Source organism: Kineococcus anabasis (assembly GCF_054590795.1).
Genome location: NZ_BAAIHU010000015.1, coordinates 1 through 57,671 on the forward strand (window position 1 = coordinate 1; position 57,671 = coordinate 57,671).

The 57,671-nt window shown below is 77.4% G+C and carries 40 protein-coding genes and 2 pseudogenes (1 of these 42 running past the window's edge); 22 read left to right on the forward strand and 20 right to left on the reverse strand.

Going from position 1 to position 57,671, the window contains the following annotated elements:
- Positions 1 to 648, reverse strand: a 648-nt coding sequence (locus ACYQBY_RS21265; RefSeq protein ID WP_459645903.1) for a cation:dicarboxylate symporter family transporter, incomplete at its 3' end; no start/stop codon positions are given.
- A gap of 160 nt (positions 649 to 808) precedes the next feature.
- On the opposite strand from ACYQBY_RS21265, the gene ACYQBY_RS21270 reads away from it, so the two are divergent.
- On the forward strand, positions 809 to 2,440 hold the full coding sequence (locus ACYQBY_RS21270) for a sensor histidine kinase (protein WP_459645904.1): 1,632 nt from the start codon (positions 809 to 811) through the stop codon (positions 2,438 to 2,440).
- Positions 2,437 to 3,165 carry a response regulator gene (locus ACYQBY_RS21275; protein ID WP_459645905.1) on the forward strand — a complete coding sequence of 243 codons (729 nt, stop codon included), beginning with the start codon at positions 2,437 to 2,439 and terminating at the stop codon, positions 3,163 to 3,165. Before ACYQBY_RS21270 ends, ACYQBY_RS21275 begins: the two co-directional genes overlap by 4 nt.
- 16 nt (positions 3,166 to 3,181) lie before the next feature.
- Here the strand turns inward: ACYQBY_RS21275 and ACYQBY_RS21280 are convergent, their stop codons facing one another.
- Positions 3,182 to 4,480: an RNA polymerase sigma factor gene (locus ACYQBY_RS21280; RefSeq protein ID WP_459645906.1), complete on the reverse strand. Its 1,299-nt coding sequence runs from the start codon at positions 4,478 to 4,480 to the stop codon at positions 3,182 to 3,184.
- Positions 4,481 to 4,498: 18 nt separating this feature from the next.
- Positions 4,499 to 4,849, reverse strand: coding sequence for a YciI family protein (locus ACYQBY_RS21285; RefSeq protein ID WP_459645907.1), 351 nt, complete (start codon positions 4,847 to 4,849; stop codon positions 4,499 to 4,501).
- 241 nt (positions 4,850 to 5,090) lie between these two features.
- On the opposite strand from ACYQBY_RS21285, the gene pulA reads away from it, so the two are divergent.
- From pulA to ACYQBY_RS21310, 5 genes are all read left to right on the forward strand, one after another.
- Positions 5,091 to 8,114, forward strand: a complete 3,024-nt coding sequence (gene pulA / locus ACYQBY_RS21290) for a pullulanase-type alpha-1,6-glucosidase (RefSeq protein ID WP_459645908.1) — start codon at positions 5,091 to 5,093, stop codon at positions 8,112 to 8,114.
- A gap of 205 nt (positions 8,115 to 8,319) precedes the next feature.
- A complete protein-coding gene (locus tag ACYQBY_RS21295; RefSeq protein WP_459645909.1) occupies positions 8,320 to 10,899 on the forward strand; it encodes an ATP-dependent Clp protease ATP-binding subunit in 2,580 nt (859 codons plus the stop codon).
- A 146-nt stretch (positions 10,900 to 11,045) separates the two neighbouring features.
- Entirely contained in the window at positions 11,046 to 12,242 is a 1,197-nt protein-coding gene (locus tag ACYQBY_RS21300) for a hypothetical protein (RefSeq protein WP_459645910.1), read from the forward strand.
- A gap of 26 nt (positions 12,243 to 12,268) precedes the next feature.
- On the forward strand, positions 12,269 to 13,540 hold the full coding sequence (locus ACYQBY_RS21305; RefSeq protein ID WP_459645911.1) for a sensor histidine kinase: 1,272 nt from the start codon (positions 12,269 to 12,271) through the stop codon (positions 13,538 to 13,540).
- Positions 13,537 to 14,184 (forward strand): response regulator, encoded by a 648-nt coding sequence (locus ACYQBY_RS21310; protein ID WP_459645912.1) that lies wholly within the window; start codon positions 13,537 to 13,539, stop codon positions 14,182 to 14,184. The genes ACYQBY_RS21305 and ACYQBY_RS21310 overlap by 4 nt, the downstream gene beginning before the upstream one ends.
- Before the next feature lie 54 nt (positions 14,185 to 14,238).
- On the opposite strand, the pseudogene ACYQBY_RS21315 reads toward ACYQBY_RS21310, so the two are convergent.
- A pseudogene (locus tag ACYQBY_RS21315) lies at positions 14,239 to 15,096 on the reverse strand (EamA family transporter); the annotation flags it as partial.
- Positions 15,097 to 15,189: 93 nt separating this feature from the next.
- Here ACYQBY_RS21315 and ACYQBY_RS21320 point away from each other — a divergent pair.
- Entirely contained in the window at positions 15,190 to 16,101 is a 912-nt protein-coding gene (locus tag ACYQBY_RS21320) for a LysR family transcriptional regulator (RefSeq protein WP_459645913.1), read from the forward strand.
- A 238-nt stretch (positions 16,102 to 16,339) separates the two neighbouring features.
- The gene (locus ACYQBY_RS21325) at positions 16,340 to 16,864 is read left to right on the forward strand and encodes a mycothiol transferase (RefSeq protein ID WP_459645914.1); all 525 of its coding nucleotides are present in this window, start codon (positions 16,340 to 16,342) and stop codon (positions 16,862 to 16,864) included.
- On the opposite strand, the gene ACYQBY_RS21330 is transcribed toward ACYQBY_RS21325, so the two are convergent.
- The 3 genes from ACYQBY_RS21330 to ACYQBY_RS21340 all read right to left on the reverse strand — a co-directional run bounded on the left by ACYQBY_RS21330 (position 16,773) and on the right by ACYQBY_RS21340 (position 19,463).
- Complete coding sequence (locus ACYQBY_RS21330) at positions 16,773 to 17,435, reverse strand: DUF2306 domain-containing protein (RefSeq protein WP_459646003.1); 663 nt, start codon at positions 17,433 to 17,435, stop codon at positions 16,773 to 16,775. The genes ACYQBY_RS21325 and ACYQBY_RS21330 overlap by 92 nt on opposite strands.
- Before the next feature lie 235 nt (positions 17,436 to 17,670).
- Positions 17,671 to 18,339 carry a response regulator gene (locus ACYQBY_RS21335; RefSeq protein ID WP_459645915.1) on the reverse strand — a complete coding sequence of 223 codons (669 nt, stop codon included), beginning with the start codon at positions 18,337 to 18,339 and terminating at the stop codon, positions 17,671 to 17,673.
- The gene (locus tag ACYQBY_RS21340; RefSeq protein ID WP_459645916.1) at positions 18,336 to 19,463 is read right to left on the reverse strand and encodes a sensor histidine kinase; all 1,128 of its coding nucleotides are present in this window, start codon (positions 19,461 to 19,463) and stop codon (positions 18,336 to 18,338) included. The genes ACYQBY_RS21335 and ACYQBY_RS21340 overlap by 4 nt, the downstream gene beginning before the upstream one ends.
- A gap of 168 nt (positions 19,464 to 19,631) precedes the next feature.
- Between ACYQBY_RS21340 and ACYQBY_RS21345 the strand changes: the two genes are divergently transcribed.
- Entirely contained in the window at positions 19,632 to 21,932 is a 2,301-nt protein-coding gene (locus ACYQBY_RS21345; RefSeq protein ID WP_459645917.1) for a HelD family protein, read from the forward strand.
- Between the two features lie 54 nt (positions 21,933 to 21,986).
- On the opposite strand, the gene ACYQBY_RS21350 is transcribed toward ACYQBY_RS21345, so the two are convergent.
- Positions 21,987 to 22,736 (reverse strand): sulfite exporter TauE/SafE family protein, encoded by a 750-nt coding sequence (locus ACYQBY_RS21350; protein WP_459645918.1) that lies wholly within the window; start codon positions 22,734 to 22,736, stop codon positions 21,987 to 21,989.
- Positions 22,737 to 22,828: 92 nt separating this feature from the next.
- Here ACYQBY_RS21350 and ACYQBY_RS21355 point away from each other — a divergent pair, with 92 nt between their 5' ends.
- The 3 genes from ACYQBY_RS21355 to ACYQBY_RS21365 all read left to right on the forward strand — a co-directional run bounded on the left by ACYQBY_RS21355 (position 22,829) and on the right by ACYQBY_RS21365 (position 27,890).
- Positions 22,829 to 25,204: a helicase-associated domain-containing protein gene (locus ACYQBY_RS21355; protein ID WP_459645919.1), complete on the forward strand. Its 2,376-nt coding sequence runs from the start codon at positions 22,829 to 22,831 to the stop codon at positions 25,202 to 25,204.
- A gap of 108 nt (positions 25,205 to 25,312) precedes the next feature.
- Positions 25,313 to 26,095, forward strand: a complete 783-nt coding sequence (locus tag ACYQBY_RS21360) for a hypothetical protein (RefSeq protein ID WP_459645920.1) — start codon at positions 25,313 to 25,315, stop codon at positions 26,093 to 26,095.
- 103 nt (positions 26,096 to 26,198) lie between these two features.
- Positions 26,199 to 27,890: a DNA repair helicase XPB gene (locus ACYQBY_RS21365; RefSeq protein ID WP_459645921.1), complete on the forward strand. Its 1,692-nt coding sequence runs from the start codon at positions 26,199 to 26,201 to the stop codon at positions 27,888 to 27,890.
- Positions 27,891 to 27,905: 15 nt separating this feature from the next.
- Here ACYQBY_RS21365 and ACYQBY_RS21370 read toward each other — a convergent pair whose 3' ends face one another.
- The 3 genes from ACYQBY_RS21370 to ACYQBY_RS21380 all read right to left on the reverse strand — a co-directional run bounded on the left by ACYQBY_RS21370 (position 27,906) and on the right by ACYQBY_RS21380 (position 30,805).
- Entirely contained in the window at positions 27,906 to 28,937 is a 1,032-nt protein-coding gene (locus ACYQBY_RS21370) for an alpha/beta fold hydrolase (protein WP_459645922.1), read from the reverse strand.
- A gap of 183 nt (positions 28,938 to 29,120) precedes the next feature.
- Positions 29,121 to 30,050, reverse strand: a complete 930-nt coding sequence (locus ACYQBY_RS21375) for a glycerophosphodiester phosphodiesterase (RefSeq protein ID WP_459645923.1) — start codon at positions 30,048 to 30,050, stop codon at positions 29,121 to 29,123.
- A gap of 176 nt (positions 30,051 to 30,226) precedes the next feature.
- The gene (locus ACYQBY_RS21380; protein WP_459645924.1) at positions 30,227 to 30,805 is read right to left on the reverse strand and encodes a hypothetical protein; all 579 of its coding nucleotides are present in this window, start codon (positions 30,803 to 30,805) and stop codon (positions 30,227 to 30,229) included.
- 176 nt (positions 30,806 to 30,981) lie between these two features.
- On the opposite strand from ACYQBY_RS21380, the gene ACYQBY_RS21385 reads away from it, so the two are divergent.
- From ACYQBY_RS21385 to ACYQBY_RS21395, 3 genes are read left to right on the forward strand one after another with little or no spacing between them, the layout of a single operon-like run.
- Entirely contained in the window at positions 30,982 to 31,956 is a 975-nt protein-coding gene (locus ACYQBY_RS21385) for a hypothetical protein (RefSeq protein ID WP_459645925.1), read from the forward strand.
- A complete protein-coding gene (locus ACYQBY_RS21390; protein WP_459645926.1) occupies positions 31,910 to 32,473 on the forward strand; it encodes a TetR/AcrR family transcriptional regulator in 564 nt (187 codons plus the stop codon). The genes ACYQBY_RS21385 and ACYQBY_RS21390 overlap by 47 nt, the downstream gene beginning before the upstream one ends.
- A complete protein-coding gene (locus tag ACYQBY_RS21395) occupies positions 32,460 to 33,941 on the forward strand; it encodes a hypothetical protein (RefSeq protein ID WP_459645927.1) in 1,482 nt (493 codons plus the stop codon). The genes ACYQBY_RS21390 and ACYQBY_RS21395 overlap by 14 nt, the downstream gene beginning before the upstream one ends.
- On the opposite strand, the gene cydD is transcribed toward ACYQBY_RS21395, so the two are convergent.
- Genes cydD through ACYQBY_RS21410 form a run of 3 tightly spaced genes read right to left on the reverse strand, consistent with a single transcriptional unit; the run spans position 33,883 to position 39,791 of the window.
- Positions 33,883 to 37,338: a thiol reductant ABC exporter subunit CydD gene (gene cydD / locus ACYQBY_RS21400; RefSeq protein WP_459645928.1), complete on the reverse strand. Its 3,456-nt coding sequence runs from the start codon at positions 37,336 to 37,338 to the stop codon at positions 33,883 to 33,885. The two genes, ACYQBY_RS21395 and cydD, sit on opposite strands and share 59 nt — an antisense overlap.
- Positions 37,338 to 38,345: a cytochrome d ubiquinol oxidase subunit II gene (cydB, locus tag ACYQBY_RS21405; protein WP_459645929.1), complete on the reverse strand. Its 1,008-nt coding sequence runs from the start codon at positions 38,343 to 38,345 to the stop codon at positions 37,338 to 37,340. Before cydB ends, cydD begins: the two co-directional genes overlap by 1 nt.
- A gap of 12 nt (positions 38,346 to 38,357) precedes the next feature.
- On the reverse strand, positions 38,358 to 39,791 hold the full coding sequence (locus ACYQBY_RS21410) for a cytochrome ubiquinol oxidase subunit I (RefSeq protein WP_459645930.1): 1,434 nt from the start codon (positions 39,789 to 39,791) through the stop codon (positions 38,358 to 38,360).
- 103 nt (positions 39,792 to 39,894) lie between these two features.
- Here ACYQBY_RS21410 and ACYQBY_RS21415 point away from each other — a divergent pair, with 103 nt between their 5' ends.
- Positions 39,895 to 40,269, forward strand: a complete 375-nt coding sequence (locus tag ACYQBY_RS21415; protein ID WP_459645931.1) for a BlaI/MecI/CopY family transcriptional regulator — start codon at positions 39,895 to 39,897, stop codon at positions 40,267 to 40,269.
- Positions 40,270 to 40,300: 31 nt separating this feature from the next.
- Entirely contained in the window at positions 40,301 to 41,263 is a 963-nt protein-coding gene (locus tag ACYQBY_RS21420) for a M56 family metallopeptidase (RefSeq protein ID WP_459645932.1), read from the forward strand.
- A 27-nt stretch (positions 41,264 to 41,290) separates the two neighbouring features.
- On the opposite strand, the gene ACYQBY_RS21425 is transcribed toward ACYQBY_RS21420, so the two are convergent.
- Positions 41,291 to 41,446, reverse strand: a complete 156-nt coding sequence (locus ACYQBY_RS21425; RefSeq protein ID WP_459645933.1) for a hypothetical protein — start codon at positions 41,444 to 41,446, stop codon at positions 41,291 to 41,293.
- A 53-nt stretch (positions 41,447 to 41,499) separates the two neighbouring features.
- Positions 41,500 to 42,318, reverse strand: coding sequence for an AfsR/SARP family transcriptional regulator (locus ACYQBY_RS21430; RefSeq protein ID WP_459645934.1), 819 nt, complete (start codon positions 42,316 to 42,318; stop codon positions 41,500 to 41,502).
- A 269-nt stretch (positions 42,319 to 42,587) separates the two neighbouring features.
- Here ACYQBY_RS21430 and ACYQBY_RS21435 point away from each other — a divergent pair, with 269 nt between their 5' ends.
- A complete protein-coding gene (locus ACYQBY_RS21435) occupies positions 42,588 to 42,866 on the forward strand; it encodes a hypothetical protein (protein ID WP_459645935.1) in 279 nt (92 codons plus the stop codon).
- 24 nt (positions 42,867 to 42,890) lie between these two features.
- Here ACYQBY_RS21435 and ACYQBY_RS21440 read toward each other — a convergent pair whose 3' ends face one another.
- The gene (locus tag ACYQBY_RS21440) at positions 42,891 to 45,731 is read right to left on the reverse strand and encodes a helix-turn-helix transcriptional regulator (protein ID WP_459645936.1); all 2,841 of its coding nucleotides are present in this window, start codon (positions 45,729 to 45,731) and stop codon (positions 42,891 to 42,893) included.
- A 153-nt stretch (positions 45,732 to 45,884) separates the two neighbouring features.
- Between ACYQBY_RS21440 and ACYQBY_RS21445 the strand changes: the two genes are divergently transcribed.
- The gene (locus ACYQBY_RS21445; RefSeq protein WP_459645937.1) at positions 45,885 to 47,762 is read left to right on the forward strand and encodes a choice-of-anchor Q domain-containing protein; all 1,878 of its coding nucleotides are present in this window, start codon (positions 45,885 to 45,887) and stop codon (positions 47,760 to 47,762) included.
- 49 nt (positions 47,763 to 47,811) lie between these two features.
- On the opposite strand, the pseudogene ACYQBY_RS21450 reads toward ACYQBY_RS21445, so the two are convergent.
- Together ACYQBY_RS21450 and ACYQBY_RS21455 are read right to left on the reverse strand one after the other, a co-directional pair.
- Positions 47,812 to 49,869: pseudogene (locus ACYQBY_RS21450) on the reverse strand (M3 family metallopeptidase).
- Between the two features lie 8 nt (positions 49,870 to 49,877).
- Positions 49,878 to 50,909 carry a LacI family DNA-binding transcriptional regulator gene (locus tag ACYQBY_RS21455; RefSeq protein ID WP_459645938.1) on the reverse strand — a complete coding sequence of 344 codons (1,032 nt, stop codon included), beginning with the start codon at positions 50,907 to 50,909 and terminating at the stop codon, positions 49,878 to 49,880.
- A 372-nt stretch (positions 50,910 to 51,281) separates the two neighbouring features.
- On the opposite strand from ACYQBY_RS21455, the gene ACYQBY_RS21460 reads away from it, so the two are divergent.
- A complete protein-coding gene (locus tag ACYQBY_RS21460) occupies positions 51,282 to 53,219 on the forward strand; it encodes a PhoX family protein (protein ID WP_459646004.1) in 1,938 nt (645 codons plus the stop codon).
- A gap of 136 nt (positions 53,220 to 53,355) precedes the next feature.
- On the opposite strand, the gene ACYQBY_RS21465 is transcribed toward ACYQBY_RS21460, so the two are convergent.
- Complete coding sequence (locus ACYQBY_RS21465; RefSeq protein WP_459645939.1) at positions 53,356 to 55,086, reverse strand: serine/threonine-protein kinase; 1,731 nt, start codon at positions 55,084 to 55,086, stop codon at positions 53,356 to 53,358.
- Between the two features lie 304 nt (positions 55,087 to 55,390).
- On the opposite strand from ACYQBY_RS21465, the gene ACYQBY_RS21470 reads away from it, so the two are divergent.
- A protein-coding gene (locus ACYQBY_RS21470) for an FtsK/SpoIIIE domain-containing protein (protein ID WP_459645940.1) crosses the window boundary here: on the forward strand, positions 55,391 to 57,671 show its 5' portion. It continues 2,069 nt past the right edge of the window; 2,281 of the gene's 4,350 nt are visible here — the first part of the coding sequence; it begins with the start codon at positions 55,391 to 55,393; its stop codon lies beyond the right edge, outside the window.

A 57,671-nucleotide genomic window follows, 5' to 3' on the forward strand; every position in this document is an offset into this window, starting at 1 on the left:
CACGACCGCGGCGATCGCGCCGAAGGCCCCGAGGGGGGCCACCCACATGATCATCGCCAGGACCTTGAAGATGACGCGCTGCGCGGCGCCGATCGCGGCCAGCGGGCCTTGACCCCGCTCGCCCAGGGCCTGGATGGCGAAACCGACCAGCAGGGCCACGAAGAGGGTCTGCAGCACCGAGCCCGACGTCAGGGCCGACACGAGGGTCTCGGGGATGATGCCGAGCAGGAACTCGGTGGTCGAGGTCGGCTCCCCCGCCCGCTCCGCGCCCACCTCGCGGATCCCGTCGGTCAGCGCCAGCGGCCTGGCGGGCAGCACGTTGCCCACCACCAGCCCGATGACGAGGGCGAAGGTGGACATCGCGAGGAAGTAGCCCATCGCGAGGCCGCCGACCCGGCCGACCTGCGCGGCCTGGCGCACCGAGCCGATGCCCAGCACGATCGTGCAGAAGATGATCGGGGTGATCATCATCTTGACCAGGGCGACGAAACCCTCGCCCAGCGGTTTCAGCTCGGTGCCGAGGTCCGGCGCCAGCAGGCCCACCGCGATCCCGAGGGCGACGGCGACGATGACGCTGACGTACAGGAGGTGGGTACGGTCTCCCCGCGCGGGGGCGGCGGGATCTGCGGGACGAGCGGCTGCGCTCACGGTGTCCTCCTCGTGCGACGTCGGGCGCGCCCCGTCGGGCGCCCGATCCATCGAGACCGAGCGTGAGGTGAGAGCGGTGCCGGTCCCAGGTTCTGCAACTTCCGGTCACGGGAGGCGCCGATTCTCCCCGCTGCGCCCGCGCACCATCGCCGGCGCCGTGATGCGCACCCAGCTCCTCCTGCTGGCCGTCGTCGTCCTGGTGGGCGGCGCCGCGGTGCTGCTCTGGGCGCAGGAGGTGGAGGAGCGCACGGCGGCGGCCCGCGCCCGCGAGGTCGCCGCCACCGTCGCGCTGTCCCCCGTCGTGACCTCGGCGCTGCCCACCGGACGGGTACCCGGCGCCGCCCCGGACGCGGCACGGGCCGCCGTGCAGCCGTGGGCGGAGGCGGTGCGCCGCGCCACCGGAACCGGTTTCGTCGTCGTCACGGGCACCGACGGCACCCGCCTGAGCCACCCGGACCCGGCGCAGATCGGCCGGACGTACCTGGGCACCACCGCGCCCGCCCTGCGGGGCGGGACGTTCACGGAGACGTTCACCGGAACCCTCGGGCCCTCCGTGCGGGCGGTCGTGCCGGTGCGGGCCGGCGGCTCCCCGGACGGGCCCGTCGTCGGCCTCGTCGCGGTCGGCGTCACCCTCGACGCCATCGGGCGCAGCTTCTCCCGGCAGCTCCCGCTCCTGCTGCTCGCCGTCGCGCTGGTGCTGCTGCTGGCCGGCGCGGGCAGCGCGTGGACGGGGCGGTGGGTGCGGCGCAGCACGCTGGGGATGGAGCCCGCGGAGCTGACCCGGCTCTACGAGTACTCCGACGCGGTGCTGCACGCCCTGGGCGAGGGCCTCGTGGTCGTCGACCCGCGCGGCCGGCTCCAGCTCGTCAACGACGAGGCGCGCCGCCTGCTCGCGCCCGCCCTCGACGGCGCCGCGCCCGGCACGCCTGTGGAGGGCCTGGACCTGCCGCCGGCGCTGCGCGAGGTGCTCGCGGGCGGGCGGGCCGCCGCGGACGAGGTGCACCTGACGCGGACCCGGGTGCTCGTGGTGGACCAGGCGCCCGCGCTGTGGGAGGGCCGCGTCCTGGGCACCGTGGCCACCCTGCGCGACCACACGGAGCTGCGCGAGCTCACCCGCGACCTGGACGAGACGCGCGACCTCGCCGAGGCGCTGCGCTCGCAGGCCCACGAGTCCGCCAACCGGCTGCACACGGTCGTGACGCTGGTGGAGATGGGCCGGCCCGAGGAGGCCGTGCGCTTCGCCACCGCCGACCTGGACCTGCCCCAGCACCTCACCGACCTGCTGGTGGCGGAGGTGGAGGAACCCGCGGTGGCGGCGCTGCTGCTGGGCAAGAGCGCCCAGGCCGCCGAGCGCGGGGTGGAGCTGGTGGTCGACGCCTCCTCCTCGCTGCTGACCTCCCCGGTGCCGGTGCGGGACCTGCTGACCGTGCTGGGCAACCTCGTCGACAACGCCGTGGAGGCCGCGCTGGGAGCGCCGGCGCCGCGCCGGGTGCGGGTCCTCGTGGCCCACGACCCCGGCGCGGGCGAGTGCGTGGTGTCGGTGGCGGACTCCGGGCCGGGCCTGGACCCCGCCGACCTCGAGCAGGCGCTGCAGCGCGGGTGGTCGCGCAAGGTCGAGCGCCTCGACCCCGACCCGGTGCGCGGTCACGGGCTCGGCCTGGCGCTGGTCGGGCAGGTGGTGCGCCGCAGCGGCGGGCGCATCGACGCGGTGCCGGGGACGGGCCCGGGCGGTGGGCGCGTCGAGGTCCGGCTGCCGGTCCCGGTGGGCGGGGAGCCGGGAGGCGGGGGGTGAGCGGGGCCGGGGCGCCGCTGCGGGTCCTCGTCGTGGAGGACGAGGTGCTGGTCGCCGAGGCGCACCGGGCGTTCGTGGACCGGGTGCCGGGTTTCCGCACGGTGGGCGTGGTGCACAGCGGCCGGGAGGCCCTGGTGGAGCTCGGCAGGGGCGGGGTCGACCTCGTGCTGCTGGACCTGGGCCTGCCGGACCGGGGCGGGCTGGAGGTGCTGCGCGCCGTGCGGGCGGCCGCGGTGCCCGTGGACGTCGTCGTCGTCACCGCGGCGCGCGACCTCACCGCGGTCCGCTCCGCCGTCTCGCTGGGCGTGGTGCAGTACCTGCTCAAGCCGTTCACCGCGACGGCGCTGCGGGAGAAGCTCCTGGCGTACGGGCGTTTCCGCCGGCAGGTCGCCGGGCCGGGGACGGCCGGGGACGCCGCACTGCTCGGCCAGGAGCAGATCGACGCGGCCCTGGCGCAGCTGAGGCCTCAGCCGGCGCCGACCGCGTCGCGGGGGATCCGCACCGCGACGCTGGAGCTGGTGCTCGCGGCCCTGCGGGAGGCGGTGGCGCAGGGCGCGGGGGCGGGCCTGTCGGCGGCGGAGGTCGCCGAGCGCACGGGGCTGTCCCGGGAGTCGGCGCGGCGCTACCTGGAGCACCTGGCGGACGACGCCCGGCTGGAACGCCTGCCCCGCTACGGCGGGCCGGGCCGGCCCGAGACGGGCTACGTCCCGCGGCGGCAGCGCTGAGGGGGGCGGGCCCCCCTCAGCCGCCGAGCTCCGCCAGGCGCCGGGCGAGGAACTCGCGCTCCACGGCGTTCTCCGTGAGCAGCAGCGCCTCCGAGTACGCGGTGCGCGCCTCGCCGGTGCGCCCCAGACGCCGCAGCAGGTCCGCGCGGGCGGCCGCGAGGTAGCCGTACCCGGCGAGCTGCGGCTCGGCGGCGAGGGCGTCCAGCGCCGCCAGCCCCGCCGCCGGGCCGTCGGCGAAACCCACCGCGACGGCCCGGTTGAGCGCCACGACCGGTGAGGGCCACAGCTGCACGAGCAGGTCGTACAGGCCGACGACCTCGCGCCAGTCGGTGTCCTCCCACGCCGGGGCCTCGCTGTGCACGGCGGCGATGGCCGCCATGAGGGCGAAGCGGCCCGGTGGCCGGTGCCGCAGCGCCTCCCGCACGAGGGCGACCCCCTCGGCGACGGCGGCGCGGTCCCAGCGGGAGCGGTCCTGCTCGGGGAGCAGCAGCAGGCGCCCGTCCTCCCCGACGCGGGTGGCGCGCCGGGCGTCGGTGAGCAGGACCAGCGCGAGCAGCCCCGCGACGCCCGGGTCCTCGGGCAGCAGCGCCCGCAGCATCCGGGCGAGGTCCAGGGCCCGCTCCACGAGGTCGTGGCGCACGAGGTCCGCCCCGGCCGGCGCGGTGTGGCCGGTGGTGTGGAGCAGGTGCACGACGGTGAGGACCGCCCCGACCCGCTCGGGCAGCTCCCCGGGCGCGGGCACCCGGTACGGGATGCCGGCCGCGGCGATCTTCTTCTTCCCGCGGGTGATGCGGGCGGCCACCGTGGCCTCCGGCACGAGGAACGCCCGCGCCACCTCGGCGGTGCTGAGCCCGCAGAGCAGGCGCAGCGTCAGGGCGACGCGGGTGTCCGGGGCGAGCGCCGGGTGGCAGCAGACGAACACCAGCCGCAGCCGGTCGTCGGGGAATCGCGCGCCGTCGTCGTCGGGGTCGTGGTCCCCCGGGCCCGGCGCGGCCTGCCCGGGCAGCAGCGCCGGCAGCGCGCGCCGGGCGGTGGCGGCGCGCCGGTGCGCGTCCAGCGCGCGGCGGGTGGCGGCGGTGGTGAGCCAGGCGCCGGGGCTGGCGGGGATGCCGCGCCCGGCCCAGGTGGTCAGCGCGGAGGCGTAGGCCTCCTGCACGCACTCCTCGGCGAGGTCGAGGTCGCGGGTGACTCGCACCGTCGCGGCGAGCACCCCGGCCCACTCGCGGCGGTGCGCGCCGGCGACGGCGGCGGCGACCTCCGCCGCGGTGGCGGGGGTCGGCCCGGGGGTCGCCGCAGGGGTCGCTCCCGTGCTCATCGCGGGGTCATCGCGGGGTCAGCCGTAGACCTCGACCGGGCGGACCTCGACGCCGCCGGTGGTGCCGACCGGGACCTGCCGGGCGACGGCCAGCGCCTCGTCGAGGTCCGCGACCTCGACGACGTAGTAGCCGCCGAGGGCCTCCTTGGTCTCGGCGAAGGGTCCGTCGGTCACGGTGAACCCGCCCTCCCCGTCGGGGCGCACGCTCGTCGCGGTCGAGGTCGGCTGCAGGGCCTCACCGCCGCGCAGGACCGCGGCGTTGCGCTCGGTGAACCGCTCGTGGGCGGCGACGGCCTCGGCCAGCTCGGCCTCGCCGAGGGCTGCCCAGGCGGACTCGTCGCCGTGGATGAGGAGCAGGTACTGCGGCATGGTGGTTCCTCCCGTCGGCGGGCTCCCTGTGGGCCCGGTGCCAGTACGTCGCGCTCGGGGGGCCGGGATGAACACCTTTCCCGCGGTTCGTCGTGTGACGTGCGTCACGCTCACGTCTTGCAAGATTTGCAGGGTTCTTGCAGAGCGCTGCTCCCGGGCCTAGCGTTCCCGGCGCACCGTCGTGACCCGGGCGGTGCGTCCCGTCACAGGCCGCCCGCCGGCGCGCGGCCGAGGAGGTTCCGTGAACCGTCGCCCCGCCCTCGCCCTGGCGCTCGCCGCGCCCCTGCTGCTGGGCACGCTCCAGCCCGCCGCCGCGGACCACTCCCCCGCCCCCAGCGCCGTCACCCTCGTCGGCTCCCTCCAGGGCGAGCTCGGCTGCCCCGGCGACTGGCAGCCCGAGTGCGCCGCCACCGCCCTGCAGCCCGTCGCCGGCTCCCCCGGCCGCTACCGCGCCACCCTCGACGTGCCCGCCGGGCGCTACGAGTACAAGGTCGCCCTGAACTCCACCTGGGCGGAGAACTACGGCGCCGGCGGCGCGGCGGGCGGCGCGAACCTCACCCTCGACGCCCCCGGCGGGCCGGTGACGTTCACCTACGACCACGCCACGCACGAGATCACCGACGACGTGCCCGACGCCGGCGCGGGCGGCGCCGCGGCGCACTGGCTGACCGCCGGAACCCTCGCCTGGAACCCCGGCACGGCCGCGGAGGGCACGACGTACCGCCTCTGGACCGCACCCGACGGCGGCCTCGCCGTCGACGGCGGGACGGTCACCGGCGGCACCTGGGTCGAGCTGACCCGCACCGCGGCGGACCTGCCCGCCGGCCTCGCCGCCCGGCACCCCCACCTGCGCACCCTCGACACCTTCGCCCTGCCCGCCGGCACCGACGCACGCCGCCTGCTCAGGGGCCAGCTCCTCGCCGCCGCCGTCGCCCCCGACGGGAAGGTCACCGCCGCCACCGGCGTGCAGGTCCCCGGCGTCCTCGACGACCTGTACGCCGGCGCGACCCGCCGCACCCTCGGCCTCACCTGGAGCGGCGGTCGCCCCTCCCTGGCCCTGTGGGCGCCCACCGCCCGCAGCGTCACCCTGCACGTCCACGCCCCCGGCACCGGCGCCGAGATCGCCACCGCACCGATGCGCCAGGACCGCGACGGCGTGTGGACCGCCAGCGGCGAGCGCCGCTGGAAGGGCGCCTCCTACACCTACGAGGTGGAGGTGTTCGTCCCCGAGACCGGGAAGGTCGAGCGCAACGTCGTCACCGACCCGTACAGCGTCGGGCTCACCACGAACTCCGAGCGGAGCCTGTTCGTCGACCTCGCCGACCCGGCCCTGGCGCCGCACGGCTGGGAGAAGCTGCGCAAGCCGGGCCTGGAGCGGCCCGAGCAGCTCTCGGTGTACGAGCTGCACGTCCGCGACTTCTCCATCTCCGACCGCACCGTCCCCGCCGCCCAGCGCGGCACCTACGCCGCGTTCACGAACCTGCGCAGCGACGGCATGCGGCGCCTCGACGCGCTCGCCGACTCGGGTCTGAACGCCGTGCACCTGCTGCCCGTCAACGACATCTCCTCCGTCGACGAGCGGCGCTCCACCCACGCCGAACCCGACTGCGACCTGCCGTCCCTGCCGCCGGACTCCGAGCGGCAGCAGGAGTGCGTCAGCGCCGTCGCCGCGCGCGACGGGTTCAACTGGGGCTACGACCCGCTGCACTGGACCACCCCGGAGGGCTCGTACTCCACGAACCCCGAGGACGCCACCCGCATCCGCGAGTTCCGCGCCATGGTCGCCTCCCTCAACCGCACCGGCCTGCGCGTCGTGCAGGACGTCGTCTACAACCACACCCCCGACGCCGGCCAGGGCGCCCGCAACGACCTCGACCGGATCGTGCCGGGCTACTACCACCGCCTCGACCCGGCGACCGGGGCCGTGGCGACCTCCACCTGCTGCCCGAACACCGCCCCCGAGAACGCCATGATGGGCAAGCTCGTCGTGGACTCCGTCGTCACGCTGGCGAGGACGTACAAGCTCGACGGGTTCCGCTTCGACCTCATGGGCCACCACCCGAAGCAGAACGTGCTCGACGTGCGGGCAGCCCTGGACGCCCTGACGCCCGAGCGCGACGGCGTCGACGGCAGGCGGATCCACGTCTACGGCGAGGGCTGGAACTTCGGCGAGGTCGCCGACGACGCCCGGTTCGTCCAGGCCACCCAGCAGAACATGGCCGGCACGGGGATCGGCACGTTCTCCGACCGCCTGCGCGACGCCGTGCGCGGCGGCGGCCCCTTCGACGAGGACCCCCGCGTGCAGGGTTTCGGCAGCGGCCTGTTCACCGACCCCAACGGGGCCGGGGCCAACGGGACCCCCGAGCAGCAGCGCCAGCGCCTCCTGCTGTCCCAGGACCAGATCCGCGTCGGCCTCACCGGGAACCTCAAGGACTTCACCTTCACCGACCGCACGGGCGCGCAGGTGAAGGGTTCCCAGGTCGACTACAACGGCCAGCCCGCCGGGTACACCGCCGACCCGCAGGAGGTCGTCACCTACGTCGAGGCGCACGACAACGAGACGCTCTACGACGCCCTGGCCTTCAAGCTGCCGCAGGACACCCCGGTGGCCGACCGCATCCGCATGCAGACCCTGGCGCTGTCCACCACGACGTTCGCCCAGGGCGTCTCGTTCTGGCACGCCGGTGGGGAGCAGCTGCGCAGCAAGTCGCTGGACCGCAACAGCTACGACTCCGGCGACTGGTTCAACGTCCTGGACCACACCGGCACGGAGAACGGGTTCGGGCGCGGTCTGCCCCCGGCCGCGGACAACCGCGACAAGTACCCCTTCATGCGCCCGCTGCTGGCCGACCCCGCCCTGAAGCCCTCCCCCGCGGACATCGCCACCGCCCGCGAGCGCGCCGGGGAGCTGCTGCGCATCCGGAACAGCACGCCGCTGTTCTCCCTGCCGACCGCGGAGCAGGTCCAGCGCAAGGTGTCCTTCCCCGGCAGCGGCCCGGAGCAGACGCCCGGGGTCGTGGTGCTGCGCATCGACGACACGAGCGGCGCGGACGCCGACCGCGCCCTGGACGGGGTGGTGGTCGTCTTCAACGCCTCCGACGAGCCCACCACCCAGGCCGTGCCGGCCACCGCGGGCGAGCGCTGGTCCCTGCACCCGGTGCAGGCGGGGGGCGGCGACCCCGTCGTGCGGGGCGCCCGGCACGACGCGGTGGCGGGCACCTTCACCGTCCCCGCCCGCACGACGGCGGTGTTCGTGACCCGCTGATCCTCCCCCGCCCGTCCCCGGGTCCGTGCGCGCCGGTCCCGGTGCGCACGGGACCCGGGGACGCGCGCGTCCGGGCCCTCCCGGGCAGGCACCGTCCACGCAGGCGCCCCGGCGGCCTGCGCGCATGGCCGGGCACGGGGCGGGTAGCTCCGGGGAGGGCCGCGGCCGGACCGCGCCCCTGGACGGCGAGACACCGGGAGCACGGATGAGCACGGACCCCTCCCCGCGCGGCTCCGGCGGGCGCCCGCTGGACGAGATGATCGAGCGCATCTTCGGCGGCGGCTCCCTCTTCGGCGCACCCGCCGGCCGCCGGGTGGAGCAGGTGGACGTCTTCCGCCTGCTCTCGGAGCAGGCCCGGGAGCTCATCGCCCTCGCCGACCGGCTGGCCGCGCGGCAGGGCGGCGGCGACCTGGACGTCACGCACCTGCTGTGGGCCGCCACCCAGCTCCCCGCGTCCCGGCGGATGCTGGTGCGCATCGGCGTCGACCCCGACGCCACCGGCGAGCGGCTGGGGTCCGTGCTGCTGGACGGCGCGCAGCCCGGCGAGGTGAGCGGGCAGGCGTCCACGGGCACCCCGCGGCTGACCCCCGCGGCGAAGCGGGCGCTGCTGGACGCGCACGCGCACTCCCGCACCCAGGGCGACTCCTACATCGGGCCCGAGCACGTCCTGCTGGGGCTGGCGGGCAACCCCGAGACCGCCGCCGGCCGCGTGCTCGCCCCGGCCGTGGAAACCGCGACGGCGGCTCAGGGCGCCGGCGGCGAGGGGCGGCAGCGCGAGCAGCCGGGCCGCCGCGCGCGCGCCGCCGGGTGGGGGAAGGCGCGCCCCGCCACACGTGCGAAGCCGCGGGCCGCCACCCCCACGCTCGACCAGTTCGGGCGCGACCTCACCGAGCTGGCCAGGGAGGGGCGGCTCGACCCCGTGGTGGGCCGGGAGGTGGAGGTGGAGCAGACCCTGGAGGTCCTCTCGCGCCGCACCAAGAACAACCCCGTGCTCATCGGCGACCCCGGTGTCGGCAAGACCGCCATCGTCGAGGGCATCGCCCAGCGCATCGTCAACGGCGAGGTGCCCGACACGCTGCTGGAGCGGCGGGTCGTGGTCCTCGACCTCGCCGGGATGGTGGCCGGCACCAAGTACCGCGGGGAGTTCGAGGAGCGCCTCAAGAACGTCCTCGACGAGGTGGGCGCCGCCGGGCGCGAGGTCGTCCTCTTCCTCGACGAGCTGCACACCCTGGTGGGCGCCGGTGCCGGGGAGGGTTCCCTGGACGCCGGGAACATGCTCAAACCCGCCCTGGCCCGCGGGGAGCTGCAGGTCGTGGGCGCCACCACGATCGACGAGTACCGCCGCCACCTGGAGCGGGACGCCGCGCTGGAGCGCCGGTTCCAGCCCATCGTGGTGCCCGAGCCGTCGGTCGCGGACACCGTCGCGATCCTGCTGGGCCTGCGGGACCGCTACGAGGCGCACCACCAGGTCCGCATCGGCGACGAGGCCCTCGTGGCCGCCGCGGAGCTGTCCGACCGCTACGTCACCAACCGGTTCCTGCCCGACAAGGCCGTCGACCTGGTGGACCAGGCCTCGGCGCGGGTGCGGTTGCGCTCGCGCGCGGTGCCGTCCGACGTCCGCGAGGCCGAGCAGCGGCTGGAGGCCCTGCTGCGGGAGCGGGACAGCGCGGTGACGGCGGAGGACTACACCCGCGCCGCGGAGCTCAAGGGCCGCATCGAGGCCGCCCGCACCGACGTCGGGGCCCTCAGCGCGGGGCGCACCCCCGTCGTGGACGTCACCGCCGAGGACGTCGCCGAGGTCGTCTCCCGCGCCACCGGCATCCCCGTGGCGCAGCTCACCCGGCAGGAGAAGGAGCGGCTGCTGCGCCTGGAGGACGAGCTGCACGCCCGCGTGGTGGGGCAGGAGGAGGCCGTGGCCGCCGTCGCCGAGGCGGTGCGCCGCGCCCGGGCGGGCCTGGCCGACCCCGATCGCCCCGTCGGCTCGTTCCTGTTCCTGGGACCGACCGGCGTCGGCAAGACGGAACTGGCCCGCGCGCTGGCCGCGGCGCTGTTCGGCGGGCAGGACCGGATGGTCCGCTTCGACATGAGCGAGTTCCAGGAGAGCCACTCCGTCTCCCGGCTCCTCGGCGCCCCGCCCGGCTACGTCGGCCACGAGGAGGCCGGGCAGCTCACCGAGGCGGTGCGCCGCACCCCGTACACGGTGCTCCTGCTCGACGAGATCGAGAAGGGGCACCCCGACGTCTTCAACACGCTGCTGCAGCTCCTGGACGCCGGGCGCCTCACCGACTCCAAGGGCCGCACGGTGGACTTCTCCCACACCGTGGTCGTCATGACGAGCAACGTCGGCGCGGACCGGATCCTCACGGCCACCGCCGCGGGCACGGACCTGGAACTGCTGCGCGAGCCGCTGATGCGGCTGCTGGGGCAGCGGTTCCGGCCCGAGTTCCTCAACCGCATCGATGAGATCATCATCTTCCGGGGGCTGGATCGCGCGCAGCTCCGGCAGATCACCGCACTGCTGCTGGAGCAGACCCGCCGGCGCCTGGACGCCCTGGGCGTGACGCTGCGGATGGCGGAGGCGGCGGTGGACCTGCTGGCGGAGCAGGGTTTCCAGCCGGAGTTCGGCGCCCGGCCGCTGCGCCGCACCATCCAGCGGGAGCTGGACAACCGGGTGTCGCGGATGATCCTCGGCGGGGAGCTGGGCCGGGGCGACGTCCTCGTGGTGGACGTGCGCGACGGCGCCCTGCACCTGGCCGCCGAGGCGGGCAGGACCGCGATCGGCTGAACCCGTCCGGCGGGGACCGGACCCCGTGGCGGACCCCCGCGCGGAGGAGGCGGCTCCCCCGCGCGGGGGAGCCGGCGGCGCGCGGACCGGACGAGCGTGGGGTCAGCGCCCGGGACCGGCCCGGGCCACCCCGCCGGAGGCCCGCCGTGGAACTGCTCACCCGCCGCACCGCACCCCCCGACCAGGCCGCCGGGCTCCCGCCGGCCCTGCGCCGCACCCTGACCGCCGTCGCGGCGTGGAGCCTCCTGCAGGCTCTGCTGGCGCTGCACTGGGTGCTGGACCCCGCGAGCTGGCCGTGGCCGGACACCGGCGGGCTCCTCGGGGTGCTGCCACCGCGCCCGGCCGCCGCGCTGCTGCTGGTCCCGGCCGCCGCGCTGCTGCTGGTGCTGGCCGCCCGGGCCCGCCCGGCGTCGCGGGCCGCCGCCGCGGTCGCCGCCGTGGTGGCCTGCCTGCTGGTGGCGCTCGCCGCCGACCTGGGCCTGCTGTCGCTGGTGGGCTACCTCGTCGCGATCACCTGCCCCGCGGCCTTCGTGCTCGTGTTCACGGCCGGGGCGGTGCGCGACCGGCGCTCGCGGCCCTGGGCGCTGGTCCTGCTCGCCGCGCTGGCGGCCGGGGCGGCCGCCGGGGTGCTGCGGCCGTCGGCGTTCTCGGAGATCGCGGGCAGGCTGGCGGACGGTTTCGCCGCCCACGCCGCGGCTCCCGCGCTGAAGCTGGTGCTGCTGGCCGGGGCGGTGCTGTGGGCGTTCGCGGCGGTCCTGCTGCGCCGCAACGCCTCGGGCCGCTGCGGCGCCTGCGGCCGTCCCGGTCCCCGCTGGAGCGAGCCGGGTGCCGCGCTGCGCTGGGGCCGGGTGGTGACCCTGGTGGCCGCCGCCTGCCCGCTGCCGTACGCGCTGCTGCGCGTCACCTGGCTCACCCCGTGGCCGCTGGGGATGCCCGGGGACCTGGACCCGGCGGGCCGCCTGTTCGGCCTGGCGCTGGGTGCCGCCGCCGTCGGGGGTTGCGTCCTCACGGTCGGCCTGCTGCGGCCCTGGGGGGAGGTGTGGCCCGGCTGGATCCCGGTGCTGCGCGGGCGCCCGGTGCCGTGGCGGCTGCCCGTCGTCCTCGGCGGCACGGTCGCGGCGGTCCTGCTGGCGTCCACCCCCGCGTTCCTCGGCGCCGGGGTCGAGGCCCTGCGCGAGGACGGCTGGGTGCAGGCCTCGTTCCTGCTGTTCTTCCCGACCCTGCCGTGGGGCCTGGCGCTGGGCGCCGCCGTCCTCGCCTACGCCTACCGCCGCCGCGGCACCTGCGGCACCTGCGGGCGGGGCGCCGCGCCGCTGTCCGTGCGGCCGGCACCGGTCCGCTGAGCGCCCCGCGCTGCCAGGATGACGGGGTGACCCGGGCGGAGGGGAACCCGGCGGTGCGCGCGTGGGCGCACCGCTGGGTCCACCTGCTCCTGGGGGCGGCCCTCGCGCTGGCGTTCCTGGCCGTCGCCGCCTGGCCGCTGGAACTGCTGAGCCGGGTGCTGCCGGCGGCACCGGCCGCCGTCGCCGGGACCCTCCTCGTCCTGGTCCCCGTCGCGCTCGTGGGGACGATGGGCGAGGTGCGCCGGGTGGAGGGCGCGGCGGTGGCGGCACTGCTGACGGGCGGTGTCCCACAGCACCCGCAACCGGCGACCACCTGGCGGCAGCGGGGCCGGACGTCGCTGCTGTTCCTGCTGCACGTCGTGGCCGGCGGCGCCTGCGGGGCGCTGCTCGTGGTGGGGGCGCCGGTCGCGGCGCTGCTGGTGGCCGCCGCGGCGGGCTCCTCCTCCGCGGCCGCGCAGCTCACCGGTCTGCCCGTTCCGCAGGACGCGGGGGCCCGCCTGGCGGTGGCCGCGGCCCTGGTGGCGGTGACCGCGGCGGGGGGCGAGCTGCTGGGCCGGGTGCTGGTGGTCGTGGCCCCGCGCCTGCTGCGGGACCCGGCCGGAGAGCGCCTCGCGGCCGCCGAGGCGCACGTGTCGGTGCTGGCGGGGCGCGACCGCCTCGCCCGCGAGCTGCACGACAGCGTGGGGCACTCCCTCAGCCTGGTCAGCATCCAGGCCGGTGCGGCCCGGCGCTTGCTGACCCGCGACCCCACCGCCGCCGAGAGCGCCCTGCGCGCCGCCGAGGACGCCTCCCGCCGCGCGCTGGTCGACCTCGACCACGTCCTCGGCCTGCTGCGCGAGGAGACCGGCGGGACGCCGGCCGCGGCGCCCGTCCCGGACCTGCGCGACCTCGACGCCCTCGTCGCCGCCGCCGGCGCGGCGGGCACGCGGGTGGAGCCGGCCGTGCGGGGGGACGTCGGGGCGCTGCCCGCCGTGGTGTCGCGGGAGGCGTACCGGATCGTGCAGGAGGCCCTCACCAACGCGCTGCGCCACGCCCCCGGCGGCGCCTGCCTGGTCGCGGTGGACGCGGCGGGCGACGACCTCGTGCTGGACGTGCGGAACACCGCGCCGGGCGGCACCGCCGCCGCGGGACGGGCGGGGGCGCGGCCGGGGGGCGGGCGGGGGCTTGCCGGGGTGCGGGAGCGGGTGCTGGACCTGCGCGGCTCGCTGGAGGCCGGGCCGGGACCGGACGGCACCTGGCGCCTGGTGGCCCGGCTGCCGGTGCGGGCGCGCGGCACGTCGCGGTGGGGCGGGTCGTGACGGTTCGCGTCGCGCTCGTCGACGACGAGCCGCTCGTCCGCAGCGGTCTGGCCGCCGTCGTCGGCGCCGAGCCGGACCTCCTCGTCGTGGGCCAGGCCGGCGACGGCGCGGAGGTGCCGGCCCTGGTCGCCCGCACCCGCCCCGACGTCGTGCTCATGGACGTGCGGATGCCCGGCCTCGACGGGATCGCCGCCACGCGTGCGCTCGTGCGGGCCCGCTCGGCCGCGCGCGTGCTGGTCCTGACCACGTTCTCCAACGACGAGCACGTCCTCGACGCCCTCGCCGCGGGTGCCGACGGGTTCCTGCTGAAGCGGTGCTCACCGGAGGAGGTGCTGCACGGGATCCGCACGGTCGCCCGCGGGGAGTCGCTGTTGTTCCCCGACGCCGTGCGCGAGCTCGCCCGCCGCCACGTGCGCGGGGCCGCGGCGCAGGTCCCGGAGCTGGCCCGGCTCACCGCCCGGGAGCAGGAGGTGCTGCGGCTGGTCGCCGCCGGGCTGAGCAACGCCGAGATCGCGGCCGAGCTCGGTGTGGGGCTGGAGACGGTGCGCAGCCACGTCGCGGCCGTCCTGGCCAAGACGGGCACCCGGGACCGGACGCAGGCCGTCGTCCTGGCCTACCGCTCGGGGTTCGTCCGGCCCGGCTGAGCGGGCCGGTGCCCGCCGCCACGGCACCCGCAGCGCCGCCTGCGCGACCAGGACCAGCACCACCCCCACGACCTGCACCGGGGAGAGCCGGTCCCCCGCCGCGACCCCGGCCAGCGCCGCCCACACCGGCTCGGTGACGAACAGCACCGCCACCCGCTCCGGGGACGTGCGCCGGCTCGCCAGGCGCTGCACGAGCAGGGCGAACGCCGTGCACGGACCGGCGAGGAACAGCAGCGCCCACCACGCCGCCGCGCCCTGCGGCAGCCCGCCGGCCGCCGCGCCCGGGACGGCGAGGGCCACGGCGAGCGAGCCGGCGGCGACGACCCCCAGACGCACCACGGTGCTGCGCAGCGGGTCCGGGTCCTCCCGGTCCCCGTCCAGGGCCGTCACCACCCCGCGCACCGCCGCTGCGGCGAGCAGCAGCAGGTCCCCCTCGCGCACGCCGCCGCCCGGGCCCAGCAGCAGCGCGACACCGCCCACCGCCACCGCCCCGGCGCCCACCGCGCCCCAGCGCGGGGAGCGCCGCTCCCGCAGCGCGGCCGCGAACGGCACCACGACCGCGAAGAGGGCCACGAGCACCCCGGCGCGGGCGGGTGTCGTGCGCACCGCGCCGTGCGTCTCCAGCGTGAAGATCGCCAGCAGCATCAGCCCCGGCAGCACCCCGCGGCGCAGCGCCCCCGCCCACGACCCCGCCGTGCCTGGCCCGCCCACCCGCCCGGACGCGCGCGCGGCGAGCAGCACCACGGGCAGCAGGAGCAGCACGGCCAGCCCGAAGCGCAGGGCGAGGACGAGGGCCACGGAGGCGCCGGCGGCCACCTGCTGCACCGCCACGAAGGAGCAGCCCCAGACGAGGGCCACGGACAGCACCGCGAGGTCCGGGACCAGGGTGCGGGGAGGGGCGGGGAGGGTCACGTCCCGATGACCTCACGCACCCGACCGTGCAGTCCAGCGACAACTTCTGCAGTGATGGTTCAGCAGCGCTGCACGATCGAGTACCGTCCGGAGGTGATCGACGTCCGCCGCCTGCGGGTGCTGCGCGAGCTCGCCGTGCACGGCACCGTCACCGCCACCGCCCGCGCGCTCTCCTACACGCCCTCCGCCGTCTCCCAGCAGCTCGCCGCGCTGGAGCAGGAGACGGGCCACCGCCTGCTGGAACGCGCCGGCCGCGGCGTCCGCCTCACCGACGCCGGGCGGGTCCTCGTCTCCCACGCCGACGCCGTCCTCGCCGAGGTCGAGCGCGCCGAGGCCCACCTCGCCGCGTTCACCGCCGGCGACGTCGGCGCCCTGCGCATGGGGGCCTTCCCCACCGCCGCCCGGGCCCTGGCCGCCCCCGCCCTCGCCGCCCTGGCCCGCAGCCACCCCCGCCTGGAGGTGGAGCTGCTGGAGATGGAGCAGCACGAGAGCCTGCACCTGCTGGCCACCGGCGACCTCGACGTGGTCCTCGGCCACCACGCCGTGGGCGAGCCGCCGCTCGGGCAGCGCCCGGTGTCCCTCGTGCCGCTGCTGGAGGACCCCGTGTACGTGGCGCTGCCCGCCGGGCACCCGTGCGCGCGGCAGGAGGCCGTAGACCTGAGCGGCCTCGCGGCGGAGACGTGGCTCGCGGCCCACCCCGACGCCCCCTGCAGCCAGATCCTCGACGCCGCCTGCCGCCGCGCCGGGTTCAGCCCGCGCACCCGCCACCGCGCAATGGACTACGACGTCGTCCTCGCGATGGTCGCCGCCGGTCTCGGGCTCGGCCTGGTCTCCCGGCTCTCCCTCGGGCCGGTGCCCGACGCCGTCGTGCTGCGGCCGCTGGAGCCCGCCGCCGCGCGCCACGTGTGGCTCGCGACCCGCCCCGGCGGGCAGGAGCGGCCCGCCGTCCGCCACGTCCTGGCGGCCCTGCACGCGGTGGCCGCCCCCGGCGCCGGGGCGGCCTGAGCGCCCGGCAGGACCCCGCCCCTCCCGCCCTTTCCCCGCTCTTCTCCGCTCCCCCTTCCCGCTCTTCTCCGCTCCCCCTCCCGCCCTTCTCCGGGTTCGGGTGATGGGCAACCGTTTTCCCGTCGTCCGAACCCGGAGAAGGGCGGGGACGGGGGCGCCGGGACAGGGGTGCGAGGGACAGGGGTGCGAGGGACAGGGGTGCGAGGGACAGGGGTGCGAGGGACGGCAGGATCGCCCCGTGAACTCCCGCGACGTCCTGCTCGACGGCTTCGGCCGCCTCCCCGACCTCGTGCACGCCGCCGCCGACGGCCTCGACGAGGATCTGCTCGCCGACCGCCTCGACGGCGCCACCAACTCCGTCGCCTGGCTCCTGTGGCACCTCACCCGGGTGCAGGACGACCACGTCGCCGGCGTCGCCGGGCAGGGCCAGGTGTGGACCGGGGAGGGCTGGGCGGAGCGCTTCGCCCTGCCCCTCGACGACGCCGACACCGGCTACGGCCACACCGGCGGGCAGGTCGGCCTCGTCCGCGCCCCCGCCGCGCTGCTGCTGGGCTACTTCGACGCGGTCCAGGCCCGGACGGTGGAGTACCTGCGCACGCTCGGCGACGGCGACCTCGACCGCGTCGTGGACACCTCCTGGGACCCGCCCGTCACCCTCGGGGTGCGGCTGGTCAGCGTCCTCGACGACGACCTGGAGCACGCGGGGCAGGCGGCACTGCTGCGCGGGGTCCTGCTGCGCCGGAACGGGAGGGCCGGCGGATGAACCACTCCGCCACCGCCAGGTTGAGGGCCCACGCGGCGGCCATCAGCAGCGCCCTGGCGAGCTGGCCCGGCTCCCCCAGCGCCAGCGTCCACGGCGCCAGGACGAACACCTGGGTGCCCGCTCCCTGGCCGAGCGCGTAACCGCGGATCATCCACGCCCGGTGGCGCGGCACGTCCCGGCGCCGGATCGCGACGACGCCCAGGACGAGGCACACCGCCATCGCCGGCCCGACCACGAGCCGCACCGCCGTCAGCAGGTCGCCGTCGGAGGGCGCCCGGTCCCGGAAGGCCGACACCCACACCCCGGACAGCGCCGCCACGACACCGGCGGGGGCCAGGAAGCGGCCCGCGACCCGGTGCCACGCCCGGCGGCGGCGCAGCCGCGGCACGAACTGCAGCGCCCCCAGCCCGCAGAAGACGACCGCGGAGACGATGTGCACCGCGATGGGCACGGGGTCCGCGAGGAAGCGCGCGTTCTGCGCGGTGACCTCCGGGTCCCCGCCGATCTCGACCAGCCGCAGGGAGCCGGCGACGGCGGGGACGGCGGTGAGCAGGACGAGGGCGACGGGCAGGGGCCACTGCCGCCGGCCGCGGGCGCCGCGGCGGCGCGGCGCGTCACCGGGGCGGCGCGGGCGCGGCGGCGCCGGGGGCCTCGCGCGGGCGAGATCGGGGGGCTGGTCTGCTACCTCGCTGGACATGACCCGAGCCTGGCCGGGCGCTCCGGGCGGCCCATCGGGGGAAGGTCCCCGGCGCACCGGCCGCCCGGCCGGTGCCCTCTCGTCCTTTCGGCCGGTCCCGGTGCGGTGCTCAGCGCCCGGGCGCGCCCGGCGCCCGCCCCGTCCCGTAGGCCCAGATGACGATCTCCACGCGGTTGCGGGCGCCGAGCTTGGCCATCAGGGCGGCGACGTGGCTCTTGACCGTGCCGAGGGAGATGCCGAGCTCGGCGGCGATCTCGGTGTTGGTGCGCCCCCGCACGAGGACCGCGAGGACCTCCTCCTCCCGGTCGGTGAGCGGCTGCGGCGGGTGCGCCCGCGCGGGCGCGGGACCCGACCCGGCGAAGGCCGCGAGCAGGCGGGCGGTGACGGCGGGGGCGATGAGGGCGTCACCGCGGGCCGCGGCGTGGACGGCCTCGGCGAGCAGACGGGGACCGGCGTCCTTGAGGAGGAACCCCCGGGCCCCGGCCCGCAGCGCGGCCCAGACGTGCTCGTCGAGGTCGAAGGTCGTGATGACGACGACGGCGAGGGGGTCGGCGACGTCCGGGCCGGCGAGCAGCCGGGTGGCCTCGATGCCGTCCACACCGGGCATGCGGATGTCGAGGAGGCACACGTCCGGGCGCAGCCGCCGGGCCAGCTCCACCGCGGCCAGCCCGTCGGCGGCCTCGCCGACGACCTCGATGCCCGGCTGGGCGTCCAGGATCATCCGCAGGCCGGTGCGCACCAGCTCCTGGTCGTCGGCGACCAGCACCCGGGTGCTCACGCGAGCGGACCGCGGGGCAGCACGGCGCTCACCGTCCACCCGCGCCCGGCGCCGGGGCCGGCCTCGCAGGTGCCCCCGAGCAGGCCCGCCCGCTCCACCATCCCGGGGATGCCCTGCCCGCCGGGCCCCCTGCCCGCGGCGGGGCGCGCCGGGACGCTCTCGCCGTCGTCGTGCACGCGCAGGCGCACCGCGTCGTCGTCGGCGGTGACGCTCACGTCGATGGAGGTGGCGCGGCGGGCGTGGCGGCGCGCGTTGGTGACGGACTCCTGCGCGATGCGGTAGACCGCCGCCCCGACGAGCGGGGACACGCCCGCGAGGTCGCCGGTGACCTCCAGCCGGACGGGCGGGCCGTCCGGCTGCGGCTCCGCCAGCCGCGCCAGGTCCCCGGCGTGCGGGCCGGGCGGCTCCGTGCCCGCCTCGCGCAGCACCCGCACCAGGGCGCGCATCTCCGCCAGCGCGCGCGAGGCCTCGGCCTCGATCACGGCCAGCGCCCCGGCCGCCGCACCGGGGTCCGTGCCGGAGGTCGCCAGCCCGGCCTGGGCGCGGATCGCGATCGCCGAGACGTGGTGGGCCACGGTGTCGTGCAGGTCGCGGGCCAGGCGCTCCCGCTCCAGCAGCCGCACCTGCTCCAGCGCGCGGCGCCGCGAGGCCGCCCGGTGCCGCGCCGCCGTGCCGAGGGCGGCGGTGGCGGTCAGGACGGCCAGGCCCCCGAGGAGGTCCGCGGCGGGGGCGTCCCCCGCCACCGCCGGCACCACCGCGCCCGCGACCACGACGGCCGAGCCCGCCGCGGCACCGCGCGTGGAGGCCCACCGGAACAGCGACCACGGCAGCAGCAGGAAGAAGACCGCGGAGAACATCTCCCCGGACCCGCCGGTCGCCAGCGCCGCGACGCAGGTGGCCCCGAAGACGAGCGCGGTCGCCCGCACGGGCCTGCTGCGGCGCCACAGCAGGGCCGGCGCCAGGGCCACCGTCAGGGCCGCCCACACCCCGCGCGAGGGCAGCTCCGGGCGCAGCACCGCCTCCAGCACGACGAGCAGCACGAGGACCGCGACCAGCACCCCGTCGCGCCACGAGGGTGCGCGCGCGGAGCGCTCCGCGGGGTCGGCTGGGGTGGCGGCGCGCACGGGGGGAATGCTAGGAGCCGGGGTGGTGCGTCCTGCCGCCCGTCCTCCCGCCTCGCCTCACCCCGCCGGCACCCGGGGGGTTACGGTTGCGGGCATGCCCGCAGCTCCCCGCCGCCAGGACCGCCGGCCCCTGCCGCGGACGGCGCCGGGCCCGGGGGTGGCCGCGGCGTGAGCTCCGGCCACGAGCCCCAGGCGCCCGCCGAGGACGCCGGGCCCCAGCACCCCGACCTGCCCGTGGAGCGGGAGTACGTCGCGGGCCTCTACGCGCGCCTGGACGCCCTGCGCGAGCAGACCGCCGAGCAGCTCGCGGAGGTCCGGCGCACCAAGGCCACCGGCACCCACCAGAGCCGCTTCGAGCGCGACGCCTTCGCCACCCTCTACGAGGACCGCCTCGCGCAGCTGTGGTCGGTGGAGAACCGCCTGTGCTTCGGCCGCCTGGACCTGCAGGAGGGCACCGAGGACCGGCGCCGCTACGTCGGGCGCATCGGCCTGTCCGACCCGCGCGGCGGGCAGCTCCTCGTGGACTGGCGCGCCCCCGCGGCGCAGGACTTCTACCAGGCCACCGCCGCCGCGCCCCGTGACGTGGTGCGCCGGCGCCACCTCATGACCGCCGGGCGCCTCGTGACCGACGTGGAGGACGAGGTCCTCGTGGCGGGCGAGGGCGGGCAGACCACCGGCGACGCCGCCCTGCTCGCCGCGGTCAGCGCCCCCCGCACCGGCCGCATGGGCGACATCGTCGCCACCATCCAGGCCGAGCAGGACCGCGTCATCCGCGCCTCCGAGCGCGGCGTCCTCGTCGTGCAGGGCGGCCCCGGCACCGGCAAGACCGCCGTCGCGCTGCACCGCACCGCCTACCTGCTCTACACCCACCGCGAGCGCCTCGCCCGCAGCGGCGTCCTCCTCGTCGGGCCCAGCCCGGTGTTCCTGCGCTACGTCGAGCAGGTCCTGCCCTCACTGGGCGAGACGGGCGTGGTCACCTCCACCCCCGCCGAGCTGTACCCCGGCGTCGTCGCCACCGCGGAGGAGGACCCGGCCGCCGCGGCCGTCAAGGGCGACCTGCGCATGGTCGACGTCCTCGCCGCCGCCGTCGCCGCCCGCCAGCGCGTCCCGCAGCGCGGCGTCCGCCTCGTCGTCGACGGCACCCCCGTGGTGCTGCGGCCCGACGCGGTGGCCGGCGCGCGCGCCAGGGCCCGCCGCAGCCGCAAACCGCACAACGAGGCGCGGGTGACGTTCGTGCGGGAGGTGCTGAACTCCCTCGTGCAGCAGCTCGCCCGCGGCCGGGGCCTCGACGTCGGCGAGGAGCGCGCCGACCTGCTCACCGAGCTGCGGGAGAACGTCGACGTCCGCCGCGAGGTGAACCTCTGCTGGATGCCGCTGACCCCGGAGAAGGTCCTGGGCCGGCTCCTGGCGGACCCCGGGCAGCTCGACGCCGCCGCGCCGCAGCTGAGCGCGGCCGAGCGACGCGCCCTGCTGCGCCCCCGGGAGCGGGCGGGCGGGTGGACCGAGGCGGACGTGCCGCTGCTCGACGAGCTCGCGGAGCTGCTCGGGGACCTCGACGACTCCACCCGCCGCGCCGAGGGCCGCGACGCCGCCGAGCGCGAGGCGGAGCTGGCCTACGCCCGCACCGTCCTGGAGACCTCCGGCGCCGGCCACGAGATCGTCAGCGCGGAGCTGCTCGCCGACCGCTTCACCGTCGGCGGCCCCGTGGGCACGGTCGCCGAGCGGGCCGCCGTGGACCGCACCTGGGCCTACGGGCACGTCGTCGTGGACGAGGCGCAGGAGCTGTCCGCGATGGCGTGGCGGCTGCTGGAGCGGCGCTGCCCCAGCCGGTCCATGACGCTCGTCGGCGACGTCGCGCAGACCTCCTCCGAGGCGGGGGCGCGCAGCTGGGAGCAGGTGCTGCGCCCGCTCGTGGACGACCGCTGGCGCCTGGAGGAGCTCACGGTCAACTACCGGACCCCCGGGCGGATCGCGCGGGTCGCGGCCGCCGTGCTGGAGGCCGCGGGGATCGACGCCAAACCCCCCACCCCGGTGCGCGAGGGCGAGCACGAGCCGGTGGCGGTGCGCCTGGACGCCTCCGACCCGCTCGCCGCGGTGGTCGCCGAGGTGCGGGCGCAGCTGCCCCGGCTGGCCGGTGGGCGCCTGGCCGTGCTCACCGCCCGCGAGGAGGGGCCCCTGGGTGCCGCGCGGCTGCGCGCGGCCCTGAGCGGGGCCCTGCCGCCGCGCACCGTCGCGGCCGGGCACGACGACCTCGACGCCCCGGTCGGCGTCCTCGACGTCCGGCGCGCCAAGGGCCTGGAGTTCGACGCGGTCCTGCTGGTGGAGCCCGCGGAGGTGCTGCGGCGCGGCGCCCGCGGCGCGAACGACCTGTACGTGGCCCTCACCCGAGCCACGCAGGTCCTCGTCGTGCTGCACTCGGGTGAGCTGCCCCCCGGGATGGACCTGCAGGAGCGCGCCGGCCCCGCGTGAGCGGCCCGCGACCCCGGGCGCCGGCGGGCCGCGGGGTCCGGCGGATCGCCGGGCTCAGCGCGCCGCGAGCCACAGGTGCACGGCCAGGCCGAGCCCGGCCACCGCGATCCCCGTGCGCAGCAGGGCGACCGGGGCGCGGCGCACCACCGCGGGCCCGAGGTAGCCGCCCAGCGCGCACCCGGCGCCCAGGGCCAGCGCCGCGGGCCACACCACGGGGCCGAACAGGGCGAAACCCAGCGCGGCCAGCGCGTTCGCGACGCCCAGCAGGACACCCTTGGCGGCGTTGACCCGCGCCAGCGGCTCGGCGAGCTGCGTGGACAGCAGCGCCAGCAGCAGGACCCCCGCGCCCGCACCGAAGTAGCCCGCGTACACGGTGACCAGCACCATCCCGACGAGCGCGAGCGGGGACCCGGACGGGGCGGACCCGGGCTGCAGGAACGCCAGCCGGGGTTGCAGCAGGATGACGAGGGACGCCGTGGCGATGAGGAAGGGCACGATCCGCTCGAACGTGCCCGGCGGGGTGAGCAGCAGCACCGCCGCACCCGTCGTGCCGCCCGCCGCCGCCAGCGCCAGGTAGCGGCGCAGCCACCGGCCCTGCCCGGCCAGTTCCGGGCGCGAGCCCAGCACCGTGCCGGTCGTGGTGCCGAACAGCGCGACGGTGTTGGTGACGTTCGCCGTCAGCGGGGACATGCCCACCGCGAGCAGCGCCGGGTAGGACACCAGCGACGCCAGGCCCGCCACCGAGCCGGACAACCCGGCGCCGGCACCGGCCGCGACCAGGAACAGCAGCTCGGCGGGGGTCACGGGCGGCCATGCTGGCAGACCGCGCGCCCACCTCCCGCCGCCGACCGGCGCACCGGTCCGGGTGCCCGCACACGCCACCTACCCTGGTGCCGATGCCCAGCCGACCCGGCGCCGCCCCGCGGACCCTCGCGGAGGAGCTGCGCGCCCGCGACGACACCGCCCTCGCGGCCCTGCTGCGCGCCCGCCCCGACCTCGCGGTGCCGCTGCCCGCCTCCACCACGGCCCTGGCCACCCGCGCCACCGGCCGCACCAGCGTGGCCCGCGCCCTCGACGCCCTCGACGCGCCCACCCTCCAGGTCGCCGAGGTCCTCGCCGTCCTGCCCGAGCCCGTCACCGCCGCGGCCGTCTCCCGCACCTGGGGCGCCAGGGCCGCACCGTTCCTCGCCGTGCTGCGCGAGCGGGCGCTGCTGTGGGGCACCGACCGCCGCCTGCACCTCGTCAGCGCCGTGCGCGACGTCCTGGGCCCCCACCCCGCCGGCCTCGGCCCGCCCCTGGCCGAGGCCCTGGGCCGCCGCTCCCCCCAGCGCCTCGCCGAGCTGCTGGAGGACCTGGGCCTGCCGGGCGCCGGCGACCCGGACACCGCCCTCGCCGCGCTCGCCGCCCACCTCGGCGACCCCGCCACGGTCGGGGCGCTGCTGGACTCGGCACCGGAGGGCGCCCGCACCGTCCTGGAACGGCTCACCTGGGGCCCGCCCGTGGGGGCCGTCACCCACGCCGAGCGCTCCGTGCGCGCCGCCACCTCCACCGGCCCGCTGGACTGGCTGCTCGCCCACGGCCTGCTCGCGGTCGCCGGCGCCGGGACCGTCGTGCTGCCCCGCGAGGTCGGCCTCGTCCTGCGCGGGGGCCACGTCCACCGCTCCCCCGCCACCTCCCCGCCCGCGCTGCCCGCCCGCGAGCAGCCCGCCGCGCGCGTGGCGGCCACCGCGGCGGGCGCGGCGGCGGACGCCGTGCGGCTCCTGGAGGCCCTCGGGCAGCTGTGGGGCGAGGGCCCGCCACCGGTCCTGCGCGCCGGCGGCCTCGGCGTGCGCGAGCTCAAGCGCGCCGCGACGTCCCTGGAGGTCGACGAGAGCACCGCCGCGCTCGTCGTCGAGCTGGCCCGCACCGCCGGGCTCGTCGCCGACGACCAGGAGGTCGAGCCGCGCTGGGTCCCCACCCCCCGCTTCGACGCCTGGCTGCACGGGGAGCCCGCCGAGCGCTGGGCGCAGGCCGCGGCGGCCTGGCTCACCACCAGCCGGGTGCCGGCGCTGGTCGGCAGCCGCGACAGCCGGGGCACGGCGCGCAACGCGCTCGGCCCCGACCTCGACCGCGCCGTGGCCGTGCAGGTCCGCCGGGAGGTGCTCGCTGCGCTGGCCGGCCTGCCCGCCGGCACCGCCACCGACCCCGACGCCCTCGCCGGGCGGCTGCGCCACGACGCGCCGCGCCGTGCCACCCGCCTGCGCGAGGACCTCGTCGGCTGGACCCTGCGCGAGGCCGCCTGGCTCGGCGTGACCGGCGCGGGGGCGCTGTCCCCGGCCGGGCGGGCGCTGCTGGCCGGCGACGAGGACGCCGCGGCCGCCGCGCTCGCGGGGGCGCTGCCCGCCCCCGTGCACGAGGTGCTGCTCCAGGCCGACCTGACCGCCGTGGCCCCCGGCCCCCTGGAGGGTGAGCTGGCCCGCAGGCTGGCGCGGCTGGCGACCGTGGAGAGCCGCGGCGGCGCCACGGTCTACCGCTTCGACCCCGGTTCGGTGCGCCGCGCGCTGGACGCGGGGGAGACCGCGGACGAGGCGCTGGCCTTCCTCGCGCAGGTCTCCGCCACCGGGGTGCCGCAGCCCCTGGAGTACCTCGTGCGGGACGTCGCCCGCCGCTACGGGCGCGTGCGGGTCGGCTCGGCCGGGGCCTACCTGCGGGCGGAGGACCCCGCGCTGCTCGCCGAGCTGCTCGGCGACCGGCGCTGCGCCCCGCTGCGGCTGCGCCGGCTGGCACCCACGGTGCTCGCCGCCGCCGCCGAGCCCGAGAAGGTCCTGGCGGTGCTGCGCGAGGTCGGCGTGGCACCGGCGGCGGAGGGCCCGGACGGGGAGCTGGTGCTGCGCCGCCCCGCCGTGCACCGCAGCGGACCGCGCCAGCTCCCCCGGCCCCTGCCGCCGGAGGCCCCCGCACCCACCGAGGCGCTGCTGGCGGCGGCGGTGCACGCCCTGCGCGCCGGGGACGAGGACGCGGCGGCCGACGAGCGCCGCCTCGCCGCCCGGGCCCCCGCCCCGCCCCTGCCCGCCACGGACCCCGCGGTGTCCCTGGCGGTGCTGCGCGAGGCGGCCTCGCAGCGGCGCGCGGTGTGGATGGGGTACGCGGACGCCACGGGGCGGACGACCCGGCGGCTGGTGGAGCCGCTGTCCGTGGAGGGCGGGCGCGTCACGGCACTGGACCGCTCCGAGCAGCAGGTGCGGACCTTCTCGGTGCACCGGGTGACCGGCGTCGCCGTCCACGACGGCTGAGACGGGCGGGTCACGCCGGGGCGGGCGCCGCGGGGAAGTCGGCTAGCGTCTGTCCCGGCGCCCTCGTGCGGCGCCGGGACCGGCGCGGCGGAGAGGACGACGGGGACGATGAGCGAGCCGACACGCGACGAGGAACAGCGCCCGACGTGGTGGTCCCCGGACGAGCGGGACGCGGAGGACCGGGCCGCCCCGTCCACCCCGCGCTCGGGTTCGCACCCCGCGGCACCCGCCCCCGACGAGCACGACCCCTACCGCGCGGGCGAACCGGGCGGACAGGACGGGTGGGGCCGCGACGCAGGTGCGCAGCCCGGCTACGGGCAGCCCGCCCAGCCGTACGGCCAGCAGTCCGGGCAGGACCAGCAGTACGGGCAGGACCAGCAGTACGGGCAGCCCGCCCAGCCGTACGGCCAGCAGCACGGGCAGAGCCCGCAGTACGGCCAGCAGCCGCCGTACGCGCCCGCCGGGCAGTACGGCCAGCCCTCCCCCTACGGCCAGTCCTCCCCCTACGGCCAGTACGGCCCCGCCGGCCAGTACGGCCCCACCGGCTACGGCGCGCCCGTCGCCGGGCACGCCCAGGCCGTCATGTGGACGGGCATCGGCTCCCTCGGGCTGTTCTTCCTCAGCGGCGGCACGCTCGGGTTCATCGCCGCGATCGTCTCGCTCGTCATGGCGCCCGGCGCGCAGCGGGAGGTGCTGGAGTCGCAGGGCCGGCTGCAGGGCCTGTCGCAGATCAGGACGGGGAAGATCTGCTCCTGGGTCACCCTGGGGCTCACCCTCCTCGCGGTCCTCGTCGCCGTCGGCTTCTTCGTCTTCTTCTTCCTGGTGGCCGAGTCGACCACCCGCGGCAGCGGTTTCGACTGGGAGACCACGGGGCTGGTCACCGGCTCCTGAGCACGGCGGGGCAGGCGGCGGAAGTCCCCGGCGGCCCGCGCTGTTGTCCCTCCCGGCGGTCTGGTGCCGCCGGGCAGAGCACCGACGGGCAGGCTGGAGCCGCGTGAACGACGGACCCCTCATCGTCCAGAGCGACAAGACGTTGCTGCTGGAGGTCGACCACGAGAGCGCCGGCGCGTGCCGGGCCGCGATCGCCCCCTTCGCGGAGCTGGAGCGCGCCCCCGAGCACGTCCACACCTACCGGCTCACGCCGCTGGGCCTGTGGAACGCCCGCGCCGCCGGGCACGACGCCGAGCAGGTCGTCGACACCCTGCTGGAGTTCTCCCGCTACCCCGTGCCGCACTCCCTGCTCGTGGACGTCGCCGAGACGATGGCCCGCTACGGCAGGCTCCAGCTCGTCAACGACCCCGCGCACGGCCTGGTCCTGCACGCCCTCGACGCCCCCGTGCTGGAGGAGGTGCTGCGCTCGCGGAAGGTCGCCCCGATGCTGGGCGCGCGCATCGCCCCGGACACCGTCGCCGTGCACCCCAGCGAGCGGGGCAACCTCAAGCAGGCGCTGCTGAAGCTGGGCTGGCCCGCGGAGGACCTCGCCGGCTACGTCGACGGCGAGGCGCACCCGATCGACCTCGACGAGGCCGGCTGGTCCCTGCGGCCCTACCAGCAGCAGGCGGTGGAGGGCTTCTGGCACGGCGGCTCCGGTGTCGTGGTGCTGCCGTGCGGGGCGGGCAAGACCCTCGTGGGTGCGGGCGCGATGGCGCGGGCCAAGGCCACCACGCTGATCCTGGTGACGAACACCGTCTCGGCGCGGCAGTGGCGCGACGAGCTGCTGAAGCGGACCTCGCTCACCGAGGAGGAGATCGGCGAGTACTCCGGGCAGCGCAAGGAGATCCGGCCCGTCACGATCGCCACGTACCAGGTGGTGACGACGAAGCGGAAGGGCGTCTACCCGCACCTGGAGCTGTTCGACGCCCGCGACTGGGGCCTCATCCTGTACGACGAGGTCCACCTGCTGCCCGCGCCGATCTTCCGGATGACCGCGGACCTGCAGGCGCGCCGCCGCCTCGGGCTGACGGCGACGCTGGTGCGCGAGGACGGCCGCGAGGGCGACGTGTTCTCCCTCATCGGCCCCAAGCGCTACGACGCGCCGTGGAAGGACATCGAGTCGCAGGGCTACATCGCGCCGGCCGACTGCGTCGAGGTGCGGGTGACGCTGCCGGATTCCGAGCGGCTGCTGTACGCCACGGCCGAGGAGGAGGACCGCTACCGGCTGTGCGCGACGTCTCCGGAGAAGTCGCGGGTCGTGGAGCGCCTCGTGGCCCAGCACCGCGGGGAGCCGACGCTGGTGATCGGCCAGTACATCGACCAGCTCGACGACCTCGCCGAGCGCCTGGACGCCCCGGTCATCAAGGGCGAGACGACGGTGCGGGAGCGGCAGCGGCTGTTCGAGGCGTTCCGGCAGGGTGAGATCACCACGCTGGTCGTCAGCAAGGTCGCGAACTTCTCCATCGACCTGCCCGAGGCGAAGGTGGCCATCCAGGTGTCGGGCTCGTTCGGCTCCCGGCAGGAGGAGGCCCAGCGCCTGGGCCGGGTGCTGCGGCCCAAGGGCGACGGGGGCGCGGCGCGCTTCTACACGGTGGTCTCGCGCGACACCAAGGACCAGGACTTCGCGGCGCACCGGCAGCGCTTCCTCGCCGAGCAGGGCTACGCGTACCGCATCGTGGACGCTGACGACCTGCTGCACGGGGTGCCCGACGCGGACGGCGTGCTGCCGGAGACCGACCCCGACCAGGGCTGAGGCCGGGGCGGGGGTTCAGCCCGGGGCCGGCAGGTCCCGGGCGAACCGGGTCACCTCGCGCACGAACCAGCGGGGCCGGTAGCGGTGGACGACGTGGTTGGCGCGGACCCGCCGGTACCGGGTATGCGGGACGAGCCGGCGGAGGTGCCCGGCGTCGTCGTCGTCCATGGCGCCGACCAGGCCGTGCGCGGCGTAGCGGTGCCAGTCCGCGTGCACGAGCAGCACCGGGCAGCGCACCCGGCGCAGGGCCCCGGCGTGGTCCAGGCCCTCCTGGACGCGGCCGTCGACGAAGGCGCGGGCGACGTCGGGGTCGAACATGGCCAGCGACGCGAACAGCCGCCGCACGGTCGACGGCAGCCACCGCTCGTGCAGCAGCCCGTCCGGTGAGGCCTGCAGGCGCCGGGAGACGAGGTCGAGGAACCACCCGGGGACCCGCCGGCTGCGGGTCTCGGAGACGGGCAGCTCCTGTCCGCGCAGGTGGTCGGTGAGGTCGCGGTGCTCCAGGTCGCCGAGCGCTGCGACGGCGTGCTCGAGGCCCCGGTACACGTAGCGGTCCCGGTCGCGGAAACGGGGCATCTCGGCGGAGAAGACGGGCGCGTCCTCCAGCACGAGCGCCCGCACCCGGCCGGGGACGTTGGCGGCGCACCACAGGGCGACCAGCCCTCCGGAGGAGTTGCCGGAGACGATCGCGGGGCGTCCCACCACCTGCTCCAGGAACGCGGCCGTGTCCGCGCCGAAGCTCGACCACGAGTAGTCCCCGGGGGTCCACGTCGAGCGCCCGTGCCCCCGCAGGTCCGGCGCGAACACCTGGAAGGACCGCGACAGCAGGGCCAGCACGGGCTCGTAGGTCTCCCAGGTCCCCATCTGCGCGGGCAGCAGGACGAGCGGTGGTCCGTTCCCGGGACCGACGACGTAGTTCGTGCGGGTGCCGCCGGCGTCGAACGTGCGCTCGGTGAAGCCGGCGGACCGCACCCGCCGGGACATCAGCGCCCCCGTCCCCGCGAGGTGCTCGTAGGGGTTCCGGTAGGCCCACCCGTCGCCGCTCATGCGTTCCTCCCCACGCCCGTGCCCACCCGGCCACCCTCGCCCGGGGAGGGCCCGCACCGCCTCCCCCGCGAGGGGGAACCCGTCCCCCGGCGGGGGGCCTCCCGGGACGGCTCGCGCAGGGGGCCCGGCGGAACGCCGCCGCCCCGCCCCTCTCCGGGGAGGGGCGGCGGCGCGTGCGCGGTCTCAGGCCGCCGAGGCGGTGCGGGACACCTGGGTCTCGGCGGTGGCGCGGGCGCGGGCGCCCTGGTTGAGGGCGGTGAGCAGCAGGTCCGCCTGGTCCGGCAGGACGTCCTGCCGGGCCTGCAGCCAGCCGCGCAGGCCGTCGGGGCGGTTGGTGATGACCCCGTCCACGCCGGTGTCGACGAGCGCGCGCCACAGCACCGGCTCGTCCACCGTCCACGGCCACACCTCCAGCCCCGCCTCGTGCAGCTCGGCGACCGCCTCGGGGCGGGTGACGAGCGAGGCGACGGACGGGTTGCACGCGATGACGCCGAGGTCGCGGCGCAGGGCGCGGCCCTGGGCGAGGGCGTCGAGGTCGGGAGCGTCGAGCAGCATCGCGCGGCGCGTCTCGGGGGCGAGGTCGCGCACGTGCTCCAGGGTCTCGACCTCGAAGCTCTGCAGGACGACCTGGTCCATCGCGCCGGCGGTGCGGATGACGTCGAGGGCGGCGGCGACCTGCTCGGCGGTCCACACCTCCTTCAGCTCCAGCAGGAGCTGGGCGCCGGGGTGCTCGGTGAGCAGGTCCAGCAGGTCCGCCAGCAGCGGGATGCGCTGTCCGCGGTAGGCCGGGGAGAACCAGGAACCGGCGTCGAGGCGGGCGATGCCGGCGGCGTCGAGGTCGGCGAGGCGGCCGGAGCCGTCGGTGGTGGCGTCCACCTCGCCGTCGTGGAAGAGGACGACGGTGCCGTCCGCGGCGGGGTGCAGGTCCGTCTCGACCATGTCCGCGCCGCAGCGCAGGGCGGCCTCGAACGCGGCGAGGGTGTTCTCCGGGGCCACCGCGGAGTAGCCGCGGTGAGCGATGACGAGGGGCCCGCTGAGGGCCGAAGGGCTGACCGGGGAGGCGCTGGCCACGGTCTCACGCTGCCGCGGCATCACGTCGCGGAGGTTGCCCACGGTGGGACTCTGCGTGACGGTCCTGCGACGCTTCCCCACTGGGACTCCTCCGCCGTCTCCGGCTCGGTGCTCGGCTCGACCGCCGGGGTCGCCCCGGCGCGTGCTGGGAAGTGCTTCGGCAGCGGAGGCCGAACGCTGAAGTGCCCCCAGCCGGGCGGGTCAGCAGGCCGTGCGGGTCAGGCCGCGGCGGCCACCCGGTAGAGCCGCCCGCCGCCGCGGGCGATGAGGACGTGCAGGTCCGCGTGCAGGAAGGCGCGCACGGTCTGCTCGTCGGTGCCGGTCTCGGCGGCCAGGGACCTGATGGCCGCGCCGAGCCCGGCGGTGGTGTTGCGGCGGACGACCTCCACGGTCGTCCAGGTCAGGACGACGGTCTGCCCACTGCCGGTGCGCACGGTGCGCAGCTTCTCGGTGCCGTCGGTGGGGCCGAGGTCGGTGAGCTCGACGGCGAGGCGCAGCCGGTCGAGGGCCCCGGGGTGCTGGGCGGGGTCGAGGACGACGAGGCCGGTGTCGAGGAGGTAGCCGAGCAGGGCGTCGGCGTCGGCGTCGCCGAGCTGCCGGCGGAACTCCGCGACGCGGACGCCGTGGGCGATGCCCAGCAGGTCCTCGGCGCTGCCGGGGTGCAGCTCGAGGAACGTCTCGCCCTGGTCGACGAGGCAGACGGGCCGGCCGTCGTGGACGCTCAGGACGGGTCGCCCGTCCTCCGTGGCGGTGATGACCCTGCCCACGAGGTACGCCATCGTCCCGGTCCGCAGCATCGCGTCCTCCTCGTCGAGGTGTCCCGGAGGCCTCTGGTGCTGCTCCGGAGGTTCGGAGTATCGGCACGCGGGTGCGCCTGCGGCGGGGTTTCCCCCGAACCGGGGCAGCGGGGTCCCCCTGACGGGCGCACGGTCCGGCCCATTGACAGACCGACTGCTCGGTTTAACACTGGCCTATGGCCTCCCCGCGGACTGCTCCCGGGCTCCACCACCTGCACCACGACGGCGCGCTGCTCGAGCTGCGCACCCGGCGCGGCACCTGGCGCACCGAGGTCGAGGTCCTGCGCGACGGCGAGCCCGTGGCGACGGCCTCCGGCTCGGACAAGGCGGTGACGTCCCTGCCCGCACCCGGGGCGCGACCCGCGCCCGTGGTCCTGGTCCGCTTCGGCCTCGGCGGGCACGTCCGCCGGGCCGAGCTGCTCCTGCCCCCCGCGGCCGGTCTGCCCGCCGGCACCGGCGACGCGCGGGCGCTGGCGGAGCTGCCGGAGCCCGCGGCGCACCTGGCCGGTGTGCGGCGCCACCCGTTCGAGCCGCCCGCCGGCTCGCGGGCCGCGCGGGTCCTGGCGTTCGGGCGGCGCCACCCGCGCCTGTACGCCTCCCGGCACGTCGCGGCCGCCGCGGCCAAGGTGCTGCTCGGCGTGCTCGGGGTGACGGTGCTGCTGCGCTCGGTGCTGCGCCCGGTCGTGGAGTGGGTGCGCGAGCGGGTGCCGCAGGTGGACCTGCCCTCGATCCCGTGGCCGGAGCTGCCCCGCATCCCCTGGCCGGACCTGCCGGACATCCCGTGGCCGGACCTGCCCTCGATCCCGTGGCCGGACCTGCCCGACCTGCCCGACCTGCACGCCCCGGCGTGGCTGCTCGCGGTGCTGGCCACCGCGAAGTTCTGGGGGCCGCTGCTGGTGGCCCTGGCCGTCGCGGTGCGCGAGGTCCGCCGCCGCCGCACCGCCCCGCCCCCGGGGACGACCGCAGCACCCACCAGCCCACCCACCAGCCCACCCACCAGCCCACCCACCAGCCCACCCACCAGCCCGGAGGACCGGAACCCCGATGCGGACGCTCGACCCCGACAGGCACCGGCAGCGGCGGACGCACATCGTCGAGACGGCGGTGGGCCTGATCGCCGAGAAGGGGCTGGCGGGCACCTCGACGGCTGACATCTGCCGCGCCGCCGGCATCAGCAGCGGCGCCCTGTTCCACTACTTCGCCTCCAAGCAGGAGGTGTTCTACGGCATCTTCGAGCTGGACCGCAGCGAGTGGGACGAGGCGTTCGCCGCGGCCGCTGCCGACCCCGACGCCTGGCACGCCCTGCGCGGCGTGGTCGACCGGATGGCGACCGAGACCCGGCACCCGGTCGTGGCGGGGCTGCTCGTGGAGGTCATCGCCCAGGCGCACCGGGATCCGCGCACCGCGGAGCTGGTCGCCGAGGGCGACCGGCGGATGGTGCGCGGCATCGGCGAGCTCGTCGCGCGGCTCGCGGACGACGGGCTCGCGGACCCGGGGATGCCGCCGGAGGAGGCGGCCCGCTGGGTGCTGACCCTCGTGGAGTCCTTCTACGGCCGCGGCTACCCCGAGCCGGACCGCGACCACGACGCCGACGTGGCCACCGTGAAGGAGCTGGTCGCGCGCGTCCTGCGCCTGCGCGGGCAGGAGGTGTCCGGTGCCGCCCGGTGAGGTGCCCGCCCGCCGCGTGCGGGTGCCCGCCGCCGTCCTGCCCGCGGCGCTGGCCTTTGCGGCGGCGGGGGTGTGGGCGCTGCTGCTCACCGGCTCCGCCGACCCCGGCCGCTTCCCGCCCGGTGCGGTGCTGCTGCCCGCGGCGGCGGTGCTCACCGCGCTGGTGCGGCGGCGCTGGACGGTCGCGCCGGCGGCGCCCGTCGCGGCGCTCGCCCTGCTCAACGCCCTGGACGGCCTCGGGGACGACGGGGGGGTGGGTGCGGCGGGGCGCGGCGTGGTGCTGGCGGGCTCGGCGGTCGCGCTGGCGGTCTGCGCGTTGCGGCTGCTGGAGCGCCCCGCCCCCGGCTCCGGCGGCTCCGGCGGCTCCGGCGGCTCCGGTGGGGACGTCCTGCCACGACACGCCGGCGTGTCGCCTGCCGTACGTCCCCGACGGAGCCGGGGGGTGTGGCCGCAGGTGGCGGTGCTCGCGGTGCTGGCGCCGGTCGCCGCGGAGTACCTGGCCGCCTACGCCGAGACGACCGGCGACGCGCTGCGGCTGCTCGGCGGCCTTCTCGTGTTCGTCCCCCTCTACGGCGCCCCGGCGCTGCTCATCCGGGAGGTCGCCCGCGGCACCGGTCGCGGCTGGCCGGCTGTGCTGCTGCTGGCGGCGGCGTTCGGCGTCCTGCAGGCCGGGGTGGTGGACCAGTCGCTGTTCAGCACCGGCTACCAGGGCATCGAGGGGTGGGAGGAGAGCAGGCACACCACGCTGCTGGTCCCGCTGGGGCTGAGCGCCGCCGACGTCCTGAACTTCGTGGGCGGGCACGTGGTCTTCAGCATCGCCGCGCCGGTCGCCGTGGCGGAGGCGCTGGCCCCGGCCCGGGCGCGGGAGCGCTGGCTCGGGCGGCGCGGGGTGCTGCTCTGCGCGGCCGGGTGGCTGGCGGCGTCGGCGCTGATCCTGTCCGACTCCCTCGGCGGCGCGGCGCCCGGCGTCTCGGGCGGGCAGGTGGCCGGCGCGGTCGCCGTGGCCGTCGTCCTCGTGGCCGCCGCGCTCGCGCTGCCCCGCCGGGCCGCGATCGCCGGGGCCGGCGCGGCCGGGCCGCGAGCGTGGCGGGTGGCCGCGGCGAGCGGAGCCCTCGCCCTGGCCCACGCCTTCGCCCCCGCGACGTGGCCGGGGGTCGCGCTCGCCGCCGCCTGCCTCGCCCTCGGGGGCCTCGCGCTGCACCGGGCGGCACGGCGGGCGGGGCGCTGGGGACCCCGGGAGGCGGCGCTGGTCGCCCTGCCGGTGCTGCTGGTGCGCGCGCTGCTGGCCTTCCTGTACTACCCGCTGATCGGGGACGTGGCGGCCCTGCCGAAGTACGGGCACAACGTCGTGATGCTGCTGGTCGTGCTGCTGCTGGGCGCGGCGGTGCTGCGCGTGGACCGGCGCGGGCTCACACCGGGACCGGAGCTCCCGGCGCGGCGGGCACGAGCCGCCCGTCCTGCACCCTGAGCACCGCGTCGACGAGGCCGAGGCCCTCGGTGCGGTGGGTCAGCAGCAGCACGCTGCGCCCGGCGGCGGCGTCGAGCAGGTCCGCCACGAGGGCGCGCGCCGTGGGCCCGTCGAGCCCCTCGGTCGGCTCGTCCAGCACGAGCACCGCCGGGTCGGCCAGCAGCGCCCGCGCCAGCAGCAGCCGGCGCCGCTCCCCGCCGGAGACGGTGCCGCCGCCCTCCCCCAGCCAGGTGCCCAGCCCGTGCGGCAGCCGGTCGAGCCAGTCCCCGAGCCGCACCCGGCGCAGCACCGCGCGCAGCTCCGCGTCGCCGGCCCCCGGCCGGGCCAGGCGCAGGTTCTCCCGCACGGTGGAGGCGAACACGTGGCCGGTGTCGTCGCCGACGAGGGTGACGCGCCGGCGCACGTCGTCCCCGCGCAGCGCCCGCAGGTCCACCCCGCCCAGCTCGACCGACCCCGCGCGGGGGTCCAGCAGCCGCACGAGGACACCGGCCAGGGTGGACTTGCCCGAGCCCGAGGGCCCCAGCACGGCCACCCGGCTCCCGGCGGGCAGGTCGAGGTCCAGCCCGTCGAGGGCGGCGGGGCGCTCCGGGTCCCAGCCCGCCACGAGGCCGCGCACGCGCAGGTCGGCGCCGGCGGGCAGGGGCCGGGGCCGCTCCGGCTCGGCCGCCGGCGGTGCACCGACGGCGAGGGCGGCGAGGCGGGCGCGGGCCCCGGCGGCGCGGCGGCGGGCGACCGCGGCCTCCGGCAGCGCCGCCAGCGGCTCGGCGAGGACGGCGAGGGCGAGCAGCAGGGCCGCGGCGCTCTCGCGGGGCAGGCCCGCGCCGACGGCCGCGGGTGCGGCGGCGGCCGTGCCGAGCACCCACAGGGCGTGGCCGAGGACCGCCGTGGCCGCCGCGAGGCCGGCGGTGCGGGCGGCGCGCGCCTCGCAGCGGGCGAGGTCGCGGCTGGCGGCGTCGGGCACGTCGAGCGCGCGGCGCCCCGCGCGGGCGAGGTCCTCCACGCCCTCCACGGTCTCCAGCACGGCCGCGGCGGTGCGGGCGCGGGCCGCGGCGCACAGGGCGTCCTCGCGGCGGGCCTGCCGGGCGGCGAGGGCGGGGGCGCAGGCGGCGGCCAGCAGCGCCCCGGCGCAGGCGGCGGGCAGCGCGGCGGGCAGCAGCAGGGCCCCGGCGGCGAGGGCCACGAGCAGCGGCACGGCCGCGGCCGCCGCGGGCACCACGCCCCGCAGGAGCCCGTCGACGCGGGCGTCCACGTCGTCCACGACGCTCGTGAGCAGCTCCCCGCGCCGGCGGCTGCGGGCGGAGGGCACCCGGGGGACGAGGTCGGCGTAGACCCGCGCCCGCCAGGTGGCGAGCCGGGCGAAGGCCGCGGTGTGCGCGGTGAGCCGCTCCGCGTACCGCAGCAGCGGGCGGGCCACGGCGGTGCCGCGGACGGTGACGACGGCCGCGGACAGCGTCAGCACGGGGGGCAGCGCGGCGGCCCGGGCCAGCAGCCACGCGGCGGCGGCCGTGAGCGCCAGCCCCGCCAGCCAGGACGCCGCCCCCAGCGCGGCGGCGGCTGGGACGGTCCCCGCGAACCGGCGCACGACCCGGGCGGCCGGCCCCGCGGGCACGGGCACGTCGGCGGGCACGTCGGCGGGCACGTCGGCGGGCACGTCGGCGGGCACGTCGGCGGTCCCGGCGGTGGGCACGTCGGTGGGCGGCACGACCGGCCCGCCGGGGGCTGCCAGGTCCACGCACCGGTCCGCCGCGGCGAGCAGCGCCGGGCGGTGCGCCACGACGAGCACCGCGCAGCCGCGCCGGGCCGCCGCCCGCAGCTCGGCGACGACCCGCTCCTCGGCCGCGGCGTCCAGGGAGGCGGTGGGCTCGTCGAGCAGGAGCAGGACGGGGCCGCGCGAGGCGGCGCGCAGGAGCCGGGCCAGCGCGAGCCGCTGCCGCTGCCCCGCGGACAGGCCGGCGCCGCGCTCCCCCAGCGGCGTCGCCAGGCCCGCGGGCAGGGCGCCGACCTCGGTGTCCAGCCCGACGCGGGCGAGCGCGGCGAGCAGCTCGGGCTCCCCGGCGGTCTCCTCGCCGTCCAGCAGCAGGGCGCCGGCGACGGTGCGGGCGTGCGGCAGCGCGGGGTGCTGCGGCAGGTGCAGGGGCCGCTGCCCGCCGATCCGGACGGTGCCCGCGCCGAGCGGCTGGACGCCGGCCAGGGCGCGCAGCGCGGTGGTCTTGCCCGCACCGGACGGGCCGCGCAGCGCCACCAGCTCCCCGGGGCGCACCCGCAGCCCCGGCAGGTCCAGCGCGTCCGCGGCCGCGCCCGGGTGCCGCACCCGCAGCCCGGTGGCCACGGCGGACGGGGCCTCGCCCGCCACCCGCTCCCACCGGGCGCCCGGCGCGGCGGGCTCCTGGCGCAGGGCGGCGTCGACGTCCCCGACGACGGCGGTGGCGTCCGCGGCGGCGTGGAAGCGGGCACCCACCTCCCGCAGCGGCCGGTACGCCTCGGGGGCCAGCAGGATCGCGAAGAGCGCCGGTCCCAGCTCCAGGGTGCCGGCGGCCACCCGCAGGCCGGCCTGCACGGCGACGATGCCCACGGACAGGGTCGCGACGAGGTCGAGCGCCGTGGAGCTGAGGAACGCCAGGCGCAGCACCCGCACGGTGGCGTCGCGGTGCCGGGCGGTGGTGGTGGCGACGGCGCCGACCTGCCGCTCGGCGCGGCCGAAGAGGCGCAGCGTCGGCAGGCCGCGCACCACGTCGAGGAAGTGGCCGGCGAGCCGGGCGCCGGCCTCCCAGCGCTGCTGCGACCGCTCCCGGGTGGCCCAGCCGACGAGGACGGCGAAGAGGGGCACGAACGGCAGGGTGAGGGCGACGGCGAGCGCGGAGGCCGGGTCGGTGCGGGCGAGCACGAGGAGCACGAGGGGCGGCAGGACCGCGGCGACGGCCAGGGTGGGCAGGTAGCCGCCGAACCAGGGCCGCAGGACCGCCAGCCCGCCGGTCAGGGTCGCGGTGAGGCGGCCCGTGCCGGTGGCGGCCACCCAGGCCGGGCCCCGGCGCAGGGCGGCGGCCAGCACGGAGCGGCGCAGCTCGTCGGCGACGCGGGCCGCGGTGCGCTGGGCGAGGGCCTGCTCCGCCCATGTGAGGACGGCCCGCAGGCCGAGGGCGGCGGCGAGCACCGCGAGGGCCGCGGGGTCGGGAGCCGGTCCGGCCGGGTCCGCGAGGGCCGTCACGGTGCGGGCCAGCGCCCAGGCGGCGACGACGGTGAGCGCGGCCTGCGCCACGCCGGTGGCCGCCAGCGCCGCGGCCCCCGCGCGGGCGGTGCGCGCGTGCCGCAGCAGGCGCGGGTCGACGGGCCCGCGGGGGCGGGCGGCGGGGGTCGTGGGGGTGGGGGCCGTGGGGGCGGGGGTCGTGGGGGCGTCCATCAGGCGGTGCGCTCGCTGCGCACCCGCTGCCGGAACACCCGGTACGACAGCGCCTGGTAGACGAGGACCCCGGGCAGGACGACGACGCCGAAGGCGCTGATGAGGCGCAGCGCGGAGTCGGTGGCGGCGGCGGAGGTGCGGGTGAGGGAGAACGCCGGGTCCAGGGTGCTGGGCAGCAGCACCTCGCCGCCCGCGGTGAGGACCGCCACGACCGCGGCGGCCACCAGGGCGGAGGTCAGCGTGAACGCCGCGGCCTCGCGCCGGGCCCGCACGAGCGCCGCGAGCAGCAGGAGCAGGACGGCCGCACCCGCCGCGACGGCCCGGCCGGTGCCGGCCAGCGCCACCGCCGCGGTCGCGGCGCCGAACGCGGCGGCGAGGGCGAGGACGGCGGCGAGGGCGCGGGCGCGGGCCCGGACCGGCCCGGTGGTGCGCAGCCCGAGGAACGTGGTGCCCAGCAGCGCCGCGGCGAGCAGGGCCACGGCGGCACCGGCGCCCGCGGCGGGGGCGAGCAGGGGCGCGGTGCTGCGCGCCAGGCCCTGCCCGGTACCGGCCCCGGCGACGACCTCGCCGCCGGGGCCCAGCGGCAGGCCGGTGGCCAGGACGGCGAGCACGGCCCCGAGGACCGCGACGACCCCCGCCGAGCTGAGCGCCAGCACCGCGTCGCAGCGGCGGCGCCAGCGCTCCCCGTCGCCCTTGGCCCGGAACTCCAGGGCGACCCCGCGCGCGGCCAGCAGCAGCAGGAACAGGACGAGGGGCAGGTAGAGCCCGGACAGGGCCGCGGCGTACCAGGCGGGGAAGGCGGCGAACATGACGCCGACCGCGGCGACGAGCCAGACCTCGTTGCCGTCCCAGAACGGGCCGACGGTGCGCACGGCGGCGCCGCGCTCGTGGTCGTCGCGGCCGAGCACGGGCGCGAGCGCACCGACGCCGAGGTCGAAACCCTCCAGCACGCAGAACAGCACCCAGCACAGGACGACGAGTGCGAACCAGGCGGTCACGAGGTCCACGGGATCCTCCGGTCAGTAGGCGGGGGCGTCGGCGGGCAGGGCGTCGTGCTCGGGGACCCGCTGCGCCGCAACGGTTGCCGGGGCGGGCGGGTCCTGACGGCCGAGGTGCAGGACGAGCCGGAGCCACACGATCGCGATGACGCCGTAGACCACGGTGAAACCGGCGAGGGAGACGAGGACCTCGGGGGCGGTGAGCCCGGGGGAGATCCCCTCGGCGGTGCGGGTGAGCCCGAACGCGAGCCACGGCTGGCGGGCGGTCTCGGTGAACACCCAGCCGAAGGTGTTGGCGGCGGTGGGCAGCAGCGGCAGCAGCGGCAGGAACCGCAGCAGCAGCGACCAGGTGCGGCCGGCGGCGGGGACGCGGCCGCGGCGGGTGAACCACAGGTAGGCGGCGGCGAGCGCGGCGGCGGTCATCCCCGCGCCGATCATCCCGCGGAACGCCCAGTAGGCGAGCGGCACGACGGGCACGTAGTTCCCGGGCCCGAACTGCTGCGCGTACTGCGCCTGGAGGTCGTCGATGCCCTGCACGGTGGCGGTGGGGTCCCCGGCGGCCAGCACGGAGAGCAGGTAGGGGATCTCCAGGCTGACGAGCGGCTCGCCGCCGCCGGGGCGGTGGACGGCGAACACGGAGAACGGGGCGCCGGCGGTGGTGGTGTACAGGGCCTCGGCGGCGGCCATCTTCATGGGCTGCACGCGCGTCATGACCTTGCCGAGGACGTCGCCGCTGGCGGCGGTGGCGGCACCGGCCACGAGGGTGGCCCAGGCGCCGGTGCGCGCCAGGAGGGCGAAGGCGCCGCCGTCGGTGGTGGAGGGCCGCAGCCAGGTGCGCCAGGCGCCGAGGGCGAGCAGCAGCGCACCGCCGACCATAGCGGCGCCGGCGACGGTGTGGGGGAAGGCGGCGAGGGCGACCTCGTTGAGCATCAGTTCGCGGAAGCTGGTGAGGCGGGCGCGGCCGGTGGCGGGGTCGAGGGCGTAGGCGACGGGGTTCTGCATGAAGGAGTTGGCCGCGAGGATGACGTAGGCGGAGATCAGGGTGCCCACGGCGACGACCCAGATGGTCGCCAGGTGCAGCAGGCGCGGCAGGCGGCCCCAGCCGAAGAACCACAGGCCGAGGAACGTGGCCTCGAGGAAGAAGGCGAGCATCCCCTCGATGGCGAGGGTGGGGCCGAACACGTCGCCGTAGAAGCGGGCGAAGGAGCTCCAGGCCATGCCGAACTGGAACTCCTGCACGAGGCCGGTGACGACGCCGACGGCGAAGGTGACGAGCAGCAGCTTCCCGACGAGCAGGGTGAGCCGGTGGTGGCGCTCGTCGCCGCTGCGGTACCAGGCGGTGTGCAGCCCGGCGGCGGCCGCGGCCAGGCTGATGGAGAGCGGCACGAACAGGTAGTGGTAGATCGTCACGACCGCGAACTGCAGGCGGGTCAGGTCCAGCACGTCGGGTGTCACGGTGTCCCCTCCGGGGGTCGTCCACTACCTCTTGTCGTAGATACTACGCCTCGTAGTACGACGAGGTGCGTTGGATCCCGGTGAGCTGGGTTACAGTGGGCCGGTGGCGAACCTGGGCGAGCTCGAGCGCGACGTGATGGCGAGGCTGTGGGACGCCCCCGGGCCGCTCACCGTCCGCCAGGTCCACGAGCGCCTGGCCCCCGAGCGCGGCCTCGCCTACACCACCGTCATGACCGTGCTGGACCGCCTCGCCAAGAAGGGCGTCGTCCGCCAGGAGCGCGCCGACCGCGCCTACCGCTACGCCCCGGCGCAGACCCGCGAGGAGATGACCGCCGCGCTCATGCTGGAGGCCCTCGGCGCCGCACCCGACGGCGCCGCCCGGGACGCCGCCCTCGTGCACTTCGTCGGCCGCGTCGGCCCCGAGGGCGCGGCCGCCCTGCGCGCGGCCCTCGAGCGCGCCGGCGCCGGGCCCGCCTGAGCACCGCCCGGACCGCCGGGGACCGTCCGCGATGACCGCGCTCCTCCTCGGCGCCCTCGGGCTCGCCCTGTCCCGGTTCGTCCCGCCCGCGCTGGCCCGCGCCCGCTGGGCCGACCGCGAGCCCCGCGCCGCGGTGGTGCTCTGGCAGGCCGTGACCCTCGCCTCCGTGCTCGCCGCCATCGGCGTGGTGCTCGCCGCCCCCGAGGAGTACGTGCGCGCCCGCGGGGCCGGGCCCGTCGGGGCGCAGTGGGTCCTGCTCGGGGCGCTCGCGGTGGCCGCCCTCATCGTCGCCCGGCTGCTGGCGGCACTGGTCTCCGTCATGCGCGGCTCCCGCCGCCGGCGCGACCGGCACCGCCTCCTCGTGGACCTCCTCGACCGCACCGGGGAGCAGGCCGAGGGCCGCGGCGGCCTGGACCGCGGGCTCGACGCGGAGGTGGCGCCGGGCACGCTGCGGGTCCTCGACGGGCCGGTGCCCTTCGCCTACTGCCTGCCCGGCCGCTCCCCCCGCGTCGTCGTCAGCGACGGGGCGCTGCGCACCCTCACCGCGCAGCAGCTGCGCGCCGTGCTCACCCACGAGCGCGCGCACCTGCGGGCCCGCCACGACCTCGTGCTGGAGTCCTTCGCCGCGGTCCACCGCGCGGTGCCCACCCCACTGCGCAGCCGCACCGCCGGGGACGCCGTGCACCTGCTGCTGGAGATGACCGCCGACGACGCCGCCCGCCGCCGCCACGGCGACGAGGCCCTGCGGGCGGCGCTGGCCACCATGGGCTCCGCGCTCACCGCGCCCGGGGGCACCTCCGGCGACGGCGACGGCGGCCGCGACACGGAGCGGGAGCGCCTGCGACGGCTGCAACGCCTCTCCCCCGGCGCCCCGGGCCCCTCCCGGGCGCTGCGGGCGGGCACGTACGCGCTGGCCGCCGCGGTGCTGCTGCTGCCGACCGTGACCCTCGTGGTGCCGTGGCTGCTGGACGCCCGCGCGGGCTGGCCCCTGTGACCGGCACCCGGCCGGAGCGGGCGGCCCTCACCGCCCGGCGACGAGGGCCTGCACGGCCTGGAGCCGCACCGGCTCGGGGTGCACGGGCCCGGGGTGCACGGGCTCGCGGGCACCGCCCGCGAGGACGGCGGCCGCGGCGGCGGCGACGAGGGCGGCGGAGACTGCTGTCCTGCAACGGTTCACGGGAATCCTCCGGTGTCGTGGTCGGGCTGGGTCGGTCGGTCGAGGCGGGCGGTTCAGCGCGCGCGGAGCTCCGGGAAGGGGGCGGGCTCGACGTCGAGCTCGGCCATCCGCGTCCGGTAGAGGACGAAGCGGCGCCGGGCCTCGCCGTGCCGCTGCGCGCCGGCGAGGGCCGAGACGATCCCGAGGTGGGCGTCCTCGTCGAACGGGTCGCGCTCGAGCATCCGCAGGCGGTGCCCCACGGCGGCGTCGGTGTCCCCGTCCTCGTCGGCGCAGCGGGCCAGCGCCCGCAGCACCCGCCCGTGCTGCAGGGCGGCGGCCTCGCGCTCGTGCACAGCCCACTCCGCGTACGGGTCGTCCTCCAGCAGGTCCCCGCGGTAGGTGCCGGCGGCGCGCCCGAGCAGCGCCAGGGCCCGCGCGCGCTGCCCCGGCTCGCCGAGGAGGCGCAGGCCCGCGCCCGAGTCGCCCCAGAACCGCTCCAGGTCCACCCGCAGGGACGTGAGGTCGAGCCGGACGGCAGACCTGTCCGCGCGCAGGTGGTGCTCGGGCGGGTGCTCCTTGCCGGGGTCGAGGACGGCGCGCGCGGTCGAGAGCAGCACCGAGAGCCGCCCGGCGAGGCGCGGGGAGGACTCCTCCGGCCACAGCGCGGCCACGAGCACCTCGCGCGGGACCGGCCGGCCGCGCCGCAGCACGAGCAGCTTGACGAGGTCGCGGGCCTGCCGGGACTGCCACGCGGCGGCGGGCAGCGCCCAGCCCTCGCGCAGGACGGCGAACCCGCCGAGGGTGCGGATCTCCACGGGCGGGGAGGGTGGGGTGCCCGTGCCGCGGCCCGCGCGGCCGGCGAGGAGGACCTGGTCCCCACGTGCGACGCCCACGACGTCCTCCTGTTCTGCGCGCCCGGCGCGCCGTGCCGGCCCGGTGCCGGAGCGGCGGTGGGCTGTGCCACGAGCGTGCTGGCGGCGCCGGGCGGTTCCCACCCCCAGGACCCCCGAGAACCACCCCGCAGGCCCCCAGAGGTTTTCCCGGGCCGCGGGCTTCGGGGGGTCCTCCCGGACCCCTCGCGCCACCCCCGCGCCACGCCCGCGCCGGGTCGGGGCCGCGCCCGCGCCGGACCCGCGCGAAGGCGGCACGAGGAGCGGGCACCGTGGTCATCCCCACGCCGCCCGGCACGTGCCGGTACCGGGAGGCCACCGGCTCGGCGGGCCTGCGCTTCTCCTGGTCCCACGAGGCGGTCTTCGCGGCGTACCGGGACGCGGGCTCGCCCGTGCCGGGGATCGGCGACGAGGCGTTCCTCGACGACGACGACACCGTGTACGTCCACCAGGGCGGCAGCTGGTGGTCCGTCCACCTCGGCGGCACCGGCGGCGATCCCGGCGAGGCCTCCGTCCGCGTCGCCGGGCTCGTCGCCGAGCGCCTGGCCTGACGGCGACCGGCCCGGGGGGTGCCGCTACGAGCGGGCCGGCGCGTCCTCCGCCCAGGCGGCGGGGTCGCGGGGCAGGGCGGTGCGGCTGGAGATGCCGAGCTTGCGGTAGACGCTGGTCAGGTGGACCTCGACGGTCCCGCTGGTCACGAACAGCTCCGAGGCGATCTCGCGGTTCGTCATCCCGCCGGCCGCGAGCCTGCCGACGCGCAGCTCGCTGCTCGTCAGCCGAGCCGTCCCGGAGGCCCCCAGCCGCCGGGGCCGGGCACCGGCCGCGCGCAGCCCCGCCTCGACGACCGTGACGAGATCCCTGGCACCGCAGCGCATCGCGAGCTCCGCGGCCTCCTGGAGGACCTCCCGCGCCCGCAGCGGCGCCTCCTGCGCGAGGTGGGCGCGCCCGAGCTCGGCGAGCACCTTCGCCAGTTCCAGGCGGGCGGTGGAGGGCCGCAGCACGGCCGCGGCGCGCTCCAGCAGCTCCAGCCGGCGCGCCCCGTCGGCGCAGAGCGCGGCCACGCGCAGCGAGCGCCCCAGGGCGCGCGGGGCGCCCCACCTCTCGCTGAGGGGCACCTCCTCGGCGGCGAGGGCGGCGGCGGCGGCGCGCTCCCCGAGCGCGAGCAGGCACAGCGCGGCCTCGCTGCGCCAGGGGACGAGCGCGGGGTTGTCCCCGCCGTGGGCCCGGAAGCGCCGGCCCGCGGCGAGGGCGAGCGCGTGCGCCTCGGCGGGGCGTCCCTGCAGCCGGCGCAGCTGCGCCTTGACGTCCAGGTACCAGTACAGGAGCCCGTGGTCCTCGGGCGGTTCGCCGACGCCGCCCTGCAGGAGGGCCTCCTCCGCCTCCGCGAGCCGGCCCTGCTCCATCAGCGCGGCGGCGAGGAAGGCCGTGGCCTGCGGCCGGCCCAGCTCGATGCCGGTCGCCAGCACGGCCCGCACGCCCTCCCGGGCGTCGGCCTCCGCCCCGGGCAGCTCACCGCGGTACCAGCGGGCCATCGCCCGGTAGGTGTGCGCGGACAGCAGCGCGTAGTAGGCGCCCCGGGCCTGTGCCTGCTCGATCTCGCGGGCGAAGAAGTCCATCACCTCGGGGCGGTCGGCGGCCAGCAGCGCCAGGAGGCCGCCGTTGGTCGGGGCCTCGCCGTTGCACTCCTCCACCAGGCCGCCGTCGAGGGCCGCCAGCGCGCGCCCGACGTCGGAGGGGTCCCCCGCGTTGGCCGAGCAGCAGGCGATCACCGCGTCGAGGAGCCGAGCGCCGGTGGTGTCCGCCGGGGGCAGCGCGCGCAGGGCGGGCAGGCGCTCCAGCTCGTCGGTGTGCCCGGGCTCGCAGCAGACGACGCACAGGACGTAGGACTCGATCCGCCGGCTGAGGTCGTCGTCGGTGTCGGGCAGGCGCCGCGCGGCGGCGCGCAGCGTGGCGACGGCGGCCGTGGCGTCGCCGGCGTAGAGCTGGGCGAGACCGAGGGCCGCCTCCACGGCCGCACGCCGGTGCGGCTCGGCGGTGCGCCCGGCCGCCTCGCGGAAGCGGGCCACCGCGGCGACGACGTCGACGGTCAGCGCGACGCCCGCCGCCTCGACGAGGATGTCGAGGTGGTCCCGCTCGTCGGGCGGGGGTTCGAGGAGGCAGCGCTCCAGGTAGGTCCGGGCGCTGTCGGGCGAGCCGCGCCGGAAGGCGGTGCGGGCGGCCTCGCGCAGCACCGCGACGCTGCCCGCGTCCCCGGCGGGCGGGGCCTGGAGCAGGTGCGAGGCGACCTCCTCCGGTGCACGGCCGAGGTCCTGCAGGGCGCGGGCCGCCTCACCGTGCCGGCGGGCGACGTCCTGCAGGCCCATCGTGTCGTAGACCGCGGAGCGGACCAGGGGGTGCACGAAGGAGATCCGCGAGCGGGCGACGATGGGGTCGGCGGCGACGGAGACGACGTCGAGGCGGCGCAGGCGGTCGGCGGCGCTGAGGGTCCCGACGTGGTCCAGCCCCGCGAGGCGGGCCACGGCGCCCACCTCCGCGTCGCCGAGCACCGCCACGGCCCGGGCCACGTCCACCACCTCGCCTGGCAGCTGGCCCAGGCGCAGCTCCACGCGGCGGGCCACCGCGACGGGCCCCAGCCGCAGGGCCTCCTCCGCGTTGCCGGCGTCGGGGGCCAGGCCGGCCGCGGACATCGCCCGCGCGACCTCCTGCAGCAGCAGGGGGTTGCCGCCCGTGGCCCGGTGGCAGGCGCCGGTGAACTCCGGGGCGCAGTCGGCGGCCAGCGCCCGCCCCAGCAGCTCCCCGGCCGCCTCCCGGGAGAGGGCGCGCGGCAGCACCGGCAGGACCGCGGGGTCGGAGGTCACCGCGTGCAGCAGGCCGTCGTGCGCGCTGGGCTCCCCCGAGCGCACCGCCATGACGAGGACGAGGCGGGCCTCCGCCAGGCGCGGCACGAGGTAGCCGAGGAACCGCAGCGACGCCACGTCACCCCACTGGACGTCGTCGACGAGGAGCGCGACGGGCCGGCGCCGGCACAGCTCGGCGAGGAGGGAGTGCACGCCGTGCAGCGCGGCGAAGTCCCCGATGGGCCGCTGGCCGCCGTCCGGCGGCAGGTCGAGGACGGCGGCACCGCGCGCCGCGGCGCCGCCGAGCTGCTCGCGGTCCCCGAGGCGGTCCAGGGCCGGCTCCAGCAGCTGGCGGGCCAGCCCGAAGGCGTAGTCCCGCTCCAGCAGCGCGCCGCGGCCGGTGAGGACGAGGTAGCCGTCCTCGCGCGCCGTCCGCCGGGCCGCGGCCAGCAGCGTGGACTTGCCGATGCCGGCGGGTCCCTCCAGCAGCAGCGCCCGCCCCTCGCCCGTCGTGCCTTGCGCGAGGGCGGCGCGCAGGGCGCGGAGCTCCTCCTCCCGCTCCAGCAGCGTGACGTCCATCGGCTCCCCTGGTGCGGTGCGGCGGTCCCCGCCGTGAGCGTACGTGCTGGGCGGGCCGGCCCGAAGGATCCCCGAAGGCCCTGCTGCTGCACTGCCGGGGCGGCCCGGTGGGCCGCGCGGCCGGGGGGCCGCACCGGTGAGCAGGAGGTCGGAGTGGGTCGTGCAGACGTGCAGCCGCGCAGCGGTGGGCGCAGGGGGTGGCGCCGTGGTGAGCGCGGCGGGGGGGCGGCGCGGGGGCGGGCCGCCCGGCTCGTGCTCGCCGGCGCCCTGGCGGTGCCGGTCGTCGCGGGCGGCGCGGTGGGGGTGGCGCCCGCGGCGCAGGCCGCGCCGGGACCGGAGGTGACGCGGCTGTGGCTCGTGGAGGCCGCGACCGGCAAGCGCCTCACCGCCCTGGACCGGGACCACCAGGTCCTCGAGCTGCCCTTCCTGCCGGGCGGGCTGAGCATCGAGGCGGAGGCCGACGCGGAGACGGGCAGCGTGGTGTTCCAGGTCGCCTCCGCGCCGGTCCGCACGGAGGACGTCGTCCCGTACGCCCTGGCCGGCGACGCCGCGGGGGCGTTCACGCCGTTCGCGCCGCTGCGCACGCCCGGCGCGGTGAAGGTCGGCGCCCGGCCGTGGTCGCAGGACGGCGGCAAGGGCGTGCAGGGGCCGCTGCTGGAGCGGACCGTCCACCTGCGCCAGGCGGACCTCGTCGTGGACGACCCCTCGGACCGGGCGGACGCGGTCCCGGGCGACGGGACCTGCGCCCGCCCGGGCGTCCTGAAACCGACCGCGGCGGGGAAGGCCGCGGCGGGGAGGGCGAGCGCGGGGAAGGGCGCGGCGCTGGTGCTGCCCGGCGCCGGCGGGGTCGTGGTGCCGGGGATCGGGTCCGGCTGCTCGCTGCGCGCCGCGATCGAGGAGAGCAACGCGCTCCCGGGCCGGCAGACGATCGCCGTGGACGGGCGGGTGGGCACCTACCGCCTCACCAGGGGCGAGCTGCGCATCACCGACGACGTGGGGCTGCACGGCCACGCCGCCCCGATGGTCGACGCCGAGCGGCGCTCGCGGGTCCTGTCGATCACGGGGACGCCGCAGGACGAGCTCCTCGTGGACGTCAGCGGCGTGCAGCTCGCCAACGGGGTGGTGGACTTCACGGAGCGCGGCGGGGTGGTCTTCGTCGACGCCGCGCTGCTGCAGATGTCGCGCAGCTCGGTGCTCGGCGGCCAGGCGAACTACGGCGGTGGCATCTACCTCCAGCACGGCGGCGACCTCCTCCTGACGGAGAGCGTGGTCAGCGGGAACACCGCGGGCGAGCCCGGGGACTTCGACGGCGGCGGTGCCACCCAGCGCGGCGGGGGCGTCTTCAACCTCGGCGGGAAGGCCACGATCCGCTCCAGCGCGATCGTCGACAACCTGGCGGTGCGCGGTGGGGGGCTGTCCAACAAGGGCGGCACCATGACGGTGGAGAACAGCACGGTGTCGGACAACGAGGCCCTGAAGTCGGGCGGCGGCATCGACAACACGAGCAACGACACCGCGATCGGTGTGCTGCACGTGAACTACTCGACGATCTCGCACAACGCGGCGGGGGTCCTGCCGCACGTCGACCTGGAGGAGCGCAGCGGCGGCGGCATCCACAACGCCGCCAAGGCCTTCGTGGCCAACTCGATCGTCGCGCGCAACACCGACCCGTGGCAGCCGGGCGACCCGAAGCACGCCCCGGACTGCCGCAGCGCCGTGCCGAACGCCTTCAAGAGCCAGCGCGGCAACGTGGTCGGCGTCCTGTCCGCGACCTGCGACCTGCGCGACCACTCCTGGGGCGACACGTCCTTCGTGAAGCACGGCACGCCGGCCGCGCCGCTCGACCCGGGCGTGTCCGCCTGGCTGACGCACTGGCCGGTCCCGCACCACCCGCTGCTGGCGAGCAGCGTCGCGCAGGGCTGGGCCACGAGCTCCACGAGCTCGTTGCTGCCGTGCCCCGCGACGGACGTGGCCGGCCGGCCGCGCCCGGTCGGAACCCCGTGCGACGCGGGGGCCTACGAGCGCCCCTGACCCGGGCGGCAGGAGGAGCAGGGGCGACGGGGGCGTGGCCGCGGGGCGGCTACGCCCCTGTCAGCCCGCGCCGGCGCAGCAGCGGCTCGATCCGCGCGTCGCGGCCGCGGAACTCCCGCTAGGCGGCGAGGGGGTCGGCGGCGCCACCGCGCGCCAGCACCAGGCGGCGGAAGCGCTCGCCGTTCTCCCGCAGCAGCCCGCCGTTCTCCGCGAACCACTCCACGGTGTCGGCGTCGAGCACCTCGCTCCACAGGTAGGAGTAGTACGCCGCGGCGTACCCGCCCCCGAAGACGTGGTTGAAGTAGCTGCTGCGGTAGCGCGGCGGCACGTCCTCCAGCGCCACGCCCGCCTCCTCCAGCGCCCGCGCCTCGAACTCCGCCACGTGCTCCGGCGCGGCGCCGTCGAGCTCGCCGGGGCGCACCCCGTGCCACGCCTGGTCGAGCAGCGCTGCGGCCAGGTACTCGGTGGTCGCGAAACCCTGCCCGCAGCGCTGCGCCTGCGCCAGGGCCTCCACCGCACCCGCCGGCAGCGGCTCACCGGTGCGGTGGTGGCGGGCGTAGCCGGGCAGGACCTCCGGGGAGAACGCCCACATCTCGTTGACCTGCGAGGGGAACTCCACGAAGTCGCGCGGCACGGACGTCCCGGAGAACCGCGGGTAGCGCACGTCGGACAGCAGCCCGTGCAGGGCGTGCCCGAACTCGTGGAACAGGGTGGTCACCTCGTCCAGGGTGAGCAGCGCCGGGTCGTCCCCGGCGGGCGGCGGGACGTTCAGCACGGTGACGACGACGGGTCTGGTGCCCAGCAGGTGCGACTGCTGCACGAAGGACGTCATCCACGCCCCGCCGCGCTTGGCGGGGCGGGCGAACAGGTCCAGCAGGTACAGCCCGAGGGAGGAGCCGTCGGCGTCGTGCACCTCGAACACCCGCACACCCGGCGAGTACGCGGGCAGGTCGGGGCGCTCGGTGAACGTCAGCCCGTACAGGCGGGTGGCGGTGGCCAGGACGCCGTCGCGCAGGACCCGGTCCGCCTCGAACCAGGGGCGCAGGGCGTCGGTGTCCAGCGCGAGCCGCGCCGTGCGCACCCGCGCGGCGCACCACGCCCGGTCCCAGGCCCGCAGCGGCCCGGCGACGCCCTCGGCCGCGAGGACGCCCGCCAGCTCCTCGGCCTCGCGGCGGGCGTTGGCCACGGCCGCCGGCGCGAGGCGCCGGAGCACCTCCCGCGCCGCCGCGGCCGTCCCCGCGGTCTCGTCCGCCACGACGTAGGAGGCGTGGTCGGGGTGGCCGAGCAGGTCGGCCCGCTGCGCGCGCAGGGCCGCGATCCGCAGGAGCGTGGCGCGGGTGTCGTGCTCCCCGCCGCGCGCGCCACGGGTCACGGAGGCGGTGTGGACCCGCTCGCGCAGCTCCCGGTCGCACAGGGACGCCAGGACGGGCTGGGCGGTGGGCAGCGCCAGCGGCAGCAGGTAGCCGTCCAGGCCGCGCTCGCGGGCGGCCTGCCGCGCCCCGGCGACCTCCGCGGGCGTCAGACCGTCGAGCTCGCCGGCGTCGGCGACGTGGACGGCCGCGGCGTTGCCCTCGGCGAGCAGCGCGTCGGAGAAGGCCGCGGTGAGCTCCGACAGCTCGGCGTTGAGCTGCTTCAGCCGCTCCTGCCGCTCCGGGTCCAGGCCGGCGCCGGCGCGGACGGCGTCGAGGTGCAGGCGCCGCAGGAGGGAGCGCGTCTCCGCGTCGAGGTCGAGCGCGTCGCGGCGGGCGTGCAGGTCGGCGATGCGGGCGACGAGGCGCGGGTCCAGCCGGACCGTGTCGGCGTGGGCGGCCAGGCGCGGCGCGAGCTGCGCGTGCAGGGCCTGCAGCTCGGGGGTGGAGTCGGTGCCGAGGAGGGCGGAGAACACGGCGCCGACCCGGGCCAGGAGCCGCCCGGAGGCCTGCAGGGCGTCGAGGGTGTTGGCGACGTCGGGGGTGCGCGGGTCGGTGGCCACGGCCTCGACCTCGGCGAGCTGCTGCGCCATCCCGGCCTCGAAGGCGGGCAGCAGGTGCCCGGTGCCGATGCGGTCGAAGGGCGGCAGCCCGTGGGGGAGGTCGCCCGGGGTGGCGAAGGGGTTGCCGGCCGGCAGCGCGGCGCTCACCGGCTCCTGCCCGCCACCCGCGCGGCGGGGACGGGCCCGCTGCTGGCGCGCACCTGCAGCCGGGGCTGGAAGACGAGGTCCACGCCGGGGCTGCGGCCGGAGATGAGCGCGGACAGCCGCCCCCACGCCTGCTGGCCGAGCGCGGCGTGCGGGACGGCGGTGGTCGTCAGCGCGGGGGTGGTGTGGCGGGCGAACTGGATGTCGTCGAAACCCACCACGGACAGCTCCTCGGGCACGTGCACCCCGGCCTCCTGCAGGGCGCCGACGATGCCGAGGGCGACGAGGTCGTTGTAGGCGACGACGGCCGTGGCACCGGAGGCCAGGACCTCCTCGCGCGCGGCCGCACCGTCGGCGACCGCCGCACCGCAGGCGATCTGCACGATCTCGGCGTCGCCGGCGACGGAGCGCAGCCCGGCGAGCCGGTCGGCGTCGGCCGCGGAGCTGGGCGGGCCGGCGAGGTAGGCGATGCGCCGGTGACCGAGGTCGAGCAGGTGCCGCAGCAGGCCGCGCGCGCCCTCGGCGTAGTCGACCACGAGCGCGGGCGCGCCGGAGCCGGGCACCTCGCGGTGGACGAGCACCACGGGCGCGAGGCGGGGCAGCAGCTCGGCGAGCTCGTCGGCCGGCATGCGCGGGGAGGTCAGCACGAGGCCGTCGCAGCGGCGGCGGGCCTCCCCCGCCAGGACGGCCTCCTCGGCGACGTCCTCGGCGGTCTCGGCGACGAGGACCCGGTACTGCTCGGCGGCCGCCGCCCGGCTGAGGCCGCGCAGGACCGCCTGGAAGGCGGGGTTGCCGAGGTCGGGGACGACGAGGCCGATCGTGTACGTCCGGCCGATGGCGAGGCTGCGGGCGGAGGAGGAGGGGACGTAGTCGAGCCGCTGGGCGGCCTCCCGGACCCGCTCGGCCAGCGCGGGGTCGACGGTGGACAGGCTGTTCATGACCCGCGAGACGGTGGCCCGGGACACGCCTGCGGCGAGGGCGACATCGCTGATCGTCGCCCTCGGGACGGCGGGCCTGTCGCGTTCGGACACGGCGACTCCTGAAGGCTCTGGGGGCGGGCCACGACCCTAGCAACGGGCTCCCGGAGCACGGCAGGTGTTCACAAAACCACCCCGAGTGAGATTATTGATAAGGGCAGGCAAACCTCAGAAGATATCACCCGGATGGCACTTCACGTCGGGTTCACCACGGCGTCACCACGAGGACGCCGGACCTCCCCGGGGGCGTGCCTACCTTCTCGGTGCGCCCGCCCGCCCACCCGGGACCGGGGCGGGCGCGGACCACCCGGTGCGCCCGCCCCGCACCGTTCACGACCAGGAGGACCTGTGACGATCGCCCCCGGAACCCGCCCGCTGCTGTCGCTGGCCCTGGCCGGGCACGAGCCCGCCGGCAGCCGCAGCCGGATGACGTGCCACTACCGGTGCGGTGACGCCTGCGCCCAGCCCGTCCCCAACACCACCGACAACGCCTACTTCGGCGACGTGGTGCGCTCCGTCGTCTCCCGCCGCGGCGTCCTCGGCGGCCTGTTCGCCCTCGGCGTCGCCGGTGCCGCCGTCGCCGACGCCGACAGCGCCGCCGCGGCCGGGCACCACCCGCTCGCCGACCCCTACGCGCCGCGCAAGGCCGTGCAGTTCGAGGCCATCGCGCCCGTGCCCCGCACCGTCGACTCCTTCGAGGTCCCCGCCGGCTGGACGTGGGCGCCGCTCATCTCCTGGGGCGACCCGATCCTCGCCGAGGCCCCGGACTTCGACTTCGAGGAGCAGAGCGCCGCCGCGCAGGCCGCGCAGTTCGGCTACAACAACGACTACACGACGATCGTCCCGCTGCAGGGGCAGAACCGCGCCCTCCTGGTGTGCAACCACGAGTACACCAACGAGGAGTTCATGTTCCGCGGCTGGACCGGCGCCGGCGCCGCCACCGAGGAGCAGCTGCGCATCTCCATGGCCGCCCACGGCATGTCCGTCGTCGAGCTGCGCCGCCACGACCGGGGCGCCCCCTGGGCCTACCTGCGCGGCTCGGCGTTCAACCGCCGCGTCACCGCCACCACCGAGTTCACCGTCACCGGCCCCGCCGCCGGCTCGGCGCTGCTGCGCACCAAGGCCGACCCCACCGGCCGCAAGGTCCTCGGCACCCTGAACAACTGCGCCGGCGGCACCACCCCGTGGGGCACCGTCCTGTCCGGCGAGGAGAACTTCAACCAGTACTTCAAGGCCGTCCCCGGCTCCACCGACAAGGCCCTGGCGCGCTACGGCATCACCAGCGGCGGCCGCGGCTGGGAGAGGGTCGACCCGCGCTTCGACGTCGCGCAGGAGCCGAACGAGCCCAACCGCTTCGGCTGGGTCGTCGAGATCGACCCGTCCGACCCCACCTCCACCCCGCGCAAGCACACCGCGCTCGGCCGCTTCAAGCACGAGGGCGCCACCATCTCCATCGCCGCCGACGGCCGCGCCGTGGCCTACTCCGGCGACGACGAGCGCTTCGACTACCTGTACAAGTTCATCTCCTCCGAGAAGTTCCGCCCCGGCAGCTCCCCCGCCGCCCGCAGGCACAACATGACGCTGCTGGAGGACGGCGACCTCTACGTCGCGCAGTTCACCGGCGACGGCACCGCCGACGGCCGCTACGACGGCACCGGCCGGTGGATCCCGCTCGTCGAGGGCGGGCGCTCGAAGGTGCGGGGCTTCACGGTCGAGCAGGTCCTCGTGCACACCCGCCTCGCCGCCGACACGGTGGGCGCCACCAAGATGGACCGCCCCGAGGACGTCGAGCGCAACCCCGTCAACGGCCGCGTGTACCTGGCCTGCACCAACAACACCCAGCGCGCCACCGAGGGCAAGCCCGGCACCGACGAGGCGAACCCGCGCCCGAAGAACAAGGACGGGCACGTCGTGGAGATCACCGAGGCCGGTGACGACGCGGCGGCGAGGACCTTCTCCTGGAACCTCGTCCTCGTCTGCGGCGACCCCGCCGACCAGAGCACCTACTTCGGCGGGTTCGACAAGAGCAAGGTCTCCCCGATCTCCTGCCCCGACAACGTCGCGTTCGACTCCGCCGGCAACCTCTGGGTCGCCACCGACGGCAACGCGATCGGATACAACGACGGCCTCTACGAGGTCACCGTCGACGGGCCCGAGCGCGGGAAGGTGCGGCAGTTCCTCTCCGTGCCCGTCGGCGCGGAGACCTGCGGCCCCGTCATCTCCGAGGACGGCCGCACCGTGCTCGTCGCCGTGCAGCACCCCGGGGAGACCGACGGCGCCACCATCGACGCGCCGGCCTCCCGCTTCCCCTACGACAGCACCGGGCGCCCGCGCCCGTCCGTCGCGCAGGCCTGGAAGGTCTGACCCTGCGGGCGCACCGCCGGGGGATTCCCCGGCGGTGCGCCGCCCGTGGTGCGGGCACCGGCGGGGCGGGGGCGCCGCCGGTGCCAGGGGTTCGGGTCGTGGCCCCACCTGCCGCAGTCGTTCGCGACCTCATGGCCTACGAGCAGAAGCTGTCCGTCTCCTTCTTCCACGCGAAGTCCTGGGCATCGGTGTACACCGCCACCCATGCCGTGTAGCAGGCACCCGGCCGCGCCAGGGCCATGCCGGTGTAGACGAAGTCGTCCTTCTCGTCCTTGGCGTAGAGGGCCCTCCCGTCGGCGTCGCGCAACTGCACGGACATGCGGCGCTCCGTTCCTCCCTCGGTCGAGATCTTCGCCCACACGGTGCCGCAGCGGGGCGACCTGACCAGCTGCAGCTTGGCGAGCAGGTCACCTCGGCTCGACTGCACGTCCACGATGGGGGCGACGCTCTCGTGGTCTGACGTGCACTTCGCAGCTCCGAACGGACTGGCGCCTTCGCACCCCTCACCCGGGCACTGTGGCTTGGCGGGGGGCGGGGCGGGCGGCTCCGGGGCAGGCGCCCTCGGAGCAGGCGGCTCCGGAGCAGGCGGCTCCGGGGCAGGAGCCACCCTCGGTTCCCGCGCGCGGGGTTCGTTCTGATCACCTTCGGGACCGGGAGCGATCGTGGGTGCCTGTGGCTGTTCGGCGCCGGGCCCTGCGGCCGGTGGCGCGGGAGGTACGGAGGGCAGGGGCACCGACGGTGGCGCAGTCGTGGGCTCCGATGGCGTGGTCTCAGGAGCTGCAGCGGGGGACGTGGGACTCGCCGTCGCGGAGGCAGAGGGCCGCGCCACCGCGGCCGATCCACCTCCGGTGAGGGTGGCGGTGGTCGCGGCAGCGGCGGCGATGGCGACGGCAGCAGCCGCCGCTGCCGGCCACAGCCACCGGCGGCGCCGAGGACCCCCCTCGTCGCCCTCCTCGTGGGATGGTTCGGCAGGCTCCCGACCGGGACGGGATCGCAGCTCGGTGAGCTGCTGCTCCGTCGGCGGATCGGTGCGCGGTAGCGCCGGTGCGTCCGCGAGGACGGCCGCCACGGCCACCAGCTGATCTGCGAGCACCTCGGCGGTGGGGCGCCGGTCCGGGTCCTTGTCGAGGCACCGTTCGACGACGTCCCAGACGTCGTCGGGGAGGTCGTCCGGACGCTGGGGGCGTTCCTCGAGGTGCTGCTGCATGAGCGCGGCGGGGTGGGCTGCGCGGAAGGGCCGCCAGCCGAGCAACACCTCGAACAGCACCACCCCCACGGCGTAGACGTCCGCGGGTGCCTGTGCCCTGTGCCCGCGCAGGACTTCGGGCGCCACGTAGTGCGGGGTACCCATCAGCTGGGAGCGGGTCCGCCCGGTGGAGGTTTCGCCCAGCACCCCGGCCAGTCCGAAGTCGGTGAGCAGGGCGGTACCCGGACCACCCTGCTGGTCGACCACCAGCACGTTCTCCGGCTTGACGTCGCGGTGGGCCAGGCCGGCGGCGTGGGCCGCGGCGAGGGCGGTGGCGACCTGACCCAGCAGCGCGCACGCGCGACCCGGCGGCAGCGGCCCCAGGGCGACGAGCAGCTGCCGCAGGTCCGAGCCGTCGACCAGGTCCATCACCAGTGCCACACGCTCGGCGTCGACGACCGTCCCGTGCACCCGGACCACCCCGGGCAGCACGCGGTTCGCCAGGACGTCCCCCTCGCGCAGGAACCTCGCCCGCGCGTCGGGGTCGTCGGCGAGCTCGCTGCGGAGGACCTTCAGGGCGATGACGTCCCCCGACGTGACGTGCTGGGCGCGCCACACCCGGCCCGACGCGCCGTAACCGATCTGCTCGAGGAGACGGTAGTCCCCCAGCTCGTTGGACACGTGCACCCCCGTGCGACCGCCGCGAATTGCTGAGCGTCATCCATCCGCTGCGCTCCGACGCACAGCGGCTTCCACGCTACGCCGGATGGGTGATCGTCGGGCCGATCCCAGAGAACTCGGCACGCTGCCGCGGTGAGACGCGGAGGGATGTGGCGAAACTGGTCCGTTCTTCGCCGGAGTGATACCCACCAGCGCTCCCCACCCCCTAGCGTGCCCTTGGCGACGGAGGAAGCGGGGTGGTGGACGTGTGGAGCACGCGGTCGTCCGACGGGTCCGACGCGGCAGCGGCGCCGGGGCGCTGACCGTGCGTCTCTCCCTCTCCGTGCAGCACCCGGCGGACCACGCCGAGGACGTCGTGGTCGACGCCGATCCGGACACCCCGGTCAGCGCGCTGCGGCACGCGCTCTCCGGGACAGGTGACGCGGGCCCGGGCCACCTCTGGGTCGCGGGACGACTGGTGGACGGGACGTGCCGGCTCGCGGACAGCCCGCTGCGCGACGGCGCGGCCGTGAGTCTCGCCCCCACGCGCGCCGGAGGACCCCTGCGTGGCCGCCGGTGGTGGCTCCTCGTCGTGGGTGGCCCCTGCAGCGGAACGGTGTTCGACCTGCGTGACGGGGACTGGATCCTCGGCCGTGGTGGTGACCTGCGCGTCGACGACCCCTCCGTCTCGCGGCGGCACCTGCGCGTGCGCGTGGCGGGCGACGAGGTGTCGGTGGAGGACACCGGTTCTCGCAACGGCACCCTGCTCGACGGCGAGCGGCTGCGCGGATCCGTCGAGCTGCGACCGGACCAGATCGTGCAGACCGGGGACACGTTGCTGGCGCTGGCGCCGGCCCGGCGCGCCGATGCGGCGCTCGAACCGGCGGGCGACGGCACCGTCGCCTTCAACCGCCCTCCACGCCTCCTGCCGGCGACGCGCGACGTCGCGGTGCAGCTGCCCTCCGAACCGGGCGCCGAGCACCGGCGCGCCTTCCCCCTGATCACGATCATCGCCCCGGCGGTCATGGGTGTCGTCATGGCCGTGGTCCTGAGCAACCCGATGTACCTGCTGTTCGCGACGATGAGCCCGCTCATCGCGGTGGCCAGCACCGTGTCCGACCGGCGCGCGGGGCGGGTGTCGCACCGCAGGCAGCACGAGGAGTACGAGCGGGAGCTGCGGGAGCAGCGCGCACGGCTGGAGGAGGCGCGCCTCGAGGAGCGGGCTGCCCGCCGGGCCGAGCACCCGGACCCGGCGCGCACCGCCCTGACGGCAGAGCTCCCCGACCGGCGCCTGTGGGAGCGCCGGCTGCACGACGAGGACGCGCTCGTGGTGCGCGTGGGCAGCGCGGACCTGCGTGCGCGGGTGCAGGTCACCCGCGCGGGAGGCGGGCGCGGCGAGGACGTGCCCGAGGTGCTCGTGGAGGACGTGCCGGTGACGGTGCCCCTGCGCGAGGTGGGGGTCATGGGCGTCGCGGGGCCTCCGCAGGTGGTCCGGGCCAGCGGCCGGTGGATCGTCGGCCAGCTCGCCGTCCGTCACTCCCCCGTCGACGTCACCGTCGTCGTGCTGACGGAACGCGGCACCGCTGCCGACTGGTCGTGGTTGCGGTGGCTGCCGCACGCCCGGCCCGGCGACCCCCAGGGCCCGGTGGCGCGGGTGGGCAACGACAAGGAGACGGTCGCCGCGCGGGTGGCCGAGCTGCTGGCCCTGGTCAAGCACCGGCTCGCCGAGGCCGGCAGCACGCCGCTGGACGCGTCCGCCTTCGGTGCCGTCGTCGTCGTGCTCGACGGGGCGCGGACGCTGCGGACCGTTCCGGGCATGGCGCAGGTGCTGCGCGACGGCCCACGGGTCGGGGTGGTGGCCGTGTGCCTGGACGAGCACGAGCGGCTGCTCCCGGGCGAGTGCCAGGCCGTGGTCGCCTTCGACCCGGAGGAGCCGGCGCTCGTGCGCGTCGCACGGTCGGGCGGCGATGCGGTCAAGGGTGTGGTGGCGGACCAGGTGTCGGCGGCGTGGGCCGAGCGCCTGGCACGGGCGCTGTCCCCCCTGCGCGACGTGAGCGGCGAGGAGCGCGAGAGCCGCCTGCCCACCTCGGCCCGGCTGCTCGAGGTCCTCGGGCTGGAGGAGCCGACCGGTGAGGCGGTGGCCGCGCGCTGGGCCCTGTCCGGCCGGTCCACCCGGGCGGTGATCGGCGTGGACGACAGGGGACCGTTCGCGCTGGACCTTGGCGACAACGCCCACGGTCCGCACGGTCTCGTCGCGGGCACCACCGGCTCGGGGAAGTCGGAGCTGCTGCAGACGATCGTCGCATCCCTGGCGGTGGCCAACCGGCCGGACGCCATGACGTTCGTCCTGGTGGACTACAAGGGTGGCAGCGCGTTCAAGGACTGCGTCCACCTCCCCCACACGGTGGGCATGGTCACGGACCTGGACACGACGCTCGTGGAGCGCGCGCTCACCTCGCTGAAGGCCGAACTGCAGCGGCGGGAGCACCTCCTGGCGGGCGCCGGCGCAAAGGATTTGAAGGACTACGTCGACCTCCGCGCCCGCAACCCGCTGCCCGCCCTGCCCCGGCTGCTGCTGGTCATCGACGAGTTCGCCTCGCTGGCGC

What these genes read in the sequence shown, in the direction of transcription:
- ACYQBY_RS21380 (WP_459645924.1), bottom strand. Translation starts at nt 30,805, where the DNA reads ATGCTGCGGACCGGGACGATGGCGTACCTCGTGGGCAGGGTCATCACC.
- ACYQBY_RS21270 (WP_459645904.1), top strand. Translation starts at nt 809, where the DNA reads ATGCGCACCCAGCTCCTCCTGCTGGCCGTCGTCGTCCTGGTGGGCGGC.
- ACYQBY_RS21280 (WP_459645906.1), bottom strand. Translation starts at nt 4,480, where the DNA reads ATGAGCACGGGAGCGACCCCTGCGGCGACCCCCGGGCCGACCCCCGCC.
- ACYQBY_RS21385 (WP_459645925.1), top strand. Translation starts at nt 30,982, where the DNA reads ATGGCCTCCCCGCGGACTGCTCCCGGGCTCCACCACCTGCACCACGAC.
- ACYQBY_RS21440 (WP_459645936.1), bottom strand. Translation starts at nt 45,731, where the DNA reads ATGGACGTCACGCTGCTGGAGCGGGAGGAGGAGCTCCGCGCCCTGCGC.
- ACYQBY_RS21360 (WP_459645920.1), top strand. Translation starts at nt 25,313, where the DNA reads ATGAGCGAGCCGACACGCGACGAGGAACAGCGCCCGACGTGGTGGTCC.
- ACYQBY_RS21355 (WP_459645919.1), top strand. Translation starts at nt 22,829, where the DNA reads ATGCCCAGCCGACCCGGCGCCGCCCCGCGGACCCTCGCGGAGGAGCTG.
- ACYQBY_RS21460 (WP_459646004.1), top strand. Translation starts at nt 51,282, where the DNA reads ATGACGTGCCACTACCGGTGCGGTGACGCCTGCGCCCAGCCCGTCCCC.
- ACYQBY_RS21295 (WP_459645909.1), top strand. Translation starts at nt 8,320, where the DNA reads ATGAGCACGGACCCCTCCCCGCGCGGCTCCGGCGGGCGCCCGCTGGAC.
- ACYQBY_RS21370 (WP_459645922.1), bottom strand. Translation starts at nt 28,937, where the DNA reads ATGAGCGGCGACGGGTGGGCCTACCGGAACCCCTACGAGCACCTCGCG.
- ACYQBY_RS21420 (WP_459645932.1), top strand. Translation starts at nt 40,301, where the DNA reads ATGACCGCGCTCCTCCTCGGCGCCCTCGGGCTCGCCCTGTCCCGGTTC.
- cydD (WP_459645928.1), bottom strand. Translation starts at nt 37,338, where the DNA reads ATGGACGCCCCCACGACCCCCGCCCCCACGGCCCCCACCCCCACGACC.
- ACYQBY_RS21285 (WP_459645907.1), bottom strand. Translation starts at nt 4,849, where the DNA reads ATGCCGCAGTACCTGCTCCTCATCCACGGCGACGAGTCCGCCTGGGCA.